Origin of the sequence: Rothia sp. HMSC071B01, assembly GCF_001808945.1 — a bacterium.
In the GTDB taxonomy this organism is placed as follows: domain Bacteria; phylum Actinomycetota; class Actinomycetes; order Actinomycetales; family Micrococcaceae; genus Rothia.
Window position 1 is genome coordinate 437935 of the sequence record NZ_KV795070.1, and the last position, 57671, is coordinate 495605.

45 protein-coding genes (2 of these 45 only partly in view) are annotated in these 57671 nt (G+C 57.9%); 15 read left to right on the top strand and 30 right to left on the bottom strand.

Annotated features, from left to right (window positions below; all coding sequences use genetic code 11):
- Window positions 1-664 carry the 3' portion of an HIRAN domain-containing protein gene (locus tag HMPREF2527_RS03315; protein ID WP_012903558.1) on the top strand. Its footprint begins 590 nt before the window's first position, so 664 of the gene's 1254 nt are visible here — the last part of the coding sequence; its start codon lies off the left edge, out of view; its stop codon occupies window positions 662-664.
- A 165-nt stretch (window positions 665-829) separates the two neighbouring features.
- Here HMPREF2527_RS03315 and HMPREF2527_RS03320 read toward each other — a convergent pair whose 3' ends face one another.
- The 6 genes from HMPREF2527_RS03320 to HMPREF2527_RS03345 form a co-directional block, all read right to left on the bottom strand.
- Window positions 830-2020 carry an LCP family protein gene (locus HMPREF2527_RS03320; RefSeq protein ID WP_070506312.1) on the bottom strand — a complete coding sequence of 397 codons (1191 nt, stop codon included), beginning with the start codon at window positions 2018-2020 and terminating at the stop codon, window positions 830-832.
- Between the two features lie 326 nt (window positions 2021-2346).
- Entirely contained in the window at window positions 2347-2601 is a 255-nt protein-coding gene (locus HMPREF2527_RS03325) for a type B 50S ribosomal protein L31 (protein WP_005506069.1), read from the bottom strand.
- Between the two features lie 251 nt (window positions 2602-2852).
- Complete coding sequence (locus tag HMPREF2527_RS03330) at window positions 2853-3731, bottom strand: TrmH family RNA methyltransferase (protein WP_070506313.1); 879 nt, start codon at window positions 3729-3731, stop codon at window positions 2853-2855.
- A complete protein-coding gene (locus tag HMPREF2527_RS03335; protein ID WP_070506314.1) occupies window positions 3728-4516 on the bottom strand; it encodes an ABC transporter ATP-binding protein in 789 nt (262 codons plus the stop codon). Before HMPREF2527_RS03335 ends, HMPREF2527_RS03330 begins: the two co-directional genes overlap by 4 nt.
- 246 nt (window positions 4517-4762) lie before the next feature.
- The gene (locus tag HMPREF2527_RS03340; RefSeq protein WP_005506073.1) at window positions 4763-5506 is read right to left on the bottom strand and encodes an SDR family oxidoreductase; all 744 of its coding nucleotides are present in this window, start codon (window positions 5504-5506) and stop codon (window positions 4763-4765) included.
- Between the two features lie 72 nt (window positions 5507-5578).
- A complete protein-coding gene (locus tag HMPREF2527_RS03345) occupies window positions 5579-6295 on the bottom strand; it encodes a beta-ketoacyl-ACP reductase (RefSeq protein WP_005509097.1) in 717 nt (238 codons plus the stop codon).
- A 286-nt stretch (window positions 6296-6581) separates the two neighbouring features.
- Here HMPREF2527_RS03345 and HMPREF2527_RS03350 point away from each other — a divergent pair, with 286 nt between their 5' ends.
- Together HMPREF2527_RS03350 and HMPREF2527_RS03355 are read left to right on the top strand one after the other, a co-directional pair.
- Complete coding sequence (locus HMPREF2527_RS03350; protein ID WP_005506080.1) at window positions 6582-6809, top strand: hypothetical protein; 228 nt, start codon at window positions 6582-6584, stop codon at window positions 6807-6809.
- 186 nt (window positions 6810-6995) lie between these two features.
- Window positions 6996-7724, top strand: coding sequence for a metal-dependent hydrolase (locus HMPREF2527_RS03355; protein WP_070506316.1), 729 nt, complete (start codon window positions 6996-6998; stop codon window positions 7722-7724).
- 799 nt (window positions 7725-8523) lie between these two features.
- Here HMPREF2527_RS03355 and abc-f read toward each other — a convergent pair.
- A complete protein-coding gene (gene abc-f / locus HMPREF2527_RS03360; protein WP_012903566.1) occupies window positions 8524-10122 on the bottom strand; it encodes a ribosomal protection-like ABC-F family protein in 1599 nt (532 codons plus the stop codon).
- Between the two features lie 291 nt (window positions 10123-10413).
- On the opposite strand from abc-f, the gene HMPREF2527_RS03365 reads away from it, so the two are divergent.
- Genes HMPREF2527_RS03365 through HMPREF2527_RS03375 form a run of 3 tightly spaced genes read left to right on the top strand, consistent with a single transcriptional unit; the run spans window position 10414 to window position 12651 of the window.
- Window positions 10414-11046: a biotin transporter BioY gene (locus HMPREF2527_RS03365; protein ID WP_070506317.1), complete on the top strand. Its 633-nt coding sequence runs from the start codon at window positions 10414-10416 to the stop codon at window positions 11044-11046.
- 32 nt (window positions 11047-11078) lie between these two features.
- Window positions 11079-11987 carry an energy-coupling factor ABC transporter ATP-binding protein gene (locus HMPREF2527_RS03370; protein WP_070506319.1) on the top strand — a complete coding sequence of 303 codons (909 nt, stop codon included), beginning with the start codon at window positions 11079-11081 and terminating at the stop codon, window positions 11985-11987.
- Window positions 11977-12651 carry an energy-coupling factor transporter transmembrane component T family protein gene (locus HMPREF2527_RS03375; RefSeq protein ID WP_070506321.1) on the top strand — a complete coding sequence of 225 codons (675 nt, stop codon included), beginning with the start codon at window positions 11977-11979 and terminating at the stop codon, window positions 12649-12651. The genes HMPREF2527_RS03370 and HMPREF2527_RS03375 overlap by 11 nt, the downstream gene beginning before the upstream one ends.
- Window positions 12652-12768: 117 nt before the next feature.
- Here HMPREF2527_RS03375 and HMPREF2527_RS03380 read toward each other — a convergent pair whose 3' ends face one another.
- A complete protein-coding gene (locus tag HMPREF2527_RS03380; RefSeq protein ID WP_070506322.1) occupies window positions 12769-13623 on the bottom strand; it encodes a DUF4253 domain-containing protein in 855 nt (284 codons plus the stop codon).
- 541 nt (window positions 13624-14164) lie between these two features.
- On the opposite strand from HMPREF2527_RS03380, the gene HMPREF2527_RS03385 reads away from it, so the two are divergent.
- Window positions 14165-14665: an HD domain-containing protein gene (locus HMPREF2527_RS03385; RefSeq protein ID WP_012903571.1), complete on the top strand. Its 501-nt coding sequence runs from the start codon at window positions 14165-14167 to the stop codon at window positions 14663-14665.
- 81 nt (window positions 14666-14746) lie between these two features.
- On the opposite strand, the gene HMPREF2527_RS03390 is transcribed toward HMPREF2527_RS03385, so the two are convergent.
- From HMPREF2527_RS03390 to HMPREF2527_RS03420, 7 genes are all read right to left on the bottom strand, one after another.
- Window positions 14747-16849 (bottom strand): Ltp family lipoprotein, encoded by a 2103-nt coding sequence (locus tag HMPREF2527_RS03390; RefSeq protein WP_070506323.1) that lies wholly within the window; start codon window positions 16847-16849, stop codon window positions 14747-14749.
- A complete protein-coding gene (locus HMPREF2527_RS03395) occupies window positions 16850-17872 on the bottom strand; it encodes an SIR2 family protein (RefSeq protein ID WP_070506325.1) in 1023 nt (340 codons plus the stop codon).
- A gap of 157 nt (window positions 17873-18029) precedes the next feature.
- Complete coding sequence (locus HMPREF2527_RS03400; RefSeq protein WP_012903572.1) at window positions 18030-18359, bottom strand: metal-sulfur cluster assembly factor; 330 nt, start codon at window positions 18357-18359, stop codon at window positions 18030-18032.
- Between the two features lie 40 nt (window positions 18360-18399).
- A complete protein-coding gene (gene sufC / locus HMPREF2527_RS03405; RefSeq protein ID WP_005509109.1) occupies window positions 18400-19158 on the bottom strand; it encodes a Fe-S cluster assembly ATPase SufC in 759 nt (252 codons plus the stop codon).
- A 19-nt stretch (window positions 19159-19177) separates the two neighbouring features.
- Window positions 19178-20452, bottom strand: a complete 1275-nt coding sequence (gene sufD / locus HMPREF2527_RS03410) for a Fe-S cluster assembly protein SufD (RefSeq protein WP_070506326.1) — start codon at window positions 20450-20452, stop codon at window positions 19178-19180.
- Window positions 20452-21909, bottom strand: a complete 1458-nt coding sequence (gene sufB / locus HMPREF2527_RS03415; protein WP_049337647.1) for a Fe-S cluster assembly protein SufB — start codon at window positions 21907-21909, stop codon at window positions 20452-20454. The genes sufD and sufB overlap by 1 nt, the downstream gene beginning before the upstream one ends.
- 197 nt (window positions 21910-22106) lie before the next feature.
- Window positions 22107-22961 carry a helix-turn-helix transcriptional regulator gene (locus HMPREF2527_RS03420; RefSeq protein WP_070506328.1) on the bottom strand — a complete coding sequence of 285 codons (855 nt, stop codon included), beginning with the start codon at window positions 22959-22961 and terminating at the stop codon, window positions 22107-22109.
- A gap of 175 nt (window positions 22962-23136) precedes the next feature.
- On the opposite strand from HMPREF2527_RS03420, the gene HMPREF2527_RS03425 reads away from it, so the two are divergent.
- From HMPREF2527_RS03425 to HMPREF2527_RS03460, 8 genes are all read left to right on the top strand, one after another.
- Complete coding sequence (locus tag HMPREF2527_RS03425; protein ID WP_070506329.1) at window positions 23137-24270, top strand: ABC transporter ATP-binding protein; 1134 nt, start codon at window positions 23137-23139, stop codon at window positions 24268-24270.
- A complete protein-coding gene (locus HMPREF2527_RS03430) occupies window positions 24267-25232 on the top strand; it encodes an ABC transporter permease (RefSeq protein WP_070506332.1) in 966 nt (321 codons plus the stop codon). The genes HMPREF2527_RS03425 and HMPREF2527_RS03430 overlap by 4 nt, the downstream gene beginning before the upstream one ends.
- A 685-nt stretch (window positions 25233-25917) precedes the next feature.
- The gene (gene tkt / locus HMPREF2527_RS03435) at window positions 25918-28020 is read left to right on the top strand and encodes a transketolase (protein WP_070506334.1); all 2103 of its coding nucleotides are present in this window, start codon (window positions 25918-25920) and stop codon (window positions 28018-28020) included.
- Between the two features lie 172 nt (window positions 28021-28192).
- Window positions 28193-29293 (top strand): transaldolase, encoded by a 1101-nt coding sequence (tal, locus tag HMPREF2527_RS03440; RefSeq protein ID WP_070506337.1) that lies wholly within the window; start codon window positions 28193-28195, stop codon window positions 29291-29293.
- A 277-nt stretch (window positions 29294-29570) separates the two neighbouring features.
- Entirely contained in the window at window positions 29571-31118 is a 1548-nt protein-coding gene (gene zwf / locus HMPREF2527_RS03445) for a glucose-6-phosphate dehydrogenase (protein ID WP_070506339.1), read from the top strand.
- Window positions 31115-32101, top strand: a complete 987-nt coding sequence (locus HMPREF2527_RS03450) for a glucose-6-phosphate dehydrogenase assembly protein OpcA (protein ID WP_070506340.1) — start codon at window positions 31115-31117, stop codon at window positions 32099-32101. Before zwf ends, HMPREF2527_RS03450 begins: the two co-directional genes overlap by 4 nt.
- Complete coding sequence (locus tag HMPREF2527_RS03455; protein WP_070506343.1) at window positions 32094-33188, top strand: 6-phosphogluconolactonase; 1095 nt, start codon at window positions 32094-32096, stop codon at window positions 33186-33188. Before HMPREF2527_RS03450 ends, HMPREF2527_RS03455 begins: the two co-directional genes overlap by 8 nt.
- A 117-nt stretch (window positions 33189-33305) precedes the next feature.
- On the top strand, window positions 33306-33653 hold the full coding sequence (locus HMPREF2527_RS03460) for a type II toxin-antitoxin system HicB family antitoxin (protein ID WP_012903584.1): 348 nt from the start codon (window positions 33306-33308) through the stop codon (window positions 33651-33653).
- 147 nt (window positions 33654-33800) lie between these two features.
- Here HMPREF2527_RS03460 and HMPREF2527_RS03465 read toward each other — a convergent pair whose 3' ends face one another.
- The 15 genes from HMPREF2527_RS03465 to HMPREF2527_RS03535 form a co-directional block, all read right to left on the bottom strand.
- Window positions 33801-36434 (bottom strand): hypothetical protein, encoded by a 2634-nt coding sequence (locus tag HMPREF2527_RS03465; RefSeq protein ID WP_070506345.1) that lies wholly within the window; start codon window positions 36432-36434, stop codon window positions 33801-33803.
- A 503-nt stretch (window positions 36435-36937) separates the two neighbouring features.
- A complete protein-coding gene (locus HMPREF2527_RS03470) occupies window positions 36938-39901 on the bottom strand; it encodes an endonuclease (protein ID WP_070506347.1) in 2964 nt (987 codons plus the stop codon).
- 78 nt (window positions 39902-39979) lie between these two features.
- The gene (locus HMPREF2527_RS03475; protein WP_070506350.1) at window positions 39980-42751 is read right to left on the bottom strand and encodes a DUF6493 family protein; all 2772 of its coding nucleotides are present in this window, start codon (window positions 42749-42751) and stop codon (window positions 39980-39982) included.
- 69 nt (window positions 42752-42820) lie between these two features.
- A complete protein-coding gene (locus tag HMPREF2527_RS03480) occupies window positions 42821-44230 on the bottom strand; it encodes an SWIM zinc finger family protein (RefSeq protein WP_070506351.1) in 1410 nt (469 codons plus the stop codon).
- 191 nt (window positions 44231-44421) lie between these two features.
- Window positions 44422-44679, bottom strand: a complete 258-nt coding sequence (gene secG, locus HMPREF2527_RS03485) for a preprotein translocase subunit SecG (RefSeq protein ID WP_012903590.1) — start codon at window positions 44677-44679, stop codon at window positions 44422-44424.
- A 108-nt stretch (window positions 44680-44787) separates the two neighbouring features.
- Window positions 44788-45252, bottom strand: a complete 465-nt coding sequence (locus HMPREF2527_RS03490) for a hypothetical protein (RefSeq protein WP_044143857.1) — start codon at window positions 45250-45252, stop codon at window positions 44788-44790.
- A gap of 238 nt (window positions 45253-45490) precedes the next feature.
- A complete protein-coding gene (tpiA, locus tag HMPREF2527_RS03495; protein WP_005509126.1) occupies window positions 45491-46267 on the bottom strand; it encodes a triose-phosphate isomerase in 777 nt (258 codons plus the stop codon).
- 244 nt (window positions 46268-46511) lie between these two features.
- Window positions 46512-47102 carry a hypothetical protein gene (locus HMPREF2527_RS03500; RefSeq protein WP_049345376.1) on the bottom strand — a complete coding sequence of 197 codons (591 nt, stop codon included), beginning with the start codon at window positions 47100-47102 and terminating at the stop codon, window positions 46512-46514.
- A gap of 69 nt (window positions 47103-47171) precedes the next feature.
- Window positions 47172-48053, bottom strand: a complete 882-nt coding sequence (locus tag HMPREF2527_RS03505) for a DUF6318 family protein (protein ID WP_070506355.1) — start codon at window positions 48051-48053, stop codon at window positions 47172-47174.
- A 2-nt stretch (window positions 48054-48055) separates the two neighbouring features.
- A complete protein-coding gene (locus tag HMPREF2527_RS03510; protein ID WP_070506357.1) occupies window positions 48056-48655 on the bottom strand; it encodes a DUF6318 family protein in 600 nt (199 codons plus the stop codon).
- 58 nt (window positions 48656-48713) lie between these two features.
- A complete protein-coding gene (locus HMPREF2527_RS03515; protein ID WP_049341304.1) occupies window positions 48714-49580 on the bottom strand; it encodes a DUF6318 family protein in 867 nt (288 codons plus the stop codon).
- A 14-nt stretch (window positions 49581-49594) separates the two neighbouring features.
- Entirely contained in the window at window positions 49595-50356 is a 762-nt protein-coding gene (locus HMPREF2527_RS09675; protein WP_141744437.1) for a DUF6318 family protein, read from the bottom strand.
- A 668-nt stretch (window positions 50357-51024) separates the two neighbouring features.
- Window positions 51025-51903 (bottom strand): DUF6318 family protein, encoded by an 879-nt coding sequence (locus tag HMPREF2527_RS03525; RefSeq protein ID WP_070506360.1) that lies wholly within the window; start codon window positions 51901-51903, stop codon window positions 51025-51027.
- A 2-nt stretch (window positions 51904-51905) separates the two neighbouring features.
- Window positions 51906-52508, bottom strand: coding sequence for a DUF6318 family protein (locus HMPREF2527_RS03530; RefSeq protein ID WP_070506363.1), 603 nt, complete (start codon window positions 52506-52508; stop codon window positions 51906-51908).
- Window positions 52509-52544: 36 nt separating this feature from the next.
- Window positions 52545-57671 carry the 3' portion of a DUF6531 domain-containing protein gene (locus HMPREF2527_RS03535; protein WP_083294452.1) on the bottom strand. The gene runs 1725 nt beyond the window's last position, so only the last 5127 of its 6852 coding nucleotides appear in the window; its start codon lies beyond the right edge, outside the window; it ends in the stop codon at window positions 52545-52547.

The window sequence follows — 57671 nt, forward strand, 5'->3', positions numbered from 1 at the left end:
CGTGGGCCGCCTGAGCACCCAGATGTCTGAGCAGCTCGCACCCGTGATTCGCTACGCGTTCGAGAACGACCGCCTCACCAGCGCATGGGGCACTATTCGCGGTAACACCCTCGAGCTGTCCCTGACCGTTCAGGCTGCACGCCCTGCCGATATTCCGCAGGAATGGTACGAGACCCTGCCCAACAACGTTCCGGCTCTACTGCCCGTTGGTGAAGACTACGAGGTGCCCCCGGCATTCGTGCCCACCGAAGGCGAACGCCACTACCTGGAGTCCTCTGCACAGCAGGCGCCGAAGAAGCGTCGCGGTTTCATGAGCTCCCTGACCGGTGGTTCCTCCGCCCCCGAGTCGACCCGCAGTGAACCCGCCGCAGAGAAGCCTGCCATCGAATACAGCCTGGAAGAAGAGGAGTACTACGAGCCGAACGAGCGTGACCGCCTGCTGAACCTGATCAAGGGTGCAGGCCTCGCCGTTCTGGTCGCCGGCCTGATCTCGATACTGTGGACCCCGATGCTCGGCATCCTCATCGCTATCCTGGGTGGCGCTGTCGCGGCTGTAGCATTCTACTTTGGTCGTCAGCCCTACTACGATGACTACGAAGCCTACGACGAATACGAGGACGAAGAGGCTACCGAGGAAGAGGAAGAGCCCGAATCGAAGGCATAAGCCTCTCCCCTCAGAACATACGCACAAAGGGCGGCTACCCACCATTACGGTGAGGTAGCCGCCCTTTCACGTACCCTGTTTTCCCAGGAACGGTTAACTAGGAACGGTTAAACACAGCGGGGGTGAAAGCGCATACAAGCGTTCACCCCCGCAAGGAGTTAGATCTTAGTCCTGACCGTAAGTAGCCATGAACTGATCCATCGTGTCATTCTGCAGTGCGCTTGCCAGGTGGGCATTTGCAGCCTGGTTAACCAGAATGATTGACTGACCGTCATAGGACCAACCCGGGCCAGCGTTCGGCAGAGTGGTCATGCGCATCGTAGTGTCACCGCTGGTCAACACCGGAGCCGCAATCTGAGCAATCTGCGCCGCATTCAGACCGGAGTCCACACGCATGTAATCAGTCAGAGACTCGATAGAAGACTGGAAAGAAGCAACATTGCTCAGCGCGCCCTTAGCCTTCATCGTGTTGTATAGGCCGCGCAGGAATGCACGCTGGTTACGAACACGCTGGTAGTCACCATCAGCGAAAGAGTAACGTTCACGAACAAAGCTCAGAGCGCCACTGCCGTTGAGGTGCATCAGACCCGGGGTAAAGGTCCAGACATTACTGGTGAATGCGAAGGGAACCTGGACGTCCACGCCACCAATGGCATTCACGAGAGACTTGAATCCTTCAAACTCAATTTCAGCCACATGGTCGATCTTGACGCCCACCAGGTTTTCGATGGTAGCAACCTGTAGGGAAACACCGCCGTAGTTTAGCGCCGCGTTCACCTTAGCCGTACCGTAACCGGGAATATCAACCCAGGTGTCACGCATAATCGAGATGATGTACACACCCTTGCCGTCAGCCGGGATGTGCATCAGCATGATGGTGTCCGCACGGGAACCGCTCACCAGAGCTGCATCAGCACCAGTACGGGTATCGCTACCGAGCAGCAGAATGTTCTTGCCGGGTCCCTTAATAACGCCGTAATTGTATCCGTTGTCCAAGATACCGTCGCCGTCCTTATCGTGTTCGCTGGCGTTCGCTGCAAGAGCCGCAGCGGCATCGGCGGTGCCGTTAGCGTTGGTACCGTTCTTGCCGGTATCCGAGTTGGTGACGGTCGGAGCCTTCAGCTCCGTCACGTTGAGCTTCTTAGCCTCGCCAAGCTGCTCCTTAATTTTGCTGAGGTCTTCATCCACCTTAGTGATGGAATCAAACTTCTCGGTCTTGCTATCCCAGGTGTGGCCAGCACGCCAAATAAAGAAACCAATACCGAGGGTAATAACCAGCAGAAGAATCAGCAGGATCAGCAGAATACGCTTGACCCATTTCTTCTTCTGCGACGGTTCAGAGTGAGCGTCGCTCATTAAGTTGTCCTTTGTTTGAGGTGGTGATACGCGAGACGCGCAGCGCATCCAGCGAAGTCTCTAGAATACAGAGAACCGGAAAATAACCCGCCGATATGGGGCTGTGCTGGATGGCACAGAAAATGCACAGCTCGCAAAATACTTTCCCATTGTAACGCCGTCAGCGGGTCTACGCACCGGTGAACGAAAGGTTTTACATTACAACTTTCCTCACGTTCACGCGAACCATTCTGCTACCCGCATAGAACGCGCAATGCCCCGCCTCCCTGAAAACCAAGGAGAACGGGGCATTGATCTCGCTAAAAAGCAAAACTGGGAAAGAAGATTTACTTCTTGCCGAAGTTGCCGAAGCGTGCGTTGAAGCGCTCGACGCGACCTGCGGAGTCCATGATGCGCTGCTTACCGGTGTAGAACGGGTGCGACTCGGACGAGATTTCAACCTCGACGATCGGGTACTCGTTGCCGTCTTCCCACTTCTCGGTCTTGTCCGAGGTCATGGTGGAACGGGTCAGGAAGACCTTGCCGGATGCGAGGTCGCGGAACAGAACCAGGTTGTAGTCCGGGTGGATTTCTGCCTTCATTGATTACCTTCTTCTGCTACTGGATTTTGCCAGTAGCCCTTATATAGATGGAGTAGGTTTTTCGATGTGCAGCTATCGAGAAAATCTCAGAGCGCATCACCATTGTGCCCGCATAGGGCGCGCACAACCCATTAAGGGTACCACCTTCACGGATTAAATCCCAGTACGTTCCCTCACAGGCACCCACCCACACACCGCAAGGCACCCGAAGAAGGCACTCACGCGGGTGAAGAATCAGGTGAGAACTCAGGTTATGAACGCGGGCGGGTCTCCCAGAACGCCACGGCACTCGCCGCCGCAACATTCAAAGAATCCACACCATGCGACATCGGAATCATCACCGTATCGTCACACGCCGCCAAGGTGCGGGGCGACAGACCGTGGCCCTCCGTGCCCAGAATCAGCGCAAGCTTCTCATCCCGGCGGGCAGACACCTCCTCCAGGGTCAGCGAGTCCTCCTCCAAAGCCAACGCCGCGCTCTTAAAGCCCAGCTCGTGCAGGGTCTGCAAGTCAGCAGGCCACGACTCCAGGCGAGCCCACGGCACCTGAAAAACGGTACCCATCGACACTCGAATCGAGCGGCGGTACAGCGGATCAGCGCACCGCGGAGTCACCAGCACAGCATCCACGTTCAGCGCGGCAGCCGAACGGAAAATAGCGCCCACATTCGTGTGGTCCACGATATCTTCCAAAATCGCCACGCGAGAGGCACCCTGCAGCAACTGCTCCAGAGGCTGCGGCGCCGGGCGAGCCATCGCCGCCAACGCGCCACGATGCAGATGAAAACCGGTCACCTGCTCCAGCTGCTCCTCACTGCCCACATATGCGGGAGTTTCAGGATGGGCGCGCAGAACATCCGCCAAATCATCAGCCCACTTCTCACTCATCAGGAAAGAAACGGGCTGATGACCGGCAGCGAGCGCACGACGAATCACCTTCGAGGACTCCGCAATGTAAATACCCCACTGCGGCTCCATGGCGCTACGGAGCTTCACATCGGTCAGCTGCGTGTAGTAGCGCAAAGCCTGCTCGGGTGCCTGCGCCAGAGCCGTGACCGACTCGATGGCGTAGACACGCTCGGCACGCTCAGCAATCTGTTCGGCGCTCAGCTGCTTCGGGGCACGGCTCATGCGCGCTTGAACGCGGAGTAACGACCCGCGGAGGTGACGGTCAGAGCCAGGTCCATGTCGTAGGTTGCTGCGAGGTTCGCCTCGGTAATGGTGGACAGGATCGGGCCGGCAGCGACCACGCCGCCGTCACGGATCAGCAGGGCGTGGGTGAAGCCCGCCGGGATTTCCTCGAGGTGGTGGGTGATGAGCACGGTAGCCGGTGCGTAGGGGTCAGCGGCAAGTGCGGTCAGACGCTCAACCAGGTCCTCACGGCCGGAGATGTCCATGCCTGCGCCGGGCTCGTCCAGTAGCAGCAGCTCAGGATCGGTCATGAGGGCGCGGGCAATCAGTGCACGCTTGCGCTCGCCATCGGAGAGGGATCCGAAGGTGCGGTCAGCGAGGGTGTCGACACCCCATTCAGCCAGCAGTTCGGTGGCACGCTCGTCGTCCATGACGTCGTATTCTTCCTTCCAGCGGCCGGACACAGCGTACGCTGCGGTCACGACAACGTCGGAAACCTTCTCATTGGCGGGAATCTGGTTTGCCGAAGCACCGGAGGACAGACCAATGCGCGGGCGCAGGTCGAATACGTCAACAGCGCCGAGGGTCTCGTCAAGGATTTCAACCTCGCCGCTGGTCGGGTGCAGGCGGGCTGCCGCAATCGAAAGCAGAGTGGACTTACCGGCGCCGTTGGGGCCCAGAACGACCCAGCGTTCACCTTCGTTCACAGTCCACGAAACGTTGTTAAGGATGGGGCGGCCGCCGCGAATCACGGAGACATTCTGAAGGTTGAGTACGGTGCTCATGGTTCTTCTTCCAGTGAGTTAGATGGATGGGATGCGCCCCTCACCCCGCAACCCGTGCCGGGTTATCGGAGCGGTTGGCGCATAGTGCGCGGGTACCCCACATTGGGTTTCTCGCGCAAAATCTTAGAAGCTATAGGAGCCTTAGGGGCTATAGGTGCCGCCGCGTCAGGGGCGGCGCGCCTCATCAAATGTACCTTGTCAGAGGGGCGGGCGCATCCGCAACGGCGCCTATAGCGGCTGAAGTTATTAGTCGATGAAGCCGCGTGCGCCGCCGACCAGCTCAACGTGGCCGGTCTCAACGTCTGCGGTGACCATCTTCGCGATTTCCTGCGCGAACTCGTTGACGGTGTAGAGCTTGCCGGCGGTCTCGCGGCGCTGCTCAATAGCGCCGGGGTGCAGGCGGTTCAGCAGGGTTGCGGTGACGGTGCCTTCAATCATGTCAGCGGACACGACGACCAGGGAGATACCCTTCTCGGAAAGTGCGGGAATCTCGGCAATCAGTGCGTCTTCGCCTGCGCGCTTGGACTCTGCGACGGGCTTGTACTCGTCCATGGTCTCAACCTCGCGGATGAAGTGCGCCTGGTGGCTGGTCACGAACACGATGCGTGCGCCTTCGGGCATCTTCTCTGCAGCCAGGCGTGCCAGGTTCAGCTGTGCGTCACGGTTCAGGCGCATTGCGTAGTCTTCGCCCATGCCGGTTTCCATACCGCCCGAAGCGTTCAGGATCAGGTAGTCCAGAGAGCCGAAGGTCTCCACGGCGGTGTTGACGAGATTCTGCAGGTCCTCATTGTTGGTCACGTCAGCCTGCACTGCGATTGCCTTGCCGCCAGCCTCTTCAATAGCCTTGACGATCTTGTTCGCGCGCGGTGCCTTGGAGCGGTAGTTCACCACAATGTTCGCGCCCTCAGCGGCAAGAATCTGTGCGGTGTCTGCGCCAACGCCGCGGGAGGAGCCGGTAATGATAATGGTCTTGCCGGTCAGCTGTGCCATAGTTTTATGTCCTTAAAGTCTAGAAAGGGTGCGCCCACGCTCAGGCGCTTCGTGCAGTCCGTACGGGTGGGGTTAGTGACCCATACCCAGGCCGCCATCAACGGGGATGACAGCGCCAGAAATGTAGCTAGCCTCATCGGATGCGAGCCAGCGAATCACGCGAGCGACCTCTTCTGCCTCCGCGAAACGACCAGCCGGGATGGACGCGAGGTAGTTCTTCTTGGTCTCTTCGGGCAGAACCTCGGTCATTGCGGTGTTAATGAAGCCCGGTGCCACCACGTTAGCGGTGATGTTACGGCCGCCCAGCTCACGGGTGATGGAGCGTGCCATACCGACCAGTGCAGCCTTAGATGCGGAGTAGTTGACCTGGCCGGGGGAACCGTACAGACCCACCACGGAGGAAACCAGGATGATGCGGCCGCGCTTGAGCTTCAGCATGCCCTTGATGGCGCGCTGAACCACACGGAAAGAACCGGTGAGGTTGGTGTCGACCACGTCGGTGAAGTCGGATTCCTTCATGCGCATCAGCAGCATGTCGCGGGTGATACCTGCGTTGGCGACCAGCACCTCCACGGGGCCGAATTCTGCTTCAATTTCCTTGAAAGCTTCGTTAATGCTGTCGGCATCGCGTACATCTGCCTTGACGGCGAAAAATTCTTCGGGGGCTTCACCGCTGCGGTAGGTGATGCAGACGTTGTGGCCTGCTGCCTGGAATTCCTTGGCAATTTCGTAGCCGATGCCTCGGTTGCCGCCGGTGACCAGCACGGTCTTGGGAGTGTTCTCGCTCATGAGCTTCCTTGATGAGTCGACCCCTCACGATTGGAGCCGATGCAGCGACTCCGCGGTTGGGGTGTGGACGGATGGACAGACAAACCCTATTTTACCGCGTTTTAGCGCAAAGGTGCCGCAGGCTACACTCCACTCTTGAACACTGAACACCTGCTCCCCTTCTTTTACATGCCTCATCGGGCGCGTACACTAGCTGAAGCGGAACAGCCCGCACCCCTTTTCTGCCCGGTCGCGCGGGCACGGAATAACACCGCACGTCGAGGCGCAATAGTAAGGATAAGAAGACATGGATCTGCTCGGTTCACTTTCTCAGGATGCACAGCCCGAGTACGCCAAGTGCTCCCGCAAGGGCTGCCAGCAGGCGGCAGAATTTCAGCTGCTCTGGAACAACCCAAAGGTGCACACCCCCGAGCGTCGCAAGATCTGGTTGGCGTGCTCCGAGCACGTGGGCTGGCTGGAGAATTACCTGCGCGAGCGTGAGTTCTGGAAGCAGACTCTTCCGTTTGAGGGGTAGTGCCACTTGAGAGGTGATGTCGCTTGAGGTGGCGCCGTTTGAGGGATAACCCCGCTTATCGAAAGTAATTTCGATATATGCTATATTTGTTCTAATTAGTTCGAGTGAATATCCCGGCACCCAGGCAACCACACTCGCAGGGCAATCACACTCGCTGAGCAATCGCATTCAAGGAGGCACCTCCCCATGATGGGCTATTCGCACACCGTCAGCGCCGCAGCTGGCTGGCTAGTGCTCGTCGAGACGGGAGTAGTGCAGGTTCCAGATACCCCCACCCTCATCGTGACCACCCTGGCGTGCGCCGGTGCGGGTATGCTACCGGATATTGACCACCACAACGGCAGTATCGCCAACTCCATTCCGCCCATTTCACGCTGGGTAGCACGCATTGTCGGGGCGGTCAGCGGCGGACACCGCAAGGGAACGCACTCCATTTTGGGTCTGATAGCTTTCTGGGCGGTTGCCTATTTCAGTGCCAACCTGAGCTACAACGGAATCCCCTGGGCCTCACTGCTTCTTGCCGCATTCTCGGGCGGTCTAGCCTTGCGCGTGCTCGGCGCACCGGGTGGATGGATCGGCGCCGTTGCCCTCGGGTACGCAGCCTACACAACCGATTCGCTGGCACTGCTCCCCTGGGCTATTTCGGTCGGCGCGACCATTCACCTCATTGGCGATCTACTGACAACCCGCGGACTGCTGCCCCTCTACCCCATCGTCATCAAGCCCCTGGTGGCGTCCCCCCTATGGAAAAAGAGCGGCTACATGGCACTGCCAATCCTGGGTGATGCCGGCAGCGTACGCGAGAAGGCACTCGTTCTAGCACTGACCGGGTACGTCGCCTGGTACGCGGCAGCCATGATGGGCTTTACCGAATACCCTCTGCAAATGTTCGGACTGGGTATTCACGCCGCATAACGTGCCGCATAACTAAATTCTCACCAAGGACAGCAAAGCGCCCCGTCACTTCCCTACGGAAGCGGCGGGGCGCTTTTCTAATCCTTATCCCGACCTATCGGGGCGAGAGATTAAGCGTCCTGGATGGGCCAGAAGACGTCAACCTCAACGTTCTCTTCACCAGAGGTGGGGTACTTCTCGAACTCAGTGTTGTGCATTGGCAGTTCTCCTTCGTGAGCGGGCGGGAATCTCTTCTCCCCCGCGCTAGCTCACCATCGGTAGTGAGCCCTAATGTTTCGCGTTTGCGTCCTCGCAGTGGCGGGAACAGTTACAAGTCTACGCCCCATGTATGTTGTGTTTCTACCATTTTTCCCACAATGTATGTAGAGACACATGAAAAATTCAAAAAGCCCACACAGACCCCCCGAAATATCGCCTGAGAGCTTTTCTTTCCCTCAGAAAAACCCACAAGGCAACATTATTTCCCGTCAAATACGCCGCAAGTTTCATGTGTCAGAACCCACAAATCACATGCACGGGAACGCAATTACACCACATATGATCAGAAAACAATACAACCCCACGGGTCAGGTCACATTTTTCCGCACTATTCGCGAGAAAAATACCGACAATATCTCCGCAACACATTTTCAGAACACAAAAAACACGCCCTGGACAATACACCCCGGCCAATACGCCACAAACAATACGCCCCGGACAATAAAACAACGCGCAATACACGTAAAGAGGCCCCGGCACCACACGGTACCGGAGCCTCCCCCGTACTTTCATGTCGGCTTTGATGTTCAGCGGATATTGCTTACGCCAGCGAAATCAGGTCCTGGTATTCCTTCGACCATAGGTCCTCCACCGCATCCGGCAGAAGCAGCACACGCTCGGGGTCGAGCGCCTCCACGGCACCCTCATCGTGAGAAACCATCACGATAGCGCCCTGGTACGCCTTCAACGCGTTCAGAATCTCCTCACGCGAGGCGGGGTCCAGGTTGTTGGTCGGCTCATCGAGCAGCAGCACATTCGCGCTCGACGCCACCAGGGTCGCCAAGGACAGACGGGTCTTCTCACCACCGGAAAGCACACCGGCAGGCTTATCCACATCATCACCGGAGAACAGGAACGAACCCAGAATCGTGCGCACGCGGGTGTCGTCCAGATCCGGCGCGGCAGACTTCATGTTCTCAAAGACAGTGCGGTCACCATCAAGAATTTCGTGTTCCTGCGCAAAATAGCCCAGCTTCGCGCCGTGACCGTACACAACCTCACCAGTATCAGGCTCGGTGGAACCAGCCAGCATGCGCAGCAGAGTGGTCTTACCGGCACCGTTCAGGCCCAGCACCACCACGCGCGAACCGCGGTCAATCGCCAAATCAACGTCCGTGAAAATCTCCAGAGAGCCATAGGACTTCGACAGGCCCTGGGCAGAGAGCGGAGTCTTACCGCACGGCGCCGGATCCGGGAAGCGAATCGCCGCAACCTTATCGCTCTGACGCTCATCCTCCAGACCGCGCAGAAGCTTCTCAGCACGCTTAATCATCTGCTGAGCAGCAACAGCCTTCGTCGCCTTCGCGCGCATCTTATTCGCCTGCTCCATCAGAGCATTCGCCTTCTTCTGCGCATTCGCACGCTCACGCTTGCGGCGGTGCTCATCCTGCTCACGCTGAGTCAGGTAATTCTTCCAGCCCATGTTGTACTGGTCAATCACGCAGCGGTTCGCGTCCAGGTAGAAGACGCGGTTGACGACCAGCTCCATCAGGTCAACATCGTGGCTAATGACCATCAGGCCGCCCGAGAAGTTCTTCAAGAAGTCACGCAGCCACAGAATCGAGTCGGCGTCCAGGTGGTTGGTCGGCTCATCCAGCAGCATGGTGTCCGCATTGGAGAAGAGAATACGCGCCAGCTCCACGCGGCGACGCTGACCACCCGACAGAGTAGACAGCGGCTGGGCGAGCACACGCTCGGGCAGGTCCAGGTTGGAGGTGATGACCGCCGCCTCCGACTCAGCCGCGTAGCCGCCACCGGCAATGAACTCAGCCTCAAGACGGTCGTAGCGGCGCATACCCTTAGCGCGCACCGCCGGGTCTTCACTCGCCATATCGTCCTGCGCCTGACGCATCTTACGCGCCACACCGTCCAGGCCACGCGCCGAAAGGATGCGGTCACGCGCCAGCTGGCTCATGTCATCCACCTTCGGGTCCTGCGGAAGGTAGCCGATAGTGCCGCTGCGGGTCACCGTACCGTCAGCGGGCAGGGTCAGACCGGCAAGCACCTTAGTCATAGTGGTCTTGCCGGCACCGTTACGGCCCACCAGACCAATCTTGTCGCCCTTATCGATGCGGAAGGTGACCTCTTCCATGAGCAGGCGCGCGCCTGCACGCAATTCGAGGTTCTGTACAGCAATCATGGGTGCCTTTCCGGATGGCGGTCTGGTGTGTGGGTTGATAGTGCTCGGTAGGCGGGATTCGCCGGGTTAGAAGCGGCGAGCGCGCAGAGCACCTCATCAATTTTAGTGCAGGTGTGCCGAGTGCGCATGTGGGGCACCTTTTGTTTTTGTGGTGTGCGGTGTACTATACATACCGGACACCACTCATAGAACATTGTTCAAAACTGGGTTGTGACAAGCAGTCAACCACCGCCACCCTCAACTCTGTAGAAAAATCTACAGAGCAATACGCATCAAAGGAGTACCACCCCAATGACCGATTCCGTGCACGAATCAGCTCAGGCAACCCAGGCACCGCGCCGTAACGTAGCGGCAAAGACCTCCCTCGCCACCGATCTCTCCCTCATCGCAGTGTTCGCGGGCTTCATCGCCGCACTCGCCATCATGCCCGCCGTCAGCTTGGGCGGCGTTGCAGTTCCCTTCACCTTCCAGACCCTCGGCATTTACATCACCGCTCAGGTGCTCGGCGGCAAGCGTGCCACCGCCTCCGTGGCGCTGTACCTGCTGGTTGGTTTCGCTGGCCTGCCCATCTTCGCTAAGGGCGGCGCCGGTTTGGGTACGCTCGCCTCCCCGAGTGCCGGCTACCTGCTCGGCTTCCTGCCCTTCGCCGCTATTGCCGGTACCCTCGCATACCTGCTCACCCGCAACACCCGTTCGGTTGGCGCGACCTTCCTTATGGCTCTGGTCGCGAACTTCTGCGGTTTTGTGGTTCTGACCGCCTGCGGTATCGCCGGTATGATGGTGAACGCCCACATGACTTTTGACGCCGCGTTCAGCGCGGCAATGGTATTCGTTCCCTGGGATCTGGTGAAGTCCACAATCGCGGTTCTGGTTGGTTTGTCGGTACGCCGCGCCTTCCCGTCCCTGGCTTCTGCCCAGCGTTAAAAGCACACAATGTGCCACACGAGAGGATAGCTATGTTTTTTCGCCGCTCCACGCGCCAGCCTGCACCGCAGCAGGTGCAAGGCGAGCAGGCGGTGAGCGCCTCTACCAGCATGCCCGCCCTTGAGCTTGAATCGGTGAGTGTTTTCACCGAGCTGCCCGAAGGCGGGCATCGCCGTATCCTCAAGGATGTGAGCCTGCAGTTCACGGCGAAGCGCACCGCGGTGCTGGGTCTGAACGGTAGCGGCAAGTCCACCCTACTGGGGCTTTTCAATGGGCTCACCCACCCGGATGAAGGTATTGTGCGCGTGAACGGCGTCGACACCCTGGAGGCACCGAGCCGTGGCTCGCAGAGCACTCGCGGTAATTCCCATGGCGCTCGCGGTAATTCGCAGGGCGCTTTTGAGGGTGTGGGCATGCTCTTTGCCCAGCCGGAGGCGCAGCTGATTATGCCCACCGTCGCCGAAGATATTGACCTGAGCCTGCGCCGTGCCGCCGCCGTTGAAGGTAGTGCCCTCAGCGGTGAGCAGCGCCTCGAACGGATTCGTGAACTGCTCCGCGAGCGCGGCCTCGAACACCTTGAAAACCAGAGCGTTTTCACCCTCTCAGGAGGCGAAAAGCAGCTGGTCGCTCTCACCAGCGTACTGGCGGCGCGCCCGCAGATTCTTCTGCTCGATGAGCCGACCACCCTGCTGGATTTGCGCAATCGCGCGCGGCTACTCAAGCACTTGGAGTCGCTGGATCAGATGCTGGTGCTCAGCACGCACGACCTGGATTTGGCGGCGGGCTGCGATGAAGCCGTGATTATTCATGACGGGCGCCTGCTCGCTCAGGGGGATGCTGCGCAGCTGGTGCAGCAGTACCGCACGTGGTGTGCCGAGGGGTTCCCCAACGAGGGTGCGACCGAAGGTCTGGATTCGGCAGGAGGCGCGCATGGGCGCTAACACGCCGCGCGTGAATCCTCGCCCCGCCTCACAGGGCTCGGATTTCAACCCCGGTACTCTGCTGGTGGGTTTCTACCAGCCGTTGAACACGCCGGTGCATCGGGTGCCGCTATGGCTCAAGGGCACGCTCTTCTTTGGGCTGTTTCTGCTGTTGGCGGTGACCGGCTGGCAGGTGGCGCTGGTGGCTTTGGTGGCGTCCACGTTCTGCGCGTTGTGGGCTGGTGTGCCTGCCTCCCAGCTGTGGTTGGTGGTTCGCGCGCTGTCTCTGCTGCTACTGATTATGGTTGGCTATTACGTGTTGACGGGTCAGTACGCCTCCGGCGCGGATGCTATCGCGACTATGCTGACGGCTTTTTATGCGTCCCGCGCTCTGCTGGTGAGCACTCCCCTGCCGGTTCTGATTGACGGCTTTGTGAGGCTGTGTTCGCCGTTGCGTTTCGTTGGTCTTTCCCCAGAGCGTCTGGGTCTGCTGATTGCGTTGATGGTCCGGTCGATTCCGGCGCTCATGGACCGTTGGGGTGCGTTGCGCAGGGCGGCGGTGGCGCGTAACCTGCCCAAGCGCATGTATTGGCGGCTGCTGATTCCGTGGGTGGTGCAGGCGGTTGATTACGCGACGGCGACCGCTCGTGCTTTGCGGGCGCGACACGTGGACGAGCTAAAATAGCACCGAGCGAAGCGAATCTGCTCATTTACACGAAAAGGCGCAGATACGCGAGAGGGGCGGGGTGAACCGTGTAGGTTCATCCCGCCCCTTCGCTTTAACTCGCCTAGCTAGGCTGGTTTAGGGCGTTTCAATGAGGAGCGCCGCCGGGAGCTGCTCCCACCACAGGTACCAGTCGTGCTGACCGTAGAGCGCCTCCACGAGCTTGTCAAAGCCGCGGTAGACGCGCACCGGCATCGCCGAGGAAACCATCGTGTGCTCGACCGCCAGAATCTCGGCGTCGCGGCGGGTCGTGACCGGTACCGGCGTGTAGAACTCGATAAAGTCCGAGGCGATAACAGCCGGGTAGGCGTCATCGCGTTCAAACCAGTAGCGGGCTATGGACAGCATCGCCTCGGGGCTGGGGCTGGAATCCCAGCCGCCGAAGGGCAGGTAGGCGAACACCCCGGATACATCCCGCAGCGGCAGGTCCATAATCAGCAGTTCCGCGGCGCTGTCGATGTCGGTGGTTTTGACCTTCTCATTGATGATGCCGGCGGTCAGTTCGAAGGGGTACTCCGCTTTCAGGGGCGTACCAATATCGTCTTCGCCGAGTTCGCCGTTTTCCATGAGGCGGCGGTAGGTCTGCAGGTAGGTACTCTCGTTCAGCTGCCGGAACGCCTCGTGCGCGGCGACTTCTACACCGGCTTGATCCAGGTATCGATGCTGGTCGGTGATGAGCTCGTGTGCGTACCGCTTGACGGTGTCGGCGGTGATGTCCTGCACTGGGGTTGAGGTACGCAGGGAGACGTTATTCTCAATGGTCCCGAGCAGGGTCGGGTCGAGGGCAACCACGATGGGGGTTGTTCCCCGGTTCTTGCCCTCGTAGAGGTGTTCGAGGTATCGCCGGTTAAGTTCGGCTCGTGGGGCGCCGTGGCGGATTCGCTCGTGTGGGTAGGGATACAAAGCGACGAAGCGCTCGTAGAGCTCTGCCATGGTGTTCTCCGATGTTTGGTTGCCCCCAGTTTATCGCGTATTTTCGCGCAAAAATACGGGTTTTTGGATGTTTTATCAGGGCGCGGAGGGCGAGCATTTTTTTCGTTTGATGAGTGTGTATCGGTGTGTGCTAAACACGCTTAAACTGCCTTTGTGTTGGGCGGTTTGCGCACCTGTTTTCGCCAGAAAAAGTTAGAAATTTTTCGCCATCATATGAGATTTTGGGCGAGTTACACCGGGCGGTGCCAAGGGGTGCGGCAGACACTTTCGCGGAGGTGCGGGGCGCCTTCTGAATGCCTGTTACCAACTGCAGATACGCGGCAGAAAGGGCACCAAACCCACAATTTCAGAAGGAAAAACGCCCTGTGTTCTTCTTCTGCGCGTCATATTTGACGTATTAGGGGCGTCTCGGGCGAGTTCTGCCGCCGCCGCGTAGCTGCTGGAGTAAAGTGTTGGTACCAGCTACCACCCGTGCCGCGTTGGTGCGGAAAACGTCGCTGGGACCATCAACTCGCAGGAGTTCAAACCAACGGAGGTTCTCATGTCGAATAACTACTACAAAGAGATGGTTCGCCTGGCAGACAGCATCGCTGATAAGGCGCATGAGGGGCAGACTGACCGTAACGGCTGGCCCTATATCTCCCACCCTCGCCGTGTGGCTCTTGGGGTACGTAAGCTTGCGTGTGAGTTGGCTGCCGCAACTCACCCTGATATCTCTTTGGAGGAGCTGAAGGCTGAAGCGCAGATTGTGGCGCTGCTGCATGACACGGTGGAGGATACCGGCGTTTCTCTCGCTTTCTTGGCTCGTCACTTCTCGGCGCGTATTGTGGATGCGATTGATGCCTTGACCCGCCGCCCGGGTGAGTCGCGTGAGTCGTATCTGAGCCGGGTGCGTGTGAATGATTTGGCTCGTCTGGTGAAGCTTGCCGATATTGCGGATAATACTGACCCGCAGCGTTTGGCGCTTCTGGAGGAACCGACTCGTACCTGCCTCATGATCAAGTATGAGCACTCGCTGAAGCTGCTGCACCTGAACGATTAGGTTCAGCGCTAACCGAAAATAGAAGCCGCCCGGTATGGAATATGTTCCATACCGGGCGGCTTCTATGAATCATCTATTGAATTAGCTCAGGTGAGAGATAGCGTACTCCGCTTCTTTCTTGGTGAAACCTACCTCATCTGAAATTAGATGCAAATAGATTTCCTCAGGAGTGCCCTGACAGCTCTTTGCTTTTTCCAAAGCATTGGCTTTCCAGTCAGCTCTCATATTGTCTACAGCCCACTGAGCTGCTTCTGGACTGAACGGATTAGGTTCACTGGTCAACAAGTTGTGCAGATCCCGTTTAGATATATCCTTCGTATAGAAAATTAACTCAGCTGTCCCCAAGGCAGACTTATATTCTGCCTTTGTCCATAGGTTAGTAAGAACTAGGTCATCACTATGAGGTCTCGGATCTGATTCTTCCCAGTCGACGACAGTAAAGACAGGCAATGAAAATGCAGTACCCGTAACGACGCATTCACCCTTACCCAAGGTTGGAATCACGTCAAAGGACGCCCGGTCCAGGGTTGGCATCGTTCTTTCGATCATTCGCAGGTCAAGCTCATTAACGAGCCGATGAATAAAATAGTTATGAATCTGAGAAATAATTGTTGGTGATATATCTGCCGGCCGCTGGCTAGAAAGTGTCAGATAGAAACCAAACTTTCTACCTTCCTTAATAATTTCTTCAAATACGTCAAGTCGATAATCCCTCCAGTGGTCTCCTAGTTCACCCGAATTGGCATTCAAGATATTATGCGCTTCATCAATAATAAGATGAGATGTTGCCCCACTACCTCTTTTATTTTTTTGCTCACCATACATCATCTTTGCAAACAACATAGGTATCATACGTTTAATACTCTGATTCGCATTCAGTAAGTCCACAATAAAAAGGCTACAGGCACTCTGTGATTGATCATTTCTTACTTCAATAATTTTATCCAGGTCATTTAAAGCAACACCTACCCTCTTCATAAGAGGATCTAAATGTTCTTTTTGCACTTGACCCCAGGCAGTACTATGTATATAAGAGAATTTAATTATATAGCCCATGCGCACAATAGGGTCTAATCTCGAGAATGCCTGAGATAAATCATCAAGAATAATATTATAGATATACTCTCTATGCATATCTACTGTGTCGCTGCGTTCAAAATACTTCATTTGACCACTCTGAACATCAGGCATTCTATAACTATTTTTATAACTTGGCTTCATGCAATCCAGGTCGCATTTTTCCACACCAATAACTTTTTTATATAAATCAATCCACTCACTCAAGGCGTCACCGCGAGATGTATCTCTGGTTATTAGAAGTTTTAGAAGAGTTCCAATAATGAACTTAGCATATCCAACCCAATCCCCTTTATTTTTATTGTAAGATTTTAGAGTACTGTTTATAAATGGCACCTGAGTTGCGGGACGGGCGTCAAAAAGCATAGAGAGAATCTCTGGGTCAAAGATATACTCATCGCTTATGGGAATCTTATTTGAGTTATTTGACCTTGTAGACAGGCGGTATACCCTCTTATATCTAGAAGGAACACCAAATGATTTCTCATGAGAATATTCACCATTGAAATCAATAACAATAAATTTTGAATTCTCTAGTGCATATTCCCCATACTCCGATCTAAAGAGATTGAGATACAGGCGGTGCAGGGTATTTGATTTGCCGCTACCAGTATTTCCAAAGACACCAATATGTGAAGCAAAAATACGATTAATCGGGATATTAACCTCCTGATCACCTAGAAGGTCTTCACCAATACGGAGTGAAGGGACATTCTCGCCCAAGGCATACATCGCAGCATAGTCTTCTTGGCTAATCCAAGATACTTTATTGCCAACCATCGGGACATACCGCGATGTTACCTGAAAATTATCACCCTTTACAGTACCAATACTCTTAGCCTTGATAACCCTATTAATAGAATCCTTAGAATACCGGTTATCAAATTCCTTGCTACCAATAGAATTTTGCTGGTCAATAATTTTTTCCGAAATGACCTTTGCAATAATTCTGACATTACCTTGAAGAATGGATATAAATGACCCAACCTTGGGGCCAGGAAGAACCTGCCCATCCCATAAAATATTGGCATCATTCACCATGTCATACATGGCCACCTCTGCGATAGCAGAATCGACAGAAATGACAATACCTATATACTTATCCATTTAATTACCTCCAGACTTTAGGATATTCGTAACAACCCCTAGCGTTAAACCACTTGTTTGTTTTTCCATGGGCCCATCTGATTGAATATCCCCTGGTCGAATAAACTTTAGGTTTTTAATATTACTAGAACCACACTTCAGGTTTTCACGAATGGTGCCTTCAGTATTATTTGAGTAACAAAATACATAGACATTCAGCTCTTTATTTCGCAACGCGCGCTGCATCATCTTAGCAATATGCTCATCCTGAAACGAAAATCCAATAACAAACAGAACACTTTGCGGTTTATCCAGTTCCGTTTGAAAAATCCTTAACATATCATGAAAATAGTTTTCTTCAAAGGTCACTCGAGGTTCATGGCCATCAGGATTAACGACAATAGGATTATCAACAACCTCTGCCCTAATCTCTATCTCCTCATCCGCTGTTTTTTCCCAATTAACCGAGCCATGAGGTTTAATTAGAGAGATACTAGGGATTTCATCGATATAATTATTAGACGGACCTCGATAAGAAACAGTTCGGTTGAAGTTTGAGCTGTCTAGAATTCTCTTGAAGTAACCCCGTGCACCATCATTAATCACGAAGGTTTCAGTTTTCGATACCTTATCAAGAGCGTCCTCTATAAATAAATCATAATTTGTCGTAAATATGTTAATATTCTTCGGGTTTTGACGAGAATTCATTCTATGCATTAGGTTAACAACCTCGCTTATAAAAAAGTTGTAATTCTTGGTAACAAAATTTTCTTCAAGTTTCCCCTCTACAAGTTCTTTACTTACCTTCTTAACATCAATAACGAGTAGCTCATTCCCCCTCTTCTGACACGCTTCACAGTATTCTTTATTTTTGCAACAAGTCGGAGATTTTTCTGTTCCATCTTCATTTAAGTTTTTTTCTTTCCAGGCATCCTCCCAATATTTACCCATCGTACCAATTGCTCCTACCGAGCAGCCTGATCCAATCAGAAAATTCACATTCTTGCTGACCGCAACCTCGCGGATCTCTTCCTGAATATTCATATCCCCTCCCGTGGAAATATGGTTAACAACAACCCTCTCAATATAGCTTTATCATGGTGCACGGTCAAAGCCCTTAAAGCACACAAAAAATACCCGCCCGGTGCCGAAGGCATACACCTTCCGCACCGGGCGGGTACCTTATCTGCGAGTCAGGAGCTTAGATGTTGAAGCCCAGCGCGCGCATCATATCGCGGCCGTCCTCAGTAATACGCTCCGGGCCCCACGGCGGCATCCAAACCCAGTTCACACGCCAAGAATCAACCAGGTTCTCCAGGTTGCTCTGAACCTGCTCCTCAATAACCTCCTGCAGCGGGCACGCCGCGGTGGTCAGAGTCAGGTCCAGAATGAGGGTTCCATCCTCATCCCAGCGCAGACCGTAGAGCAGACCGAGGTCAACAATATTGACGCCGAGCTCCGGGTCAATGACCTCCTTGAGGGCTTCCTCAATTTCTTCCTGAGGAACACGAACCTGCACAGTCTCAGTCATAGTTCTATCTTTCTGTCAGAATCCGATAAGGAGAAGAAGCTTACTTCTTACCCACGTAAGAAACGTAGCCCTCTTCTTCCAGGCGGTCAGCCAGCTCGGGGCCGCCCTGGTCAACCATCTTGCCGTCCACGAACACGTGCACGAACTGCGGCTTGATGTAGCGCAGGATGCGGGTGTAGTGGGTAATCAGCATGACGCCCATGTCGTTAGCCTCGTGCGCACGGTTCACGCCCTCAGACACAATCTTCAGTGCGTCAACGTCCAGACCGGAGTCGGTCTCGTCCAGGATGCCGAACTTGGGCTTGAGCAGCTCCAGCTGAAGAATCTCGTGGCGCTTCTTCTCACCACCGGAGAAGCCCTCGTTCACGTTACGTGCGATGAAGTCGGGGTCAATCTCCAGGTTCTTCATGGCTTCCTTAACGTCCTTGGTCCAGGTACGCAGGGAGGGAGCCTTGCCGTCCACAGCGGTCTTAGCAGAACGCAGGAAGTTGGACATGGTCACACCGGGAATCTCAACCGGGTACTGCATAGCCAGGAACAGGCCTGCGCGTGCACGCTCGTCCACGCTCATCTCGGTGATGTCCTCACCGTCGAGCAGGATCTGACCGGAGTCAACCTGGTACTTGGGGTGGCCAGCAATGGTGGAAGCCAGAGTGGACTTACCGGAACCGTTCGGGCCCATGATTGCGTGGATCTCACCCGAGTTGATGGTCAGGTTAACGCCCTTCAGGATGGGCTTGGTGGTTTCGTCATCGAGGATAACCGAGACGTGAAGGTCCTTGATTTCAAGGGTAGACATTGATTTCTCCTGGTAAAGCTTAGTTGTTGCTGAGGGCGAGCTCTGCCTCAAGGGCCTCGGTGAGCTGCTCTTCAAGTTCGGGAACACGAATCTGCTGAATGATCTCGTTCAGGAAGCCGCGCACGACCAGACGGCGTGCCTCAGCCTCCGGAATACCGCGAGCCTGCAGGTACCACAGGTGCTGCTCATCGAGCTGGCCGGTGGTGGATGCGTGGCCGGCGCCCTCAATCAGGCCGGTCTCAATCTCCAGGTTCGGCACGGAGTCGGCGCGGGGGCCAACTTCCAGCAGCAGGTTACGGTTCAGCTCGTAGGTGTCGGTGCCTTCTGCATCCTTACCAATCAGAACGTCACCAACCCATACGGAGTGCGCACCCTTACCCTGCAGCGCGCCCTTGTAGGTCACGCGGGACTTGCAGTTGGGTACGGAGTGGTCCACGAACAGGCGGGACTCAATGTGCTGACCTGCGTCTACGAAGTACAGGCCGTACATTTCAGTCTCAGCGCCGGGAGCGGTGAACTTAGTGGAGGGGGTCACGCGCACCAGGTCGCCGCCGAGGGACACCACAACGTGCTTGAAGCGTGCGTTGCGGCCCAGCTTAGCGTAGTGTGCGGAGGCGTGGATTGCGTCGTCAGCCCACTGCTGCACGGAAACAACGTTCAGCTCAGCCTCGTCGTTCACCACGAACTCAACGTTCTGTGCCAGGACGGTGGAGCCGGTGTGGCGCAGAACCACAACAGCCTTCGAGAAGGGCTTAGCCTCAATCACGATGTGCTGTGCGGCTGCTTCGTTGCCGGTGCCGGTGATGTCGATTTCCACGTGCTCAGCCAGTTCAGCTTCGGCGGGGATGGTCACCACGGTTGCTTCGGTGAAGCTGGACCACGCGTTTGCTGCCACACGGTCCTCGGGGATACCTGCGGAGCCGATGCGTGCATCCTCGCGGGAGACGGTCTCAACCTGAACCTGCTCGGGTGCGGTCACCTTCGGTGCCGGTGCGGTGCCGGTCAGCTTCTCCAGGTGCAGGCCGCCCAGACGCTTCAGCGGGGTGAAGCGCCAGTCCTCTTCACGACCGGTCAGGGGTGCGAAGTCCTCCACGTTGTAGGAGGTCTTACGCTCTGCACGGGATGCTTCGAGTACCTTCTGGACGTTGTTCGGGTTGGAGCCCTGGTGGTGTGCCTCGGTGGCACGGTACAGGGTGTCATCGTGGGCGAACTCGGTGGCGAGCTTCTCGCCCTCCTGGTCCATGCCGGGGATGATCGGGGAGTGGTAACCCAGGGTTTCTTCGTTGGTCGGCATTAGCCCACAGATCCTTCCATCTGAAGTTCGATCAGGCGGTTCAGTTCGAGTGCGTACTCCATCGGCAGCTCACGTGCGATGGGCTCAACGAAGCCGCGGACAATCATTGCCATTGCTTCTTCTTCGCTCAGGCCGCGCTGCATCAGGTAGAACAGCTGGTCCTCGGAGACGCGGGAAACGGTCGCCTCGTGACCCATGGTCACATCGTCCTCGCGCACATCCACGTAGGGGTAGGTGTCGGAGCGGGAGATGGTGTCCACCAGCAGTGCGTCACAAACCACGGAAGACTTGGAGTGCTTAGCGCCCTCACGAACCTGAACCAGGCCGCGGTATGCGCTACGGCCACCGTTACGTGCCACGGACTTGGACACAATGGTCGAGGAGGTGTTCGGTGCGATGTGAACCATCTTCGAACCGGTGTCCTGGTGCTGACCCTCACCCGCGAACGCGATGGACAGGGTCTCACCCTTAGCGTGCTCGCCGACCATGTAAACAGCCGGGTACTTCTGGGTGACCTTCGAACCGATGTTGCCGTCCACCCATTCCATGGTGGCGCCCTCGTGCGCAACAGCGCGCTTGGTCACCAGGTTGTAGACGTTGTTCGACCAGTTCTGGATGGTGGTGTAGCGAACGCGTGCGTTCTTCTTCAGCACAATCTCAACCACTGCGGAGTGCAGGGAGTCGGACTTGTAGATGGGGGCGGTGCAGCCCTCAATGTAGTGAACGTAGGAGCCTTCGTCCGCGATGATCAGGGTGCGTTCGAACTGGCCCATGTTCTCGGTGTTAATGCGGAAGTACGCCTGCAGCGGGATCTCCACGTGGACTCCCGGGGGAACGTACACGAAGGAGCCACCGGACCATACGGCGGTGTTCAGCGCGGAGAACTTGTTGTCACCAATCGGGATGATGGAGCCGAAGTATTCCTTGAACAGTTCGGGGTATTCGCGCAGACCGGTGTCGGTGTCGACGAAGATCACGCCCTGCTGCTCCAGGTCCTCACGGATCTGGTGGTACACGACCTCAGACTCGTACTGTGCAGCCACACCCGCGACGAGGGAGTTACGCTCCGCCTCGGGAATGCCCAGGCGCTCGTAGGTGGTGCGGATGTCCTCGGGCAGTTCCTCCCAAGAGGTCGCCTGACCCTCGGTCGAACGCACGAAGTACTTGATGTTGTCGAAGTCAATTTCGGAAAGATCCGCGCCCCAGGTGGGCATGGGCTTACGCTCGAAGAACTTCAGCGCCTTCAGACGCATGTCCAGCATCCACTGGGGTTCGTTCTTCTTTGCAGAGATGTCGCGCACGACGTTCTCGTCCAGGCCGCGCTTTGCTACCTGGCCTGCTTCGTCGGAGTCTGCCCAACCGTACTCGTAGTTGCCAATGCCCTCGAGTTCGGGGTTCATCTCCAGGATCTCTGAAATGACGGTGTCGTTGGCGTTCTGCCCAACTTTCTCAGTCATTACGGCCTTTCTTCGATGGTTATTACATTTCTCGCCGCCACCTGCCGGTTGCAGGCGCGGTAGTTGAGGGGGCTGATGCCGCACTCAACCACAATGCGTGATGCGGTGTACGTGGTGTGGTTGCGGGCGGGTTTCAGCGTGCGGGTCGCACCCTTGAGGGGGGCATCGGGGTGCGCCGCTGCGTACTGCGGTAAGCGTTACGCGGAAGGTTCTTCTGCGTTCTTCTCGCTCTCGGCGGTGATACGGTTCAGGGGCACGTGCGTGGTACACACGTGAGCACCCGAAGCCATGGTTGAAAGCCTACGGACATCAACGCCGAGCAGGTCAGAAATAATCCCGGTTTCCTGCTCGCAGAACACTTGGAAGTCTCCAGCAAGGTCGCGCACCGGGCAGTGACCCTGACAGAGCTGAATACTTGCAAGGAAATGCTCGGGAACGGTTCGTCCTGCAGGAGGTGCGGTGACCTGAGCGGTCGCCACGAAACCGTCCTTGCTCATTGCCTCTGCGAGCGCCTGCGCTCGGGCTGCCACATCGTCACCGGCGGCTTCTACGACGGGGCGGTAGCGGGCTTCCATGTCTGCGGCGCGGGCGGAGGCGAAAGCTTCGAGGGCTTCCTGCCCAACCGTGTCGCGGAGCATTTGCAGGGCGTCGCGGGCGATGATGAGGTAGTCGTTGCCGAGGCGTTCGTGGCCCTGGGGGGCGATCACGTAGCGGCGGGCGGGTCGTCCAGCTCCGGCGCCGTGCTTTTTGATGGGCGCGACCTCAATCATGTTGTTGGATTCGAGGGCGTCGAGGTGGCGGCGTACCGCTGCGGGGGTGAGGCTGAGGAGCTCACCGAGGGTTGCTGCGGATACGGGGCCGTTATTGAGGACTTCACGCAGGACGCGGTCCCTGGTGCGTTCTTCTGCCTCGGCTTTGCGCTTGGATGTGCGTGCCGCGGAGGACTTTGTACTGGAAGCACCAGTAGAGCCCGATGCGGCGGTTCGGGTGCCGTTTCGGGTCTGCGCCTCGTTCGTTGAGGCGCGCTGAGGGGTCTTATTCACGGAATACACAAGTAAAGTATGTCCTAATTAGTTTTTCTTTGGCTAGTTAGGTACCCCTACTTGCTAACTTTTCTACCTTAAAGTGAACTTTTGAGTCGTAACGGGCGTGCCTTGAACGTGAGTTAGGGCATAAGATGAAGGGGCACACACGCTCCTTCATCGCAAAAATCGAAAGTGACTGTCTATGGAGACCACCACCGCGGGCCAGCAGGACCACCCTGGGCGTGCATCCGCCGCGCCAACGGCACACGCTGAGCACCACACGGAGCCCAGCGCCTCCCCCACCGCACGACGACGCATCATCACCGAAGAACCGGCGCTCAGCATTAAAGACCTCATCAAAGAGTTCAAACCCTCACGCGCCTTCCGCACCAAATACCCCGAACGGCTCACCGCCAGCGGGCTCTACCGCGCCGTCAACAAGGTCAACCTGCGCGTCTTCCCCGGTGAGGTGGTCGTCCTCCTCGGAGCTAACGGTGCCGGTAAAACCACGACCCTCGCCTGCGCCCAGGGCCTACTCAAACCCACCCGCGGTACCGTGCGCCTACTCGGAGAAAACCCGCTGCAGGCAGACCCGGAGCTGCGCGCCAAGGTCGGCATTATGCTCCAGGACGGCGGCCTGCCCAACGCCATGCACCCCATTCCGCTACTCGAGCACATCTCGACCATGTACACCGACCCGTACCCGGTCGAAGAGCTTGCAGAACGCCTCGGCATTGATGCCTTCAACGGCACCACGATTCGCCGCCTCTCGGGTGGTCAGAAACAGCGCGTCTCCCTCGCCGCCGCCCTCATCGGTCGCCCGGACGTGCTCTTCCTCGACGAGCCCTCCGCGGGCCTGGATCCGCAATCCCGCAACGTCGTCTTCGACATCATTCGTGAACAGCGTGAACTCGGCACTGCGATTGTGCTCACCACGCACCTGATTGACGACGCGCAGAAGCTCGCCGACTACGTCTACATCATTGAAAACGGCGCCACGGTTCAGGAAGGTACCGTCTCCGAGCTCATCGCCAGCGACGGCACAAACCGCCTGCAGTACACACTGAATGCACCCACCCCCACCCGTGAACAGCTGCTACCCGCACATCTGCGGGTAGGTGTGGAGCTCATCGAGAAGGTGCCCTACACCCCGGCTCGTGACGGTGCGCCCTCCGTACCCGGCGAGTATGAGCTGGTCGGCGCACTGCGTCCCGAGCATCTGGTGGCGTTCACCTCGGCGCTCGCCGAACGTTACCTCATGCCGATTTCTCTCACCATGGAACCGAAGACTCTTGAGGATGTCTTCCTCGACATTTCAGGACGTGATATCCGATGAGCAACACCGCACGCACTAACAACAACCGGGCGGCCAACAACCGGGCGGCAGAAAACCAAGTAAAAGAAAAGCCTGCAGAAGAGAGCCGAGTAGAAGGGAACCGAGCGGAAGGGAACCGAATGGAAGAACGCGCCGCGAACACCCGCTCCGCCGTAGACACTCGCCCCAGGGTCTCTTCTATTGACGAAGACGAGGAGTACATTCCCCCGCGCGCGAACTACCCGCTCGTGCGCGTGATCGAGCAGGGCCGCTACGAGACCATGGCGATGCTCCGCAACGGCGAGCAGCTGATGCTCAACATTATTTTTCCCGTCATGGCGCTCATTGCGTTGCGGTTCACCGGCCTGATCGATGAGTACGCGAACTCGGTGGGGGTATCCCGCATGGATGCGGCGGTCCCCGGCGTTCTGGCGCTCTGCGTGATTTCTACGGCGCTGTCCGGTCAGGGCATTGCCACCGGTTTTGACCGCCGCTACGGCGTGCTGCGGTTCCTGGCGACCACTCCCCTGGGCCGTAACGGCCTGATCATGGGCAAGTGCATTGCGGTGCTGGTGGTCGTGGCAATTCAGTTCACGCTGGTTGCGGTGCTTGGGTACGGTCTGGGCTGGCGCCCGGACGCTATCGCCGTCTCGCGCTCCATCATCACGATGCTCATGGGTGCCGGCGCGTTTACGGCGCTGGGTCTGCTCATTGCCGGTACGGTGCGCGCGGAGGCGACCCTCGCCATCGTGAATATTGCCTGGGTGATTCTTGCCGGTGCCGGCGGCGTGGTGTTCCCGCTCAAGTCCTTCCCCGACTGGTACGCCGGAATCGTGGCGTGGTCGCCCTCAGCGGCTCTGGGTGACGCGTTGCGCGGCAACTTCATTCAGCATCAGTGGCTCGCCGACCCGCACTGGGTACTCATCGTGTGGACCGTGGTCATTGGGTTTATTGCCTCGCGCAAGTTCAAGTGGTCTGACTAGTATCAACCTGGCAGGCAGCGCTTTTCGCGCATACAGCTAAAGCAACTGCAGGTTAAAAAGGCGGGCGCCGGATATGTTTCCGACCATATCCGGCGCCCATTCATATAACACAAACCTTTAGCCTCAATCACGCACAAAGTGCACGGTCAGAGACTAAAAGAAAGCACTCTCCTCCAGAACCTTTTATCTCACCACCACAGTAAGATAATCGACGGTTCTTACGCGGAGGAGGGGCTTCAATCACCGAGATGCAGACCGACCCAACCACTGTTTCGGTCTGCAACCTTCCTGCTCAACCTTAACATGAGCTTCACCACTTACACAAAAATTGTTACGTTACTGAACAATATTCAGCGCATAGCTCAGAAACACAGCTCAAACGTGCACCGCGAAATCCGCGGAGCCCGCGTTGTAGCGTCGCTTTTTCTCCATCTCAGCCCCGTATCACCCTGTGAATGTCTGCATTCACACACCGGATACTTCCGCCCAGTGAACTATCCTGTTAAAACGAAAGGGTCGAAACAACTCTCCGGACGCCCCGCGCACAGCACCCCGTGTGCCCCGCACCTACCCGGGTGCCTACCGGCGCGGGAATAAGCGCCACCGAAGGCACGTTACACCCGACGGACAGCGCGCTAGCACAAGCCTGCTGGCGCATCCACTCACGTTGTGAAAGGACACCCACGTGGCAGAGAACTTCCAGTGGACAGAAACCGACCAGCGCGCCGTAGATACCGCACGTATCCTCGCCGCAGACGCCGTAGAAAAGGTCGGATCCGGCCACCCCGGCACCGCAATGAGCCTGGCGCCGGTCGCCTACCTGCTCTTCCAGAAGGTCATGAACCAGGATCCCTCCGACGACCGCTGGGAAGGCCGTGACCGCTTCATCCTCTCCCCCGGCCACACCTCCCTCACCCTGTACACTCAGCTGTTCCTCGGCGGCTACGGCCTCGAAATGAGCGACCTGGAAGCCCTGCGCACCTGGGGTGCCCTCACCCCCGGCCACCCCGAATACAAGCACACCAAGGGCGTAGAAATCACCACCGGCCCGCTCGGCCAGGGCCTGGCCTCCGCCGTTGGTTTCGCCTACGCACAGCGTCGTATGCGCGGCATGTTCGACCCCGAAGCAGCACCGGGCACCTCCCCCTTCGACCACCACGTCTACGTCATCGCCTCCGAAGGTGACGTGCAGGAGGGCGTGACCGCCGAAGCCAGCGCGCTTGCGGGCCACCAGGAGCTCGGCAACCTGATTGTCGTCTGGGACCGCAACCACATCTCCATTGAGGAAGACACCGACGTTGCCTTCACCGAGGACGTAGCAAAGCGCTACGAGTCCTACGGTTGGGATGTTCAGCGCGTGGACTGGACCCGCACCGGCGACTACGTTGAGGACGTCGCAGAACTGTACGCCGCTATTGAGCGCGCGAAGGCTGTCACCGACAAGCCTTCCTTCATTGAGCTGCGCACCATCATCGGCTACCCCGCCCCCACCAAGCAGAACACCGGCGCAGTACACGGCTCCAAGCTCGGCGCCGATGAGGTAGCCGCAACCAAGGAACTGCTCGGCTTCGACCCCGCCAAGAGCTTCTTCATCGAGGAGAACGTGCTGGCACACACCCGTCAGCTGCGCGAGCGCGGCGCTGCGGCACACAAGGCATGGGACGAGAAGTTCGAGGCATGGGCTAAGGCTAACCCCGAGCGCGCCGAACTGTACAAGCGCCTCGTTGCAGGCGAACTGCCCGCGGACTACAAGGCTGCTTTCCCCGTGTTCGAGGCTGGCACCTCCGTGGCAACCCGCGCGGCATCCGGCACCGTCATCAACGCTATTGCTGACACCTTCCCCGAACTGTGGGGCGGCTCCGCTGACCTCGCCGGCTCGAACCTGACCACCATCAAGGGGGCAGAGTCCTTCAACCCGGCATCGCGAACCACCGAAGACTGGACCGGTAACCCCTACGGCCGCGTGCTGCACTTCGGTATTCGTGAGCATGCTGCCGCAGCAATCGTTAACGGTATTGTGCTCTCCTCCCCCACCCGCGCATTCTCGGGCACCTTCTTCGTGTTCTCCGACTACCAGCGCCCGGCCGTTCGCCTCTCCGCACTGATGGGCGTTCCCTCAGTGTACGTGTGGACCCACGACTCCATCGGCGTGGGCGAAGACGGCCCCACCCACCAGCCGATCGAGCACCTCTCCGCCCTGCGCGCCATCCCCGGCTTCGACGTGGTTCGCCCCGCGGACGCTAACGAAACCGCCGTCGCATGGCGCACCATCCTGGAGAAGTTCGACCGCCCCGCAGGTATCGTGCTCTCCCGCCAGAACCTGCCCGTCTGGGCTCGTGAAGACGTGCACGCAGACGCTGAGGGCGAGAAGTTCGCTTCCGCTGAGGGCACCGCACGCGGCGGCTACATCATGGCTGACACCGAGGGCACCCCGGACGTCATCCTGATCGCTACCGGTTCCGAGGTTGAGCTCGCTGTTCAGGCTCGCGCAACCCTCGCAGAGCAGGGCATCGCGGCTCGCGTGGTTTCCATGCCTTCACGTGAGTGGTTCGCTGAGCAGGACGCAGAGTACCGCGAGTCGGTTCTGCCCTCCTCGGTTGCAGCCCGCGTCTCCATCGAAGCTGGCCTGGCAATGAGCTGGTACGACCTGCTCGGCACCGCCGGCCGCGCCGTATCCATCGAGCACTTCGGCGCATCCGCCGATGCGAAGACCCTGTACCGCGAATTCGGTATCACCGCGGAGGCTGTCGTGGCTGCCGCTAAGGAATCCATCGCCGCCGCTAAGTAGGCAATAACAACGCCGCGGTAACTGCCGCGCACACTGCGCTCCCCCTTGTACGTGTGGGGCGCGGACGCAACGGGGAGGCTCCGGCTGACCGCTCAGCCGGAGCCTCCCGCCGCCCAGTAGTTTTCACTGATATCTCAAATTTCAATTTCGACAAAGAATCGAAGGTTTTCACATGTCTGAGTCCACTCAGAAGCTTTCCGACGCCGGTGTCTCCATCTGGCTTGACGACCTCTCCCGTGAGCGTCTGACCAGCGGCAACCTCGCCGAACTCATCAAGACCCACAACGTCGTCGGTGTGACCACCAACCCCACCATCTTCGCTGGCGCGCTCTCCAAGGGTGCCGCATACGCTGAGCAGATGCGTGAACTTGCCGCCGCTGGCGCAAGCGTTGAAGAGGCAGTCTTCGCCGCAACCTGCGACGACGTACGCGCAGCCTGCGATGTGTTCGCACCCGTTTACAAGGCATCCAACGGTTTTGACGGCCGCGTCTCCATCGAGGTTGACCCCCGCCTGGCACGCGACGCCGAAGGCACCGCCAAGATGGCACGTGAACTCTACGAGCGTGTAGGCCGCGAAAACGTCATGATTAAGATCCCCGCAACCCAGGAAGGTCTGCGCCCTATCGCAGAGACCCTGGCTGCTGGCATCAGCGTGAACGTGACCCTGATCTTCTCCCTGACCCGCTACCGCGAGGTCATCAACGCCTACATGCTCGGCCTGGAGCAGGCGCTGGAGAACGGCAAGGACCTGTCCACCATCCACTCGGTCGCATCCTTCTTCGTCTCCCGCGTAGACACCGAAATCGATGCACGCCTCGAAGCTGCCGGCGGCGACGCTGTGCAGCTCAAGGGCAAGGCAGGCCTGGCAAACGCACGCCTCGCCTACGAGGTGTTCGAGGAAATGTTCTCCTCCGAGCGTTGGGCACGCCTGCAGGCACACGGCGCAAACGTACAGCGCCCGCTGTGGGCATCCACCGGTGTGAAGGACCCCTCGCTGCCGGACACCCTGTACGTCACCGGCCTGGTCGCACCCAACACCGTGAACACCATGCCCGAGGCAACCCTGAACGCTGTTGCCGATCACGGCGAGGTTACCGGCAACACCATCGTGCCGAACTACTCCGAGTCCAACAACGTTCTGGACGCTATCTCCGTTCACGTCTCCTACCCGGAGGTCGTGGAAAAGCTCGAGGTTGAGGGCCTGTCCAAGTTCGACGTCTCCTGGGAAGAGCTGCTGCAGACCGTCCGCGAAGCACTCGAGCAGGCCAAGTAGCCGCACCCCAGTAGCCATCGAAAATATAGCGTGGCACTAAACACTGTCGGTGTGCACCGCCCGATGCGCACCGCGGCACCGCATCCTAATCCGCCGGGGTTCCCGCCAGAGCTTCACCGTTCGGGGAATCTCGGTGAATTAGGGTGCCACTGAGACAATCCCGTCAAAACCGGTACAATACAGGGTACACACCTTCCAGAATGCGGCATCGCCTCCGCGCGACAAGGTACGAACCGCGCGCCGCACGAACCAACCAAGGCAATCAAAGGAATATATTGTGACTAACGGTCATGAAGCGAACCCCCTCAGGGACACTCGCGACCGCCGCATTACCCGCATTGCGGGGCCGTCCGCGCTCGTCTTCTTTGGCGTAACCGGTGACCTGGCCCGCAAGAAGCTGCTTCCGGCAGTGTATGACCTCATGAACCGCGGTTTGCTCCCGCCGAGCTTCGGCCTTGTCGGCTTCGGCCGCCGCCCCTGGAGCGATGACGACTTCCGCGCCTACGTGCGTGAATCTGTTGAGGCAAACGCCCGCACCCCCTTCCGCGAGGACGTATGGAACCAGTTCCAGCAGGGCATGCGATTCGTTGAAGGTGCCTTCAACGACGACGCAGCCTATGAACAACTCAAGAGCACCCTTGCCGAACTCGACGAGCGTGGCGCTCACGGCAACCACGCCTTCTACCTCTCCATCCCCCCGAAGGCATTCGAGCAGGTCCTCACCAAGCTCGCCGAACACGACCTCGCATCCCGCGATAACGACACCATCAACCCCGTCGACGGTTGGCGCCGCGTGGTCATTGAGAAGCCCTTCGGCCACAACCTTGAGAGCGCACGCGAGCTGAACTCCATCGTGGAGGCAGTCTTCCCGCCCGACGCCGTGTTCCGCATCGACCACTACCTGGGCAAGGAAACCGTTCAGAACATCCTGGCGATGCGTTTCTCCAACCAGATGTTCGAGCCCCTCTGGAACTCCCACTACGTGGATCACGTCCAGATCACCATGGCTGAAGACATCGGCATCGGCTCCCGCGCAGGCTACTACGACGGCGTGGGTGCGGCCCGCGACGTCATCCAGAACCACCTGCTGCAGCTGCTCGCTCTCACCGCCATGGAAGAGCCCCTCAGCCTCGACGCTAAGCACCTGCGCGCCGAGAAGGCGAAGGTCCTCGAAGCAGTCCGTATCGACGACCTGCCGAACTCCTTTGCACTCGGCCAGTACGCCGCAGGCTACCAGGGCGGCGAGCACGTCAACGGCTTCTTCGACGAGAACGACATCCCCGCAGACTCCCGCACCGAAACCTTCGCAGCGCTGAAGGTGTCCATCGCAAACCGCCGCTGGGAAGGCACCCCCTTCTACCTGCGCGCCGGCAAGCGCCTGGGCCGCCGAGTCACCGAAATCGCCGTGGTCTTGAAGAAGTCCTCCGACCGTCTCTTCGGCGAACGTGAAAACCCGCAGGTCGGCCAGAACGCCATCGTCATCCGCGTGCAGCCCGATGAAGGCATGACCATCCGATTCTCCGCGAAGGTGCCCGGCACCCAGATGGAAATCCGCGACGTCAACATGGACTTCGGCTACGGCCACTCCTTCACCGAAGAGTCCCCCGAAGCCTACGAACGCCTCATCCTGGACGTTCTGCTCGGCGAGCCGCCGCTGTTCCCCCGCCACGAAGAAGTTGAGCTCTCCTGGAAGATCCTCGACCCCTTCGAAGAGTACTGGGAAGAAAACCGCATTAAGCCTGAACCCTACGAGTCCGGTTCGTGGGGTCCGCGTTCAGCACACGAGATGCTTGAGCGTGACAACCGCGCTTGGAGGCGCCCGTGATCTCGCACCTGCATAACACCACCGTTTCCGCTATCAACAAGGAACTGAGCAACCTGGCTGCAGCCAACGGTAGCCTCAGCAGCGGACGAGTACTCACCCTCGTTGTCCTCGCGGAAAAGGGCCACTCCCGCGAAGCGATGCGCGCCGCAATTCGTGCCTCCCACGAACACCCGAGCCGCATTATCATGCACATCTCCCACGACCCGCTCGACCCTGACCAGCTGGATGCAGAAATCCACCTGGGCGGCGACACCGGCGCATCCGAGATGATTGTTCTGCGCGGCTGGGGTAGCGCATCCCGCCCGACTGAGGCACTGATTTCCGGTCTGCTACTGCCTGACTCCCCGATTGTGGTCTGGTGGCCGCACTCGGTTCCGGAGAACCCAGCACAGCACTCCATCGGTCGTATCGCTCAGCGTCGTATCACCGACTCTGCGCGCGCTGAGGACCCGAAAGAGGCTCTCAAGCACCTCGCCGAGGTGTACCGCGCCGGCGATACCGACCTGGCGTGGACCCGCCTCACCCTGTGGCGCACCCAACTGGCTGCGCTCCTGGAGCAGATGCCCTCCTCCCCCGTACGCCGCGTGGTTGTGTGGGGTTCGAGCAAGTCCCCGTCCGTGGTGCTGCTCGGTACGTGGCTCGGCTGGAAGCTTGAAGCGCCCGTACACCTCGCCACCATCGGCGCGGCAAACCGCGGCCTGTACCGCGTCAGCATTGAGCGTGAAGACGGTTCCGTGACGATGTTCCGCCCCGGCATTTCCGTGGCGACCATCTCCACCCCGTACGCACCCGACCAGCAGATTGCGTTGCCGGTGCGTACCCTTGCCGAGTGCATCTCTGAGGAGCTGCGCCGCCTCGACCCGGACGACACCTACGGTGACGTGCTGAAACAGGCGCTGTGCACCGTCACCCTCGTCGATGACACCTGCCAGCCTGAAGACATGCTGGATCTCGAAGAATACCCGGAGGTTTTCGATGCCTAAGATTCAGAACATGGGCGCATCCACCCCCACCCTGGTGGCGCACCCGACCCGCGACGCTCTCGCAGCGGACGCGGTGACCCGCATCCTCGACATCATTGAGCATGTGCTCTCTGAGCGCACCATCGCCCACATTTCGCTGACCGGCGGCACGATGGGTATCGCCACCTTGAAGGCGTGGGCTGAGAACGAGCGCGTGAAGGATATCGACTGGTCCCGCGTGCACTTCTGGTTCTCCGATGAGCGTTACGTGCCCGAACGCAGCCCCGAACGTAATGACGGCCAGGCTATTGAGGCACTGCTCGCTCCCCTGCTCTCGCACGGCCTGGTTGTGGGCAATGTGCACCGCATGGGCCCGTCCGATATTTTCACCGGCCTTGAGGCTGCCGCCGAGCACTACGCTTTTGAGATGCGTGACTACGCCGGTTCTGCACCGGCTGTGACCGTGCAGATGCCCGAGGGCGCGACCGAACTTCCGTTGACTGGCGGTCACGGTGGCGGCGCGGGTCACGAGCATGGCGGCTCCGGCGGCTGTGGTTGCGGTGGCGGCGGCTGCGGTTCGTCCGCTCCCGAGCAGTCCATCGAAGAGACCACCCTGGACGAATTTGATGCTGAGGCTGCTGAGCCCGCAGGTGGTTGCGGATGCGGCGGCGGAGGCTGCGGTGGTGGCGGTGGCGGCCAGTGGCCCGCACCGGTCTTTGACATCACCCTGCTGGGCATGGGCCCGGACGGTCACATTGCGTCCCTGTTCCCGGGCCGTAAGCAGGTTCTGCTGGGTACCGGTCTGCCGGAGGATCCGGTTGAGGGCGGTAAGGCTGTAACCGTGATGGTTTCTGATTCGCCGAAGCCGCCGGCTGAGCGTGTGTCGGTGACCCTGCCGATTATCAATAATTCGCGTCACGTGTTCTTCCTCATCACCGGTGAGGATAAGCAGGATGCGACCGGCCGCCTTCTGGCTGGCGCGAAGCTGGACGCTGAGGATCTGAACGCGGAGCTGCTGCTGGAGACCCCGGCGGTGGGTGCGCGCGGTAAGAAGCAGACCTTGATTTTTGCAACCGAGGAGTCGCTGGCTCCTGAGAACCGCCCGTAAGGTTCGGTTCTGAACTGCATTGGATAAAGGGTGGAGCCCCGGATAGACATCTATCCGGGGCTTTTCTCTATGGTTTTAAGTCACCCCGAAATGGTACTAGAAGTGGTACCATGAAGTATGCCGAGTCACACTCTCCCCCGCCAGGAGCTCTACACCTACCGCGTCGAGTGGTCTGAAGACGACCAGGAATTCGTCGGAACCGTAGCCGAATTCCCCAGCCTCTCATACCTGGCCCCAACCTCTACCGAGGCATTCGCGGGTATTCGAGAAGTCGTCGCCGATACCCTTGAGATTCTTGAAGAAGATGGCCGCGAGGCACCCGAACCGTTCTCTCTGCGTTCCTTCTCAGGACGATTCAACTTGCGTGTTTCACCGCAATTGCATCGTCGTCTGGTTCAGCAGGCAGCGCTTTCTCACCAGAGCCTGAACCAGTACGTGAGCCAACAGCTCGAAGCGGTCGCCTAAGTAAGCCTGTACATCTTCATCATCCAACGAAGATTCCAAAATGTTATGACATGACAAAAGAGTGGAGCCCCGGATAGTTTCGACTATCCGGGGCTCCACTCTTGCTACGCCCGCCTACTGTTCAGCAGCGGCAGGATTCTGCGGTTTCTAATTCTTCAGCTGCTGTGCCTGCGGCTGGGCTTCCTCCGCTTCGCTCTCAAAGCCCACGTACAGTGCCGCCAGCGACGGAACCGTCGCCTCCAGCACCTCCTGCGCCTCCTCAGCGGTCGAGGTGAGCTTCGCGCCGGTCAGCTGCAGGTACTCGCGCACCGTCATGGGCTGCGCCCAGTCAAAGTGCTCACGCACGGCGGTGATGTTCGCGCCAGACTGCAACACGTTAATGCCGTGGGCAAGACCAATATCCGTCACCTTCACGATGGCGTCGGTCTCCTCCGGGATGTCGTACGGGTCGCGGTTCTGCAGGTCCACGATGAACGGAAGCACGCCGCGGCTCTCAGCGCGCAAGGTGAACTTGGTGTGCACCTGGCTCACCTCGTGCACCTCGCCCACACCCACGGCGGGCACCACCATGAAGCCCGCCTGCAGGTCGTTCACCGCGGCCAGGGTGTGTGCCTCCCCGAAGCCGGAGTACAGCTGCACCACCGGCACGAGGTAGCACACCTCCGCCTTGAGCGCCTTGCGAGCCTCAATGTCGATGTACTCCCAGGCGCCGCCGGTACCGTCCGTAATGTCGCCGGAGTGGTGCGCGTAAATGGCGCCCTGGCTGTTTTTCACGGTCTGCGACCAGTAGCTGATCTTGTCCATGTAGTTGCCTTCGGCATCGAACATCATCAGCGACAGGTCAATGTCCACGCCCTCATCCCAGAAGCAGAAGAGGCGAATCACGCCGGTGGGCGGCAGGTGCACCGTCGAGGTGTTGTAGCGGCCCATACCGTCCAGGGAGGGGCGGGCACTGCGTGTGTTCAGCGGCATAATCGTATCACCCACCTGCTCGGGCAGGTAGATGCTGGTCTCGGCAAGACGGCCGGACAGGCCAATCTCGACCAGGCGCTCCAGCAGGTCCAGCACGACCGGGCTGTACTCGCGCGCCGGAATCATGGTGGCGATACCGGTCTTGGACAGGTTCATGCGCTGCGGGGCGGCAGGCTGAGTCTTCTGAGCGGACGCCGCGCGGCGCTCCTCGCGCTGGCTCGCGGCAGGTTCGGAACCGACCGGGATAGAAGGCAGCGGGTTCTCCGGGCCGGAATTATCCCCAAAGAACGAGCCCAACGGGTTCGGGATGCCCGCGTTCTGCATGAGGTTCTGAACCCTCGCGACGCCCTCCGGGTTGCGGCGCGCATAGTCAGCCATCTCCCGGTCCTCCTGCACCGCCACCGGGTTGGCGGGGCGCTCCTTGGGCGGGTTCGCGAGCGCGTTACGCTGCAGGGTCACCAGGTTGCGGATTTGCACCAGGATGGGCGCGGAAACGCGCGGCGCCACGGCGGCGAACGCGTCAAAGATGATCTGCTGGCCGGGGCTCGGCGCGGTGTCGATGCCGTAGCGGGGCGCTTCGAAAGCATCCAGGGCGCGCACCAGCTGGCGTGCAAACACGCCGGGGCGGGTCGAGAGCAGACGTGCCACGTTCTGCGCATCCCGGGTGGCGTAGGCGCGGTCCACCAGCGACTCGAAGCTGTACACCTCACCGCGGTACAGGTCGTCAGCCCAGCGGCTCAGCGCGGTCAGTGACGGGTAGTCACCGGGGTGAATCGCCTTGACGAGGCGCTTGTACATTTCGGCGGCAGGCGCGCTGTCGTAGCGGGCACCGACCGGGTCAGCCTCCAGCACCCGGTTGAGCAAGTGTGCGATGCGAGTGCGTTCGCTGCGGCGCAGCTTCAGGCGCGGCGCGATGCTCAGGCTCAGGTCCCCCACCGTGCCGTTGAAACGCAGACGCGAGTAGGCGGCGGCGAGGGCGAGCGCCTCCTTCATGGTGCGCAAGTGCTCAGCGTCTTCGGGGTGCAGGCAGGCGGCGATGAACACGCGGTTTTCGCGGCTGGTGTTCTCCGGTCGGGCAGCCGGCAGTGCGTCATGCTGGGCGAGGAAACGGCGCAACGCCACAAGGTCGCGCTGGTCGGTCTGGTTGTACGCCTGCTGCTGACCGAGCAGCTGCTGGTAGAGGGCACCCGCCATGATCAGGGCGTTCTGCACGCCGCTGACCATCTGCAGGGGTCGGCGGTTGCGTTCCATGCTGGTGAAGTTGGAGCGGCTCATCGGCTGCTGCCACTCGTAGGGCACGTAGTTCTCGGGCAGGCCGCCAAGGATTCGCTCGGTGCCGTCCGGGTTGTAGTACGGGTTGGAGAGGTAGTGCATGATCTGCTCGGTGTAGCGTTGCTCGTCGGTGAGCGTCAGGGCGCGCAGATCAAAGTCGCGGCGGAACACGCGGCCGGGGCGGTACCCGTATTCGTAGGACCAGATGGTCGCGAACAGGGCAAATTCGTTGGCGCTGGCGTTCAGCGCCTGGGCGAGGGACTCAGGGCTGAGGGTCAGACCGCAATTGCTCAGGACGGACACCCGCCCCAGGTCGGTGTCGAATACGCCGGCCTGGTGCCGCTCATTAATGCTCGAGTAGTTCGAGCGGTAGGAGGGGTCGTACAGGTCGGTGAAGACGTACACGCCGTAGCGGCGCATCAGGATGAGGCGCACGAGGGGGCTGAGGCCCTCGGGCGCTTCGCCGTGAAGGTAGGCGGATTCGTTGAGGTAGGGTGATTCCTGCAGGTAGGGGGATGCGTCGTAGGGGGTAGTCACGGGTCGTCCTTTCCGTTGGTCTCACCCGACTGTCACCGTCGGTGGTGTGTCTATGTTCTTATCGTAGCGGCGTGGGCGCGGGTTGTCGCTGGGTTTGGTCATCGGTGACCTGCGGGGCACGTATTCGTGGGGTAACCGACCATTACATGTTGCGGAGCCTGGGCGGCACTTATCCGCTGCTTGTTGATCGGTCGCTTGCTGATCTGTTGGCCGCTTATCTGTCAGCCGCGTGGGAACTGGGTTAAAAGAAAAAATGGCGGGAAGCGAAGAATCCGATAAATATAGGAAAGATATTTCAGAAAGTAGGACTCTTCATGATCCGCCATTACCTATAGAGTACTCCCGCCCCGCGACGGTGGTCAAGCCGTTTCGTCACGGGGCGGTAACACGGGGCGGTGAGTGGGGTTGGGTGCACGAGGTTGGGCACACAGGGTTGCACGCGTAGGGGTGCAGTTACGGCGGCGCAGTTACGGGGTACTCCCCTATGACTCCCCTACCTTGAGCTACCCTTCAGCACCTGCCGGTGAGGTGCCTTTACCCGAGCTGTCCCCGCTCGAGGTTTCTCCACCCAGCAGGGTGAGCGCGGCTTTGCGGGCGGCAAGCGCCTCCTCAGTCACGCGCGGGGTCACCGCAACCAGGGCGCGTAGTGCTTTCGCCAGCACCGTGGAGCCCTTCATTTTCGGCTCCAGGACGGCGGGAATCTCAACCGGCGTGCCGTACAGTTCGGCAAGCTCAACCGCCAGGCGCACATAGTCGCCGCCCTTCGTCAACCCGCCAACCATCGGCAGCAGCAGGCGCAGAACCTGCAGCACACGCCAACCCGCCAGAACACCGATAGACGACACCTCACGCAGGGTCGCCACCAGGCGGTTAGGAAGAACCATCCCGTCCTCCAGAGCCCACTTCAGGGTCTCTGCGAAGGTTGACGCATCCAGCAGGCCCGCCTCAAAGAGCGCCGCGATGGCTTCTGCCGCCGCCAGACGGTACTCGGGGTTCTTCGCGCTCGCCACGTAACCGAGCAGAGTGCAGGTCGGGGCGCCCACCTGCACGGTGGACTCCCTCAGCGCGCGCATCAGCACGGGAACGGGGGTTACAGTCTTCTCCTCAACACACTGCGAAGCGGCGAACAGGAAGTATGCCGAGAGCAGGTCCGGGTTGTTCTGAAGCAGCCAGGAGGACCACTCGGTGAGTGCCGGGAGGAAGTCACCCAGCCAGCTGTCAACCCTGTCGAGATTCAGCAGATATACGAAGGGAATCAAGGCGGTGTTAAGAGCCTCGTAGGCTATGACCTCCTCGGGGCTCATGCCAGCGGTTGCACGGCTCAGCGCCTCGCGCGCCTCATCTGCGGTATCCACGATGTCGCCCTTGACCTGCCACATGGGCTGGTACTTCACGAATTCCTCAACGTTAAAGTTTTCGAAGCCTGCCTCGCGGAGACGACCCGACCTGCTGGCCTCCTGGTATTCCCAGACTCGATCATTGTCGAGACCGCGGTTGAAGCCGCTCCAGGGCATATCCATGCCAGAAACAGTGCGATAAGTCCAGTCGCTGTAGGTCAGCTGACGGGCGGGTAGCGGGGCGCTCAGCAGACGCACCGTGCGTCCTTCCGTGTGGTACTCTCCCCCGGCGGCGACGGCACGCATCTGCTCACGGAAGATCTCATAGAGGTCGCGGTATCCCTTCAACGGCTTGTAGTCAGCATTCCAGAGATGGTGTTTATTCTGAATAGTCAGACGTATCATCTCTTCCTTGCTCAGGAGCGCGTTACTCGGGCGAGCTCGTGCAACCATCTCACTACGGTCGGAATACTGCAGGAGCGGCGTCAGCTCGGGTAGCTCCCATGACTCGTATCCCGCAGCCTCGGCGTTAGCTTTCAATACTGCGCGGAGAACAGGCATGTACGCAACGTTGTTGTAGTAATATTCGCTGGAAATCTTGCACAGGGTACGAAGCTGCTGCTGTTCCGCCGGTGCCAGCTTGTCGGTCGCGGCAAAGCAGTAAAGGCGCGCCAGGTTCTCTCCCCGGGTGCTGGGAGATTCGTCCCCGGTAATTCGACCCGAGGTGGTGTTCGACTCTTCCGTAATGAGGGTGCAGAACTCATCCAGATTCGCGATGGATGCGACGGGTTCTCGGTGCTCAACGCCGGGCAACAGCACCGGCGGTACCTCTATGGAAGCGCCCGCCGCCTCCGCCGCCTCCGCCTGGGGCAGGCGGTCTTCGGGCAGGCAGGCTTCCGCGGCACCGCGCAGTTCCAGGGGTAGCACCTCGTAGGCTTCGAGGACGCGGTCAGCAACATAGTTGGCGAGCGCCACCTGCTCGGCGGTTTGCGCCTTCTTACGCTTGGCTTTACTCAAACCAGCGTACTGGGTGGCGATGAGCTTGAGCAGGCGCAGGGCGCCGCGCTGAATCTTCTTTTCGGTGCGGTAGAGGTTCGCGCCGAGTGCGTCGATGAGCTGTTCCAGGTCGACCTGTTCGAGGGGCTGCAGATCGGGGGTCTTCTGCAGGGCGGCGGGTGCGCAGGCTTTGAGCACGTTCTGCAGCATGGTCTGAGCGAATCCGACGGAGGCACTGGGCTCTGCGGTGAGGACAGCCATGAGCTGCCCGAAGCGTGCCCGGTTTTCTGCGTCGGTGGGCTGCAGATCGGTGTAGACGGAGTGGAACGCAGCCGAGTTGAATGCGCTGAAATCGCTGGTCAGGCCACGTAGCAGGGCGTCCAGAATCTCGTCGCGAATGTCGAAGTATTCGCCCATGAGGCGGCACAGTTCCGCGCTTTCACCCATGTAGTTGCCGTAGCCCTTGAAGAGCACCCCCTCGGTGCGGAAGACCGCCCAGAACTCCTGGTCGAGCAGGGTCATGTCACGGGTGAAGAAGGTTTTGAGCTGGGCGTGGTTGCTGGCGCTGTCCTTCTTCACGCAGGGCAGGGCCTCGTGCAGGAAAAGGACCAGGTATTCGGGGGCATCGCAGCTCAGATTGCGGGCGCGAAGCAGCGTGTAGCAGGTTTCCCAAATTTTCTTCGAGCGCGCCCAAGAGTTCGGGAGGCCCTCAATAAAACGCAGAATCCACTCCTCGGGGCGTTCAGAAGCGCCGAGCAGGAACGCGTCAATCAGCTGCTGATCCGGGCGCCCTTCCCAGAGAAGGGTGCGCATGGTTCGTCCGGCGGAGCGGTGGTATTCCCACGGGTCACCGTCGGGGGTGCGCACGAGCGCCCCAGCAACGTAGGCGGCAAGCGGGGTGCGGTTAATGTGGTCGCTACCGATCACGCTCTTGGGGGTGAGGGTTCGGGCGAGGGAGGCGCGCTCCTCCTCGGTGGAGCCGCTGATGACGGCGTGGTATTCCTGCACGTCAGTTGATTCTGCCGCCATGAGTGCTTTGAGGGCGGCGCGGCGCTCTTCGAGGGTGCGCTCACCTGCGTTGTGCTCACCGGCGCTGCGCTCGTTAGGGTTATGCGGCTGGGCGGTATCAGTCATTGGTACCTGCTTTCAGAGTTGATGGTGAATGGTCGTGAAAAGTTGAACGGAAGTGTCGAATGAGGGCTGGTTGAGCGGTTAGCCCTGCACCTGGTTGAGGATATTCCGGGCGTACCGCGCCTTCTGCGAAGAACCAGTCAGCGTACCCAACCAGGCACGCAGCGACTCATCCACGAGCTCCGCACGGGTGGCAGGGTCGAGAGTCGCCAGCGCCTGGCTGAAAGCACCCAGTAGCTTGCCGAGCGAGTTCGCCCCGGTATCCAGGTGCGGTATGAGGCGCGCGAAGAAGCGCACCGCCGCCCGTGCATCCAGCTGAGCGAAGTCGGTGAGGGCAAGCGCCCAACGGTTCAGCATCGCCAGCGGCACAAAGTTCACGAAGCCTGCGGTGGCATCCTCGAGGCTGAGCTGGTCGTCCAGCACGCGGTGCATGATTTCCACAGCGAGGGAACGAATCTCAACGCGCTGCTCCGAGAAGCCCGCGGCAAACACGAAGGCGCAAGCGGGACCCCACACGCCGGGGTGCGCCGCCAACGCCAGGTAGAGTTCACGGTCGAAGGTGGAGTGATCCAAGATGTACCAGTTGCTGCCGGCGCAATAGTACGCCAGCGGTTCTGCCCGCGAGGGGTAGAGCAGGGCGTATTGTCCTTCTTCGTCGTGGTGGGCGGTGGCGAGGCCGCGGAAAGCATTCAGCTCGGGGGTAGAGGCGCCGTCCATCACCCCGTTCAGCTGAAGGCCCCAGCTTGTTTCTCTCTGGGATACCGTGATGGATTCCAGGTAGGGGTTGACGCGCCCGGTGGCGAGGGTGCCGTCGAGGGCGGAGCGGAGCACGCGAATCTGTGTAGGCGCAGAGCGCGGAGCGTCCTCTTGAGCGTTCTTCACGTATTGCTCTTCAAGGCTTTCAAGCAGGGTCAGCGCCTCAGCACGGCGGCTCTGTGCATCCTGCCGCTGCTCGTCGGTAGCGTATGGAGGCAGCACCTCCGGCACACGCACACGCAACAGCGCCGCCGTGAAATCCTGGCGCAGGATGGGGGCTCCATCAGCCAGGTTCTTGGCGTACCGGCGTACCAGGGTATCCGGATGCACCCACCCGCCGAGCAGTTCAGGGGTGGCGAGCGGCGTGTAGCTCTGCCTGCTCTTCAGCGCGCCGAGGGCATCCTTGAAGCCGGTGCTGAAGAACGCGGCGTGGCGGGAGTACATGTAGTGCAGGTTCGGCACCGTACCGGGGTCTTCCCTCGGGGTCATCTCCGATGCCTTCGGGCGCTCACGCAGCTTCCCGGCGGCGGCAAGAACCGTCAAATGCGCGCGCATGTCGAACCATTCCAGGCCCCAGTGGTTCAGCTTTTTCAGGCAGATAGGAACAAGCTGTTCGAGCAGGTTGGGGCTCTGCGCGATGCCGTCGGCGCTGAGCAGGTAGGCGGTGAGCAGTTCCAGCTCCAGCTCGCATCCGGCGTGCGTTTCGGGCTGGTCCACTTCGTTGAGAGTGTCGGGGGTGGCGCAGGGCGCGACCTGGTGGTGCAGCAGCGCACGGGCGCGTTCTTGCACGTCAGATGCGGTAACGGGGCGCACGGGGGTGTCCCAGTACCGGTGGATTACGGCGCGGGAGGCGGCGAGCGCCTCCGCGGCGGCGGCCTCAATATCAGCGGCTTCAGTGAGGGCGGTGCTTTCGGTACCGCTCCCCTGGCTATTCTCCGGGCTGTACCCATCTTCGAGGAGCGGCGAGCCCTCTTCCTGAATCTGCGCCACAACCAGCGGATCGAGCTGGGGTCGGTAGTCGCGGTAGAGTTCGCGGGCACGCTCGGCGAACACGATAGTCTCGGCGCTCGCGTTGTCTGCAGCGCCCGCCTGCACCCATTCTTCGAGGTGGTTGAGGGCGGCGGCTTGAACCTGCGCGTGGGTGTGGCTGAGCGCCATGACCACAGCGTCTTCGCAAGCGGCAGCATCGAGGGTGCCCGCCCGGTACAGCGCCTGGAGCATGGTCAGGATTTTGAGTGCGTTTGCTTTAGTTCCGGCGCATACGGCGGGTGCCGCGTAGGCGAAGGCGGTGGCGTCCAGCGCCTGCGGGTTTTTGCTCCAGAGGCGGTGAATATGCTGCACGCCGAGGGTCACGCTCGGACCGATGGGCGAGGAGAACAGCGTCAGAAATTCGCTCTGACGTGCCGCAATTTCTTCGGCGGTGAGTTTGAGTCCGGTGACCAGGCGTGAGAACCAGCCAACCCGGTACGCCGGGAAGTCACTCATGAGAGAGCTCAGGAGCGCATCAATCAGGCGGTCACGGCTAATCAGCCCGGTTTCGGTGGCTTCGATAAGGGCGCACGACCAGCCGGGGTTATTCTCCTTCTGCCCGGGCTTGTAGGAATCGCGCTGGGTGAGAGAGATGTCCCGGTTGCCTTCGACGGCAAGCATACCCCAGATAAGTTCTTCGCGGAGCTGTTCGTCCTCACGCAGCAGCGGAAGAATCAGGTCGGACTCACAGTTGATGAGGGCGGTGTAGTAGTCCTCGTCGTGCTCAAGGACCGCGCCGTCGTAGAGTTCGGCAAGTCGCATGGAGGCAGCGCCCGAGAACCAGCCCGTCTGAATGTAGATTTTCACGCGGTCCTGCGTGACGGTTCCGGGCGTGTTTTTACCGAGCTGGGAGCCGTATGGGGTGGTGACAATGTCGAAGTACTGCCAGCGGCGGTAAATCTGTTCGAAGGTACCGCCGACCGCCAGGATGTTGGCGAGGTTGCGGTTGAAGTGCATGATGTCGCTCCAGGTTTTTTGCTGCCTGGTGAGCGGGTAAATGACTTCGCCGGGGAGTGGCTCGGTGATGACACCTTCGGGGAAGGTGTGTGTTTCGGGGCGTTTGCTCATGATGGTCTTTCAGAAGGAAGCTGAGGCGAGCTTTTGGGGCGTCGTCTTTTAGTGCGGTGCGTGGTGTGTCTAACTAGCGGCGTGTTCGCGGTAGAGAATACTGACCGCCAGCGCGTGTTTGCAGGGGCCGCGCGTACCGCGGTACTTCAACCACCAGGGGCAGGAGCAGAGGTACCCCTCCACGGCGTACGGGTCGGCGGGCAGCACCACGGTGTACGTGTTCGCGCCGCTGCGCACACTGTACTCGCCGGTGCCGTGCTCCCCCTCACCGACCCGCTCAATGGCGCCGGAGTCGGCGAGCTTTTTCGCGCCGACCAGGCGCGGGTGCATGGCGGTCAGCGCCTCCGGATGCACCGGCAGCGGGCGGTGGAAATACTCGCCGGCATGCGCGTCAAAACCAACTTGACCGGAGGAAGCCAGCAGGGCGAGCGCGTCGCGGGTTGCCGCCTCGTCCAGGCCTGCGCGGGCAGACATGACGGGCACGTCAATGCGCGGCTCGAAGGAGAGCAGCACGCTGAGCATGTCAGCGTTCTGGGCGGTGTTCGGGTTAGACAGCGCCTGCAGCACGGATCCCTCACCGGAGAACCCGCGTGACTTTTCGGGGCTCAGGCCAATGCTCAGGCGTGCACCGGGCAGGTGCGCCACCCACACGCTGGGCACGGGCGCGTTACCGGCGCTCACGGGCTCACTGTACGCGTCCAGGCTCTGAATGTGGCGGATGAGCGGCTCAAGCACGCGCAGACGCTCAGGGCCCGCCACGCATACGGATCCGGCGGTGGCGCGGGTGGCGAGCCGCAGGGAACGCACGGCACGGGTTGCCCACAGGACCGCCTTGGTGCTGGAGTTACGCGGCAGGGAGTGGATGAAGGTTCGGGCGGCGGCAGCGTCCAGGCTGTGCACCGGGCTCATGCGGGATGAGAGCATCTGCGTTTCTGCAAAGCCCTTGAGCCAGCGGATGGGCAGCGGCACTTTTTCTTCCATGACGGAGCCGTCAAGGGTGGTGGTGAGCAGCCCGTCGTCGCCGACGTTCAGGTGGATGGGCTCCCCCGCCCGGAGGGAGGCGAGCGCGGCACGCAGGGGCGGGTTGACGTCTACATTGGTGACGCCTACGGCGCTGTGGCTGGCGTCGAGTGCGCTGGAGTCAACGTCGAGGCGCGCATACACTCCGCAGCAGGCGCTGAAGGATTCGAAGCGTAGGCCTTCGGCGGTGCTGGTGACGACGGGGTCTGCGGCGCGTAGGGCTCCGGCGAGGGAGCTGGGCGGCACGTAGAAGCGGGTGCGGGCGACCCTGGCGACGACCAATAGTGCGGTGGCGTAGACGTCTGCTCGTTCGAGGAACCCGGAGAAGAAATACGGGTGGGAGGCGGCACCTTCGGGGGTGCTGCCGCCGCTGGTGGCGAGGCTGAGCGCGCGGGAGTCGGCGCCGTCGATGAGGGCTGACGGAGCGGTGTACGTGTAGTCGAGGGTGTAGGCGCTCATGGCTTCTTTGCCTTTCGTATGTGGTGTATACGTCCTATCATGCCGTAAAGATTCGCGTCCCGCTACCGCTTTCGTCATTGCCGTTTGGTGCATAAAAAATCCCCGACATTCTCGGTTGAGAAGTGCCGGGGAGAAGCTCTATTTGGCTCACCCTCGATGGGGTGGGCGTGGGCTCTGATGAGAGGCTCAGGCTAGACGACGATCTGGCCGTTGAAGCGCAGGGCCAGGCCGTACAGGACCACTGCGATAACCCAGATGACAATCACGGTCACGGTCAGGCGAATCAGGTTCTTCGACGCCATACCGGAGGAGTTCAGGGAGTTGGTCATACCGCCGCCGAACATGTCGGAGAGGCCGCCGCCCTGACCGCGGTTGAGCAGCACAAGCATCACTGCGATCACGCTGGTGATGGCGATGATGACCATGAGTACGTTCATGATGACGTCCATGGGGACCTTCCTTCGTTGTCTTCTGGTGGGGTGCCTGGACTGCGGGGGTGCAGACAGACGGGTTTAACTATACGCTACAGCCGCCATTCGGTCACGTTGAGGCGGCTTTTACGCGGCGCGGTTGCTGCGGCGCTGGTATTCGCTGGGGGTCAGCTGCAGTGCTGCGGGGCGGTCGGTGAGCACACGCTGAGCGGTGAGTTCGTCGCCTTCGGTGTCGTAGGCGCGCACGTATCCGCCGTCGATGAGGTAGTAGGTGAACTGCTGCGCGGCTGCCCAGTAGGCGCCTCCTTCAGCGTAGAAGCCCTGGTCTACCCAGTCGCGCAGGGTGAGGGTGACGGGGATTTCCGGTGAGGAGGTGCGGCTGTAGAGCTGGTCGAGGAATGCTTCTCGGCGGCTCTCGAAGTACTGGTATTCGGGCGAGGGTTCCTGGTATTCTGCGCCGCCTGCGTAGCCGATGTTGCCGCCGTCGTTGCCGGGTAGGCGCGGGGCACTCACTTTGCGGTTGCGCAGGTAGCTGTAGAGGATCATGCCGACGAGGGCTGCGATGACCAGGGAAAAACCAAAGCTGAACATGCCGTTAAGTGTACGGGGCGAACCGCGGGGTCGGCGTATTCCGGGTGGGTTTTGCGGCGAGGGGCGAACGCGCCCGGCCCTTCTCCCCCGCCCCTTACGTCTGGCTCCTGCTCCCGGCTCTTACTCCCGCCTCGTACATCCACCGCTAACTCGGTGGCGGTTAAATGGTTCAGCGCCCGGTCGGGTGGGTACCCGCCGGGCGCTGTAACGCTATGAGACGCTGTGGTGCGTCGGGGTTTTATGCGTCGAAGCGTGCGATTGCTGCGAATTCGTCAGCCTGCAGGGATGCGCCGCCGACGAGCACGCCGTCCACGTCTTCCTTGCCCATGATGGAGGGTGCGGAGGAGGACTTGACGGAGCCGCCGTAGAGAACGCGGACCTTCTCTGCAACGTCTGCGGAGTAGAGCTTAGCGATTTCTGCGCGGATTGCTGCGGACATTTCCTGTGCGTCGTCTGCGGTTGCGACCTTGCCGGTGCCGATTGCCCAGACGGGCTCGTATGCGATGACGAGGGTTTCTGCCTGCTCTGCGGTCAGACCTGCGATGGAGCCGCGCAGCTGCTCGAGGGTGTACTCGACGTGGGTGCCTGCTTCGCGGATTTCGAGGGGCTCACCGACGCAGAGGACGGGGGTCAGGCCGTGCTTGTATGCTGCCTGAACCTTTGCTGCGCACAGCTCGTCGCTTTCGTGGTGGTAGGTGCGGCGCTCGGAGTGGCCGACGAGCACGAAGGTTGCGCCGAGCTTGGAGAGGAATGCGCCGGAGATTTCGCCGGTGTATGCGCCGGAGTCGTGGACGGAGAGGTCCTGGCCGCCGTAGAGGATGTCCAGCTTGTCGCCTTCGACGAGGGTCTGCACGGAGCGGATGTCGGTGAAGGGCGGGAAGACGGCTACTTCGGTTGCGGAGAAGTTGAAGTTTGCGTCGTCGAGGGTCCATGCGAGCTTCTGGACGAGGGTGACTGCCTCTGCGTGGTTGAGGTTCATCTTCCAGTTGCCTGCGATGAGGGGCTTACGCGACATAGTTCGCTCCTTAGCTTTCCCGCGCGGTATGCCGGGCGGGGTTGTTGTTCGGAATTTTCCTTTTCTATTTTAGAGGGTTGGCGGCATATTTTCACTGGTTCGGCGCGGTTTTATGCTGTGCCTTGACTATTCTCACCCCGCGTTCGCTGATTGCGCGGAACCCCGGATACGAAGTACCGGCAGGGTGGAGCTTAGGGGGCTCTACCCTGCCGGTATTCTGCCGGTGATGTTTGTCTACGGTGTGTTAGTAGCCGCCTCGGAGAAGGTACGAGGTGTAGCAGAAAAAGACAATCGTCAAAACAATCACAAGAAGCGCGGTAGCGCGCGCACTTATGGCGAGGGAACGACCCCAAGGCAGCTTTCGGGTAGCGATCTTCTCAACGATGAGCGCCGCAAGAGCACAGTAGGTGAAGCAGACACACAGCAAAACAACAAACGAAATGATGAGAGTAGCCGTTGCTACCGAGGAAGATTCCCAATAGGCGTAATACATCCAGAGGTAGGGACTATTTGCAATGAAGAAGGCCGTGAATCCGCCGGTGGGGAGGCAGATAAGCGAGTACAGGCCCATGCGCTTAGGCTCTGCGGGCGCGGGTGCTACCGCCTCGGCAGGAGCCGCGGATGCGGCACCATCTACGGCGGGGTCTTGCGCGGGACTCTGGAGGGCGGTTGCGGTAGGTACTGCAGTAGCTTCTACCGTGGTGCTTTCTGCAGCGTTGTTCTGCACGGTGTTTTCCTGTACAGCATTGCTCTGCGCCGTATTCTCCGGCAAGGGGCTGCCCTGCACGGCGCTCCCCTGTGCGGGTGCTCCGGGGTTCTGGGGCGACTGTTCCATATGTCTCCTAGGGTGGTTGGTCTGGTGTGGTTATCGGTGATGTCGTGCGGTTACCGGGAAGGTGGGTTCTTACACCTCTAGCCCTTCGAGGGAGAATCCCGGAGGGTATAGCGGCGTGGCGTCCTTATCGTCTTCCACCAGCACCCAGCGGCCGCGCAGGTGCTCCGCACAGAGGAAAGCGTATTCTTCCTCACCGGTCTTCAAGAACTTATCGATGGGTAGCTTCTCCCCCGTTTCGGGCACGTAGAAGACAGCCTCATCGCGAATACGTCGCCTTGCCTGGTATTCGCTGATATTACGGCTGTTCTTTTGGCGTCTACCGATACCGGGAATCGTAACCTGTACGCGGTACACGTCCTGATTAGCAATAAGCCAGCCGCGGTTTTCCCGGTACAGCCGAAGAAGCTCAGGGGAAATGATCTCTTCCGGATTGATCACTTCAGAGAGCGGTTTGGTATCTCCGGTGTAGTAGAAATAGTTCAGGGCGGCATAAAAGTACGCCTGAAAAATATAGAAACCACCGCGGTTGTACTCGTTCATTCCCGGCTGCAGAACGGGGTACGGCACATTCTGAGCGGCGTGCTCTTCGGTGGCGGGCACGTACCTGCCGTTGCGTTCGTAGGCGGTGTAGACCATAAACCCCGCTGCGCTTCCACGGTCTACGTAACCAGCATCAAACTTCTCATCAGGTTCTAGAGCGATTAGTGCCCTATCCCATTTAAGAAGACGCATTTTCTGCTTTTCCTCATTGGTGGCGAGGATACCGGCCTGTCGACCGACGATGAGAGCACCGAGGGTGCCCACGCCTGCTACAGCGAGGGCACGACGAGAAAAACGGGGCTTCCGTGACTCCGACTGATGAGCAAGTAGCTGACCAGAAGATACCGGATGAGCTTCCTGGGAGGAATTCTGCTGGGCGCTCGTCTCCTGTTCCTTACGTTGGGGTCCCATGGTTATACCTCCTTTTCGGGGATGAAGTGAATATCCCATCCGGGATCGAGGAAACGCGAGCGCAGGGTACCGTAGATTGCTCCGTCGCGAAGGAGTCCGCGCGTGTCGAATTCGGTGATGGGCTGTAGCTGCCCGGTGTCTTTCCGGAAGACTTTTGCTTCGGGAAGGATGTCGAATTTGACGTTCCAGTCGAAGATTTTTTGTTCTTCGTTGTGGATGCGCGGTTGTGCTTCGAGAATGTGCATGGTCAAGATTTGTTGGTTGGGGGTGATGACCCACCCTTTTCCGTCGTCAAAGATATCTTGGATGGCGGGGAAGAATAGTTCTTCGGCGGTCATTGCATATTCGAGGCGACGCGAATCGGATGCCAAAAGCATATAGTTTTGGCATTGATAGTAGTAGATATTATAGAATTCCAAATCAGCGGACGTTAGAAATTTAGTAAACGTATAGCTGTAGTCTGGCGGCGGCGCAGAATATGCAGGGTGCTGCTGGTCTGCTGGGGTATAAATTCCAATCATGTCAGTATCGACAAGATGGTATGCTCCCCTATAGTCCTCTTGGTTGAAGAATTTTTTAGTCCACTCCGGGTCGACAGTCATTTCCTCTCCTTCTAAAAATATGTCTCTGATCGCCAAATGCTATTTTGAATTCACGAATCTATTTCGTGTATCCGGCGACAGAAACACCCTTGGGCAACAAAAGATCCCCTTGTAGATTTTCGTCAACGCTTACCCAGCGTCCATCCAAAAACTCTCCGTAGAAATCTATAGTTGGGTGGCGGTCAGTATGAAACATATCCCGAAAATATTTCACTTCGCCGGTATCGCGATACACAAAATAGGCGTCTCCATATATCGACAATTCCGTCTGCAGCTTGTATATTTTTCGTCCCTGAATCTCTCGGCTACCGTATCCGTGAGTTTCCACCATATACGATTCAATTTCTTGATCCGAAACAATCCACCCCTGGTTATTGGCTATAAATTCGTACACATTGGGAAAGATAACTTTCTCGGGGTCAACAATCTTTGCTAGGGGTTCAAGATCACCGGTCAAATACCCGTAGTTCTTGGCAGCGTTATAGTAGGCGAAGAACAAGTACATACCTGAAATATCGTATGTATTCATCTTCTCGCGGATAACTGGGTAGGGTACATTCTGTGCGGGTGCCTCACGGGTTGCGGGAACGTAGAGACCGTCCTTGCGGTATGCGGTGTACACCAGCCGACCAGATAGACCTGCTGCAGTATTCTTGTAGCTTTCCTCTGCAATTGTTGTTGCAGGCTCGGCGGCGGCTAGTGCTTGGTTTCGCTTCCATGAGGCATCTTCTTGCGCGATTCGCTCGTTTAGCGAAGCTTTCCAGTTTGAGCCAGCCACATACAGACCCGATGCTGCGGCAGTGCCTACTACAGCAGATCCCAGTAACAGGGCACGACGAGAGATTTTGGGGTTCTTTTTCTGCTCTGATGGGTTATTGCCGGTTGAGGATTCCCGAAGAGCAGGAGTGTTATTGTTTTCCTTCACTGTTTTCCTTTCCTTTAGTTCCCCTGCACTGGGCCATATGTGGGGGTAAAGTTGACTTCCCACTTGGGGTCCAGGAATCGACACACCATAGTTCCGTAGATGGACCCACCTGTAACAATGTTGCGAGTGTCAAAATCAGTAATCGGGTAGAGCTTTTTCTCCCCCACGATAAAGACTTTCGCCTCTGGTTTCAGGTCGTATCGAACGTTAATTTCGCATACGTGATTTGCTTCATCCACAATACGGGGCTGAGGTTCAAGAATCGTGAAATTAAGAATTCGCTGGTTCGGGGTAATGACCCAGCCACTAGCGTTGTCGTAGAGTTCTTGAATGGTGGGGAAGAACAATCCGCCTAACATATTTTCAAGATGAAGTCGTCGCGAGTCTCCGGATAGAAGCATGTAGTTCTGATAATTTGCATAATAAGTGACCGCGATATTCATGGAAGAAGCCGTCATATTACACTCATATGTACTGTTGTAGTATGGGGGCGGCGCAGCGTATGCGGGATGTTCTTCCGTTGCCGGTTCATATATGCCGATATTAAATACATTTTTCGGATCATTGATTGCCTCGCGGTAATCATAATCGTCATGGAATGGTTTTGCGTAGGCATTGTGCTTCAGAGAAGCGCTAGCTGTTGCCGAAGGGGTTTCTTTTGATTTATTCTCTTTGGTTTTTGGCGTGGATGAGCAGGCACTCAAAGCTAAGACGCCACCAGCTCCAAGTGCACTCTTTATAAACCTTCTACGAGAAGTAGGGTAAATAATGCTCACAACAATAATCCTTGAGGTTACATAAATTTTCTACATTTGTATGAGTTGAAATATTCACTGAATCAACTCAGGAAGAACACTCATTGTTCAGATAACAAATGAGATCACTAAACGAATAAATACCTTTAGCGAATCAACATCTGACTTGTCTGAGTTAGATGCTTGAGCCGCATCGTGAGAACCTCAGCGCTCTCATCTTTAAAAGGCGCAGGGACGGCATGAGCCTGAAAAGTAACCATGTATTTAGCTTCCGGAAGTTGAAGTTGATGTGACGGTGAACGAGCTTCGTCGCCCACACTTCAAGGTAACACACGCACGTTCTGCACACGAACTCAGTAGGACGGATTCCACCTCCCATAGCCAACCGCGAAGAGCCCACCAGGAAAGCCCAGCAAGAAACCCCCGCCAGCACAGTACCGAAAGTACTGCCCGGCGGAGGTTTCTAGAGAAACTACAGCTGCCCAAATCCTTGCGGGTAGATTGGCTCGTAGGTGTTGCGGTTGCTGTAGCCGTCGCGGTCGTAGTTATCCATTCCGGGCTGCTGAATAGGGTACGGCATGTTCTGAGCCGCCTGCACCAAGGTTCTGGGGCGACTGTTCCATATGTCTCCTAGGGTGGGTGTGGTGTGGTTATCGGTGAGGGCGTGCGGCTACCGGGAAGGTGGGTTCTTACACCTCTAGTCCTTCGAGGGAGAATCCCGGAGGGTACAGCGGCGTGGCGTCCTTATCGCCCTCCACCAGCACCCAGCGGCCGCGCAGGTGCTCAGCATAAAGGAATACATATTCTTCCTCGCCGGTCTTCAAGAACTTATTGATAGGTAGTTTCTCTCCTGTCTGTTGTACATAGAAATATGCATCTTCAGGGATAAAGGTGGATCCCTGGTATTGATATATCTTGCGACGGTTTTTAGACCGCGTACCGATTCCGGGAATCCTAATTCTTACCTGGTAGAGATCCTGGGCAGAAACAATCCACCCAAGATTTTTCTGATACATTTCAAGAATCTCTTTAGATACCACTTTTTCAGGGGTAACTAATTCGGACAGCGGTTTTGTATCTCCCGTGTAGTAGAAATAGTTCAGGGCAGCATAGAAGTATGCTTGGAAAGTATAAAAACCACCGCGACTATATTCATCAATGCCTGGCTGCTGAACGGGGTAGGGCACGTTCTGAGCGGCGCGTTCTTCGGTTGCGGGCACGTACCTGCCGTTGCGCTCGTAGGCGGTGTACACGAGCAGACCGGATGAACTTCCACTGTCTACATAATCATCAAATTTTTGTTCAGGTGCCAGTTCGATAAGTGCTCTATCCCGTTTAAGAAGGCGCGCTTCTTGTTTTTCCTCATTGGTGGCGAGGATACCGGTCTTTCGACCGATGATGAGGGCGCCGAGGGTGCCCGCACCTGCTATTGCGAGGGCACGACGAGAAAAACGGGGCTTTCGCGACTCTTGCTGATGAGCGAGTAGCTGACCAGAAGATACCGGCTGGGCTTCCTGGGAGGAACCCAGCGTTCCGTTCGTCTCCTGTTCCTTGCGTTGGGGCTCCATGGTTAGGCCTCCTTTTCGGGGATAAAGTGGATGTCCCATCCGGGATTAAGGAAACGGGAGCGCAGGGTGCCGTGGATTGCTCCGTCGCGGAGGAGCCCACGCGTATCAAATTCGGTGATGGGCTGTAGCTGCCCGGTGTCTTTCCGGAAGACTTTTGCTTCGGGAAGGATGTCGAATTTGACGTTCCAGTCGAAGATTTTTTGTTCTTCGTTATAGATGCGCGGCTGCGCCTCAAGGATATACATGGTCAGGATTTGCTGGTTGGGGGTAATAACCCAGCCTTTCCCTTCTTCAAAAAGGTCTTGAATGGCGGGGAAGAACATTTCTTGGGCGGTCATTGCATATTCGAGGCGTCGCGAATCGGATGCCAAAAGCATATAGTTTTGGCACCCATAGTAGTATTCACAGAAATATTTTAAAATTTGAACTGTAAATATAGGATTGTATGAGAAAACATATCCCGGTATGGGTGAGGAATACGCAGGGTGCTCATAGTTAGCAGGAACATGAACCCCAATCATATCAGTCTCACCCAAATCATACTTACCCCTGTAATCTTTCCCGTCAAAGAATGATCCATATACATGATTTATTACAGGCTCCATATAAACTCTCCTCCTCACATCGTACCAACAGAAATTTTAGCTCTTATAGAGCTCATATGCTCCACGTGTAATCGAATTACTTTTTGAGGTATTCGTCCCCGTATACAACCCCGTTCCTCCCCTTTCATTAGGATTATCTTCAAGAGCTACATAATCCCCTGTGTCGAGATGCACCGCAGTATCATAACCATGGCCATTCGAAATATTATTCCTAGTAGCATCAACATAAACATTCATATCATGAGGACCCAACACACCAGAAACGTTGGGGCTCTCAACAACATGTATTTCTTGAGCAGGATCTTTAATTTCTGCCTTATTTTGGGGAGCAAGAGAAGGGACTGGGTCCTGAGCATTAACAACTGAAACATAATTAAATTTATGCTGCAGATCCTCCCTCTGGCTTTCAAGATTCGCAACAGGCGAGCCATAAGTCACCACGCTGGAAACTTTATACTTACTATTAAATTCCTTATTGTTAGCCAAAGAGTATGCCACAGCACCACCCTGGGAGTGACCCACTAGAACAACTTGATCTACACCCATAACATCGGCTTGATGCATTGCATTTTCTACCATACGGTGATATGGGGAAAGTTCATCTATGGGTTTATCAGAAGTGTTTGCCCCTAGTCCCAAATTATTTCCAATAGACCCAAGCTCACCTTGCTTATCGCCAAAATCTGTTCCTGGAATATATACATACGCAATTTTCTCACCTGTATTTTTATTTTTATAAACATCAATCTGAACAGAAGAATAACCTTTATCTCCTTCAGATTTTTCCATCTCCTTAACATGAGGATTGTCGTTAACCGAATTCATACGCTGCGCCACCTCATAATCACTTTTGGGCGGAATCGGCGGGATATCGCCACTCTGGCCATATTGCCTATGGACATTTAGATCTTCAATTTTAGGGGAGAATGTGTCGTCCCATGCCTCCCTATTAGTAAAGTAAACGCCAGCTGAGCCAAATACGAGAGGACCAAAAAAGAAAAATCTTCCCAGATCTCTTAGTCCTGTTGCACCAGCAGCGTTAGCTTCACTTCTTTGCCTGAAGCCAGATGCTTGATGTTCTCTAAAATCTATCACCGACATCGGGCGCAAACCCCACGGGTCAGCTAGAGAAATAGGATTCCAGCCCACAAACGAATTTACATCAATGCCATGTACAATACCCGGCACCGAGCTCAAAGCATCGGTGGACACAAAACGGCGCACGCCAGCATCAGCTACACGGAAACCCATAAAATCAAGGCCAACAATATTGACTGAGGAAGCTGCCGGACCAGCACTAACCATGCCAAGGCCGGGAACAGTAGGAACAGTAACTACATCACTTTCCCACGGATTAGAAGACATAGACCAGCCCAAGCCATAGCCCAGTTCCTCCGCAGAAGAGATCTTCTCCAGCACAGAACCAGCACTCATTCCGCCCACACCCAGCACCATAGGTACAGATGAAACAGCGTCCCACATCAAAGGCATAGACGAACCGGAGACATCCACCGTAGTGCTAGGATGCACGGAGGCAAGCTCACCAGTCATGTCATGGTGCAGTGACCATTCTTCACCGCCCTGGCGAATAGCATTCACCTGCCCCATAACATCCCAGCCAAGGGTACGTTCACGGCGCTGTCCAGTCAGCTCGTCCGTGGTCACCTCACGGACGCGCTCACCGGCAGCGTTATAGAAATACTCAGTTCGAGAACGATTCTGGGCAGTACCACCTGCACCATACTGCACCTCAGAAACAGCGCTGAGCAGACCAATTGAATTATGGCTGAAGGCGCGTTCCAGCAGCAGGGCGTTATTTCCCTGCTCACAATTATGCTTATACAATGCCTCGGCGACCATCATGCCGTTTTCGTAGGTCCAGGTTCGCTCCTGAACACCATCCGATACAGAGATGAGAGCACCCGAAGCATCATAACGATACTTCATAGTGTGTGCCTCAGGCTTATTTTCTGCACCTTCAAGAGTGCAGACAGCAACCTGAGAAGAAGCGTTACGTTCCACATGAGCAACAAACGTACTTACAGGTGCACTACCAGTTCCCAACTCATGGGTACCGGTACGCTCTACCTTGTACTCCACGGGAACATGCTTAACAGGATCGAGTTCCCACACGGTATAAGTGTCATCTGTACACGCCGAAGTTAGGGCACCACACGGAGCATGGGTAAATTCCATCTCCCTGGTACGAGCAAAGACATCCTTAGACTGGGCGTGGCGCACTCGACCTGCGCCGTCACGTATCCAGCGAACTGAACCGTACGGGTTGCTACTCATTACCAGAACGCCATCAGCATCGTAGGTATAGTTCAGCGTGTACTCACCACGCTGCTTAAACGCTTGCAAGGCATGGAGAGTACGCTGGCTCGCGTCCGGGGCGCGAAGAATACCCGTGGTGTGATCAGCAATAGACACCGTACTTGAGATGCGCTTCATGTTCATATCACCATGGGGTACGCGAGTACGGCTCAGCAACCTGCCAGATGCAGAGTACTCATAGATATGCTCTGCCTTTGCATCATTTACCGAAACCTTCAACGTGCCCTGCTGAGAGCCACGTCCATTCATCAAGGAATATTCAAAAGTTCCCTGAAGTTCACCATCAACAGTGACCGAACGGAGCACACCCCCGCGAGCGTAATCATACTCAAACGAACGGATACGTTCGCCATCGTTCATCGTCAGAAGACGGCCTGCAGCATCGTAAGAGAAAGTACGTACGAGAGAGTCTGCCGCACTTTCAACCGTAAAACTTGTACCCGAACGTTCTTCACGCAGAAGACGTCCTGCCGCGTCCCATTCATAGCTCGTTACGATACCCGCAGGCGTAATCCAGCGCAGAGGACGTGCGAGCGCATCATACTCACAGCGGGAGGTACCACCCAAAGCGTCATCAACGCTCACAAGGCGACCTGCCGCATCGTATGAGAAAGAACGAGTACCTTCAACACTATCTTCAATACGTGCAATAAGTCCACGTGAAGTGTAGCTGTAGCAGGTGACCTTCTCCCCCGTATCTTCTTTAATGCGTCGGCCAGCAGCATCGTAGGTGTACTGTACAAGGCGCGACGGGGTAGCTGAAGTATCTGCAGAATCCCGAATGGTCTTCTCTAACAAACGACCTGCGAGATCGTACGTAAAGATAGTCTCCAGGTAACCCTCATCAGTATCGAGCTCGGTCGTTTTCTTGAGGGTTTTCTGGCTGGTACAACGGCCTGCCGCGTCATATTCAAAGAAAGTCTCTCGACCAGCTACACTGATGCTACGACTCATACGTCCCTGAGCATCGTACTCGAAGCTAATTGCCCCGCCATCGGCAGAGCTAATCTGAGCAATCTGACCGTGAGTGTTATATCCAGCCTGCGCAGAGCTATCAGATGAAGAGTTGAGAAGGATAGAGGCATCCGGCATGTTCAGCTTAGGAACGGGCACCCCAAAGAGAACCGCCATATCCTGACGGTTCTCAAACATCGTAATAACAGACGGAAGATGAGCAGCAGTAAGGGCGCTATCGCCTCGCGATACGTTATCGCGGGAACCCAAAATAGTGGGAACACGAAGTTCCGGCTGCACCAAGCTCCACGACGCCCAAGGACCCGCAGGACGCTCAGAAGGCTGCTTACCTGCTGAAGCAAGCCCCGCAAGAGAAGAGTTAGAGCGCAAAGATCCAGCGGGACCCAGACCCGGCACCATATTCATCAGAGAATTTGATGCAGAGACAACTCGTCCCAGGGCATCGGTTACAACGGCGTAGTTACCAGGCGCGCCCTCAACTCGCATTGAATACTCACCGTGAGAGCGCGAGTGGGTAATGCTCAAAGCTACACCAGTAGCGTCCACAATGCGGCTCAGGTCGCCAGTTAGAGAATATTCGTATTCGGTACGAGCCCCGCAGGGGTCAACGATAGCGACGAGCTGCGAGAGTTCGTCGTATTCATAATGGGTCTGGGCTCCTGTGGCATCAGTCATGGAGACAACGTTGCCCCAGGTGTCGCGTTCAACACTGGTTCGGTTACCCATAGGGTCAACCACAGCACTTAGGTGACCAGCTGAGTATTCAAAAGTAGTGATGTTACCTTCAGGGTCGGTCAGCGCTGTCAAGTGTTGCTCGGAGGTCGGCGTAGCATTCTGAGCTGCCTCTTCATAAGACAAACCCCAACGAGCACCTATAGCATCGGTCACTGCGCTGAGGCGCCCGCTCGCATCCCACTCAAAATACTGGGTATCTCCGAGAGGATTAGTTACTGAGCGCAGGTTGCCAGCAGCATCATACGAGTACTGCGTTTGCGCACCACTAGAGTCCGTGGAGCTCAGAAGCTGTCCACAGTCATTGTAGGTAAAGTGCTGTTTGGATCCTGATTCATCAGTGACGGCGGTGCAATGACCGGCGTTGTCCCATTCAAGATAAGTTGTATTGCCTCCGTTACGGGTAATAGTCAGGGGGTTAGGGTCCAGCGGATTCTGGGAGTAGGTATAGCGTGTTTCAGCAAGGATGCCTGCACGCCGATCCTTATTCATAATTCGGTGGGCAAGCATACGGTCGTACTCATCCCACGTATAACGGTGGACCGCACCTTCCGGAGTATTCTCCGAGACAAGGCGAGCACGTTCATCATAGCTACGATGCGTCACAGATCCGTCACGCTCGCAGATATAGGTACGGTAACCGTAGGAGTTGTATCGCATGGACTGGCGGCTTCCGTCACCAGCCACGAGGGAAACAAGCTGACCGTGTTCATTCGAACGCCAAATATTAGCGTGCTCACCGGTTTCGGAATCTTCAATCACGGTCATCAGACCGTGCTCATAGCGGTAGCTAATATTTCGACCATGCTCGGTCTTCTGGGCTACGATGCGACCGTCAGCGTCATAGCTATTCTCAACCTCGCAATATCCCGTTTCATTCCAGACACGGTGGATAAGGTTATCCTCCGTCTGTTCATAACGGCGGGTACCATCAGGTCGCTGAACTTCACAAAGTACGCCAGCAGAATTGTAAATATAGCGCGCATCGTTCAGCTGGCTTTCGACCTGTCCTGATGAATGTTTTTCAAAGGAACCTTCATTGAAGTTATTCAGAGACGCAGCAGATACAAAACCCTGGGCGTCATAGCTGACAACAATGCCCTGCGCGCTAAGAGGCTG

Coding starts and splice junctions, on each gene's coding strand:
- HMPREF2527_RS03320 (WP_070506312.1), bottom strand. CDS start 2,020: ATGAGCGACGCTCACTCTGAACCGTCGCAGAAGAAGAAATGGGTCAAG.
- HMPREF2527_RS03325 (WP_005506069.1), bottom strand. CDS start 2,601: ATGAAGGCAGAAATCCACCCGGACTACAACCTGGTTCTGTTCCGCGAC.
- HMPREF2527_RS03330 (WP_070506313.1), bottom strand. CDS start 3,731: ATGAGCCGTGCCCCGAAGCAGCTGAGCGCCGAACAGATTGCTGAGCGT.
- HMPREF2527_RS03335 (WP_070506314.1), bottom strand. CDS start 4,516: ATGAGCACCGTACTCAACCTTCAGAATGTCTCCGTGATTCGCGGCGGC.
- HMPREF2527_RS03340 (WP_005506073.1), bottom strand. CDS start 5,506: ATGGCACAGCTGACCGGCAAGACCATTATCATTACCGGCTCCTCCCGC.
- HMPREF2527_RS03345 (WP_005509097.1), bottom strand. CDS start 6,295: ATGAGCGAGAACACTCCCAAGACCGTGCTGGTCACCGGCGGCAACCGA.
- HMPREF2527_RS03350 (WP_005506080.1), top strand. CDS start 6,582: ATGGATCTGCTCGGTTCACTTTCTCAGGATGCACAGCCCGAGTACGCC.
- HMPREF2527_RS03355 (WP_070506316.1), top strand. CDS start 6,996: ATGATGGGCTATTCGCACACCGTCAGCGCCGCAGCTGGCTGGCTAGTG.
- abc-f (WP_012903566.1), bottom strand. CDS start 10,122: ATGATTGCTGTACAGAACCTCGAATTGCGTGCAGGCGCGCGCCTGCTC.
- HMPREF2527_RS03365 (WP_070506317.1), top strand. CDS start 10,414: ATGACCGATTCCGTGCACGAATCAGCTCAGGCAACCCAGGCACCGCGC.
- HMPREF2527_RS03370 (WP_070506319.1), top strand. CDS start 11,079: ATGTTTTTTCGCCGCTCCACGCGCCAGCCTGCACCGCAGCAGGTGCAA.
- HMPREF2527_RS03375 (WP_070506321.1), top strand. CDS start 11,977: ATGGGCGCTAACACGCCGCGCGTGAATCCTCGCCCCGCCTCACAGGGC.
- HMPREF2527_RS03380 (WP_070506322.1), bottom strand. CDS start 13,623: ATGGCAGAGCTCTACGAGCGCTTCGTCGCTTTGTATCCCTACCCACAC.
- HMPREF2527_RS03385 (WP_012903571.1), top strand. CDS start 14,165: ATGTCGAATAACTACTACAAAGAGATGGTTCGCCTGGCAGACAGCATC.
- HMPREF2527_RS03390 (WP_070506323.1), bottom strand. CDS start 16,849: ATGGATAAGTATATAGGTATTGTCATTTCTGTCGATTCTGCTATCGCA.
- HMPREF2527_RS03395 (WP_070506325.1), bottom strand. CDS start 17,872: ATGAATATTCAGGAAGAGATCCGCGAGGTTGCGGTCAGCAAGAATGTG.
- HMPREF2527_RS03400 (WP_012903572.1), bottom strand. CDS start 18,359: ATGACTGAGACTGTGCAGGTTCGTGTTCCTCAGGAAGAAATTGAGGAA.
- sufC (WP_005509109.1), bottom strand. CDS start 19,158: ATGTCTACCCTTGAAATCAAGGACCTTCACGTCTCGGTTATCCTCGAT.
- sufD (WP_070506326.1), bottom strand. CDS start 20,452: ATGCCGACCAACGAAGAAACCCTGGGTTACCACTCCCCGATCATCCCC.
- sufB (WP_049337647.1), bottom strand. CDS start 21,909: ATGACTGAGAAAGTTGGGCAGAACGCCAACGACACCGTCATTTCAGAG.
- HMPREF2527_RS03425 (WP_070506329.1), top strand. CDS start 23,137: ATGGAGACCACCACCGCGGGCCAGCAGGACCACCCTGGGCGTGCATCC.
- HMPREF2527_RS03430 (WP_070506332.1), top strand. CDS start 24,267: ATGAGCAACACCGCACGCACTAACAACAACCGGGCGGCCAACAACCGG.
- tal (WP_070506337.1), top strand. CDS start 28,193: ATGTCTGAGTCCACTCAGAAGCTTTCCGACGCCGGTGTCTCCATCTGG.
- HMPREF2527_RS03455 (WP_070506343.1), top strand. CDS start 32,094: ATGCCTAAGATTCAGAACATGGGCGCATCCACCCCCACCCTGGTGGCG.
- HMPREF2527_RS03460 (WP_012903584.1), top strand. CDS start 33,306: ATGCCGAGTCACACTCTCCCCCGCCAGGAGCTCTACACCTACCGCGTC.
- HMPREF2527_RS03470 (WP_070506347.1), bottom strand. CDS start 39,901: ATGACTGATACCGCCCAGCCGCATAACCCTAACGAGCGCAGCGCCGGT.
- HMPREF2527_RS03475 (WP_070506350.1), bottom strand. CDS start 42,751: ATGAGCAAACGCCCCGAAACACACACCTTCCCCGAAGGTGTCATCACC.
- HMPREF2527_RS03480 (WP_070506351.1), bottom strand. CDS start 44,230: ATGAGCGCCTACACCCTCGACTACACGTACACCGCTCCGTCAGCCCTC.
- secG (WP_012903590.1), bottom strand. CDS start 44,679: ATGGACGTCATCATGAACGTACTCATGGTCATCATCGCCATCACCAGC.
- HMPREF2527_RS03490 (WP_044143857.1), bottom strand. CDS start 45,252: ATGTTCAGCTTTGGTTTTTCCCTGGTCATCGCAGCCCTCGTCGGCATG.
- tpiA (WP_005509126.1), bottom strand. CDS start 46,267: ATGTCGCGTAAGCCCCTCATCGCAGGCAACTGGAAGATGAACCTCAAC.
- HMPREF2527_RS03500 (WP_049345376.1), bottom strand. CDS start 47,102: ATGGAACAGTCGCCCCAGAACCCCGGAGCACCCGCACAGGGGAGCGCC.
- HMPREF2527_RS03505 (WP_070506355.1), bottom strand. CDS start 48,053: ATGGGACCCCAACGTAAGGAACAGGAGACGAGCGCCCAGCAGAATTCC.
- HMPREF2527_RS03510 (WP_070506357.1), bottom strand. CDS start 48,655: ATGACTGTCGACCCGGAGTGGACTAAAAAATTCTTCAACCAAGAGGAC.
- HMPREF2527_RS03525 (WP_070506360.1), bottom strand. CDS start 51,903: ATGGAGCCCCAACGCAAGGAACAGGAGACGAACGGAACGCTGGGTTCC.
- HMPREF2527_RS03530 (WP_070506363.1), bottom strand. CDS start 52,508: ATGGAGCCTGTAATAAATCATGTATATGGATCATTCTTTGACGGGAAA.